Source organism: Tritonibacter horizontis (assembly GCF_001518015.1).
Lineage (GTDB): Bacteria > Pseudomonadota > Alphaproteobacteria > Rhodobacterales > Rhodobacteraceae > Epibacterium > Epibacterium horizontis.
Genome location: NZ_LPUY01000054.1, coordinates 1 through 55,757, shown reverse-complemented (window position 1 = coordinate 55,757; position 55,757 = coordinate 1). Strand labels below are relative to the sequence as shown.

Sequence of the window (55,757 nt, the reverse complement as noted above, 5' to 3'; positions counted from 1 at the left end):
CCAGCATGGTGCGCTGGGTGTTGCTGGCTATCGTGCTGGTCGCGGTTCTGGGGATCTTTGGCATCGAGGCCACCAGCCTTGTCGCCATGCTTGGCGCGGCAACGCTGGCCATTGGTCTGGCGCTGCAGGGCACGCTCAGCAATCTGGCCGCAGGGTTCATGCTGTTGCTGTTTCGCCCCTACAAGCTGGGCCAGTTCGTCGACATTGGCGGCACCTCGGGCACCGTCAAGGACCTGAACCTGTTCTTCACCGAACTGGTCACCGCGGACAACGTCCAGATCATCGTCCCCAATGGCGCCGCCTGGGGTGCGATCATCACCAACTTCTCGGCCCATGACACCCGTCGCCTGGATCTGACCTATGGCATCGACTACGGTGACGACATGGAAAAGGCCAAGGCCGTGATCCTGCGCCTGGCCGAGGCCGACAGCCGCGTGCTGCCCAACCCGGAACCCTGGGTGCGGGTCACCAATCTCGGCGACAGTTCGGTCGATATCACCACCCGGCTCTGGTGCAAGGCCAGCGACTACTGGGAGTTGAAATGGGCGATGATCCAAGGCGTCAAAGAAGCCTTTGATGCCGAAGGGATCTCCATCCCCTACCCCCACAGCGTGGAAATCCAGAAAGACGGATAAGCCGCCGCGCGCTCTTATCTTCTAAAGCCCGGACCTCTGCCTCAGGGCAGAGGACCACCCCGCCCCGACGGCGGCATAGGCATGCTCTGGTGTAATGACCGGGCGTTTCGGACCGGCGGGTTTCTTGGGCAGCCGGGGCGCTGTCCCAAACGACAGCGTCGACCCGTCGTGCCCTTTGAACGCCCAGCGCGCCAAGAGGAAATTCATCACCCGCTGTTCCGTGCCATCCTCTTCCGTCTCGATCACCGCCCGCCAGGTGCCCTCGCACTGCACCGACAGCTGGATCGAATTGATGTTGCGCATCTCTCGCCCCCTTGCGGCGTCAAAATGCTCCGCTTGCAGGTACATGTAGCGCAGTTGCGAATAGACCGGCTGGAAATGCGCGCGGCGACGGCCGGCAAACAGCACCATGACCGCATTGCCTTCGGCATTGAACGCCCGCACGCTGCAATCCCCGCGCGAGGTCACGGCAAAGACCGGAACCAATGCAAGTTGCACCGAGATGAGCCCGCCTTTGAACAGGCCGGCATCCTCCTGTTCGGGGGTGATGTTGTCGCTGGCACGACGTTCGATTTTTGGAATTTCTGGCAGCATGTCGTCAAATTTCGATGGTGAGATCAAGAGCATAGGCCCACTTCGATGACAACTATCAGATTGAATTCTTAAGAAAAGATATCACATATCGCAATGCAGATAACAGCGTGGCTGTCACAAATGAAAAATTGTATATGTTGATTTTTCAAATTCAAACAGCAGAGAGACGTCGGTTGCCCGACGCCTGTCTTCCTGCCGGATCGCCCGGGGTCAGGTCGCGCCCGCATCCAGGCTGCGTTGACCAAAAAGCGCGCGTTTGCCGCTGGTGACAGTCTTGCCGTTGCGGTCCTGAAACCCCCAGCGTGCGGCCATGAACTGCAACACCCGGAGGTCTTCGCCGGTTTTGCTGCGTTCAAAACGCACCCGCCAGGCGCCTTCGATCTGGACCGCCACCTGAATGCTGTTGATCGGCGGCGGATCTTTCCGTTGCCGCGCAGCCGAGTAATTCGCCTCGGTCAGCAGCCGCACCAGCTCCTCATGCAGGGGGCCAAATTCCTGCAGCCGTCGCCCTGCGAACAGGACGGTGATTTCTTCGCCCTGATTGACATAGGCGCGCACCGCAACGTCGCCGCGCGGCGTTTTCTTGAACACCGGCACCAGGATCGCCGCGATCTGCGTCACCCCCCGTTTGAACAATCCGCGATCTTCGATTTCAGGCGTAACCTCAAATCGGGATCTTCGGCGGTCCTGGGAAGGAATGTCGGTCATGGCACCACAGCAGAGAAGATGAACAGAGAAAATGGCTGACTCAGCCTCGCCAGCATGGATAGCAAGGCTACCGTTAAAAAATCGTTCAACCCTTGGCCGCGAACGCAAAAGTTTCGTCAGGATAGACGTTGCTTTTATGGGGACGCCGGGCCCGCGCCGCCCGGCGCAGGCCCGAACCGCAGCCCCCAGTTCGCGCTAGGCGGGCAATTTGCCGGTCAGCACATAGCTCAAGATCTCGACCACCTGGCGCGGTTCGCTGGCAACGGCAAGCGCCGCTGCATGGACTTCTTTCAGCGCATGCTGATGGTCCGGGCCGCTCAGTACGATCAGCGATTTGCCCAGCGCCGCCGCATAGCCTGCGTCAAAAGCAGCGTTCCATTGCTTGTATTTGTCGCCAAATCGGACCACGACCACATCCGCCTCTTCGATCCCCTTGCGGGTGCGGATGGCGTTCAGTTTGGCGCCTTTGTGATCGTGCCAGACCTTGTCCGGCTCCGCCCCGAGGATCGCAACACCGCAGTCGTCGCTGGCGCCGTGGTCGGTCACCGGGCTGTCAAACCGCACGTCGAGGTCCCGGGCGCCGTCGATGATCTGGTCACGCCAGTCGGTGTGGATTTCGCCGGAAAGATAAACGGTCAGCGTCATGGGGCTGTCTCCTGTCACAAGCGCCCCCTGTGGGGCATGGGTTTGCCCCAGACCTAACCGACCGGACCGCCTGCGCCAACCCGCCCCGCGCCCTCAGCAGCGGCGGGCCACCACAAACCGGTTCGGGATGTCGTCGGGATAGCTGCCCGTCTCGACGATCTCGAACCCGGCGGCCTCGATCTGGCGTTGCCACGCCGCGACCGTCATGAACTGCACCACCGACGGCGCCTTGCCCAGGCGTTGCATCACCGGCAACGCAAGCCGGATCGCCAGCCGTTTGACGGCGCTGCGCGTATCCGAGAGGCAGGGCGTTTTGGAAATGAACATGCCACCCGGCTTCAGCCGCTGCCGCACCGCCTCCAGGATCTGGTCCTGATCCGCCAGCAAGTGAAACAGATTGAAGCCAGTCACCACGTCAAACGGCCCCTCCGGCGCGGTGCCCGGCTGCGCCACCGCAAAGCGCAGGTTGCCGACCCCCGCCTCCCGCGCCCGCCCGATGCCGATATCGACCATCTTCTGCGACACATCCGTGGCGATCATATCCGCCACATGGGGCGCCAGTTTCACCGCTGTGGTCCCGGTGCCGCAACCCAGCTCCAACACCCGGTGGTCGGGCCGCAAATAATGCGTGACCCGCTCCAGCGTCCGGTCATAGGCCGCCATATCCGAAATCGGGCTGCAGGAATATTTTTCGGCAATCTTGTCCCAGAACAGGGCATCGGCAGGCATGGGGTCTCTCCTTTGGCTGCGGTCAACCTACACATGCAGGATTACCAGAAGAATTGCCTAATTTCGCAGGTTACTTATACATATATGTATGGATTTGACGCGCTCACCCGATTGGAACCACATCCGTGCCTTTCTCACCACAGCGGAGGAAGGCTCTCTGTCCGCTGCGGCCCGGCGGCTTGGGTTGACCCAGCCCACCCTGTCCCGTCAGGTGGCCGCGCTGGAACAGGCGCTTGGGGTGATGCTGTTTGAACGTCCGGGCCGGGCGCTGGCCCTGACCCAGGCCGGGCACGAACTGCTGGCCCATAGCCGCCAGATGGGGGCGGCCGCCACCGCGCTGTCCCTCTCGGCCACCGGGCAGGCCAACCGGATCGAGGGCCGGGTCAGCATCACCGCCAGCGAGCTGCTGTCGTCCTTCATGCTGCCACCCGTTCTGCACCGGCTGCGCCAGATGGCGCCGAAACTGGAAATCGACGTTGTTGCCACCAATGACATCCGCGACCTGATGAAACGCGAGGCGGATATCGCCATCCGCCATGTCCGCCCCGACCAGCCCGAGCTGATTGCCCGACTGGTGCGGGAAGGCACCGCCCATTTCTACGCCGCGACCAGCTATCTTGACCGGCGCGGGCGTCCGCAGTCGCAGCAGGATCTGGCGTCCCATGACTTTGTCGGCTTTGGCAACAATGCCGAGATGATCGCCCATGCGGCGCACCACGGCGTGACCCTTTCGCCCGCGCAATTCTCGATCAATTCCAGCAACGGTCTGGTCGCCTGGGAGCTGGTACGCAGCGGGTTTGGAATCTCGCCGATGTACGACGGGGCGGCGCAGCAGACCAAAGGGGTCGAGCGGGTGATGCCCTGGGTCGAGACCATCCGCTTTCCCTTCTGGCTGACCAGCCACCGTGAACTGCACACCAGCCGCAAGATCCGGCTGGTGTTCGATCTGCTGGCAGAGGTGCTCAGCACCCCGGAGTGACCGCCGCATGCAAAAAGACGCGCCCCGAGATCGGGACGCGCCTGTTTTCAGTCATATTATCAGGCCTTTAGCCGCGCAGCGTGCCGCCGGTCGCCTTGGTCACCTTGGCGACGATTTTCTCGCTCACCGCTTCGATGTCTTTTTCGGTCAGAGTCTTGGTGGTGGGCTGCAGACGCACCGCGATCGCCAGCGATTTCTGCCCCTCGCCCAGGCTGCCGCCGATGAATTCATCAAAGACCCGAACGTCCTCGATCAGCGCCTTGTCGGCGCCGGCAGCGGCATTGACCAGGGTCAGCGCCTCGACCTCGGCATCGACCACAAAGGCAAAGTCACGCTCGACCGCCTGCAGATCGCTCATCACCATGGCGGGGCGGGTGGCGCCGGATTTGCGCGGCAGCGGGATTTCTTCGGGATAGAGGGTGAAGGCCACGGCAGACCCCTTGAGGCCCAGCGCATTCAGCACCTTGGGGTGCAATTCGCCGAACACGCCAAGCGTTTTCTTCGGGCCCAGGCAGATCCGCCCGTGGCGTCCGGGATGCCACCAGACATCGCCCTCGCGCAGCACCTGCACCTTGGCCGGCGCGCCCATCGCGGCAAGCACCGCCTCGGCATCGGCCTTGGCGTCATAGGCATCCATCACCCGCGAGGCGCCATACACGTCCTTGGGGCCGTCCCGGTTCACCATCAGACCCGAAATCTGGATCCGCTCCTCGCCCGGCTCGCCGCCGGTAAAGGCGGGACCGACCTCGAACAGCGCCAGATCCGCGATGCCACGGGCCTGATTGCGGGCCGCGGCCTGCAGCAGCCCCGGCAGCAGATCCGGGCGCATATGGGACATTTCCGACGAAATCGGGTTGGCCAGCATGGTCGCATCCGTGCCACCGCCAAACAGGGCCGCCGCCGCCTTGTCGATAAAGGTGTAGCTCACCACCTCGTTGTAGCCGAGCGCCGCGCAGGTCCGGCGCGCCAGTTGCAGGCGGCGTTGCTGCGGGGTCATCACCGGGGCCGGGACGCCGGTCGTCAGGCGCGGCAGCGGCTTGCCTTCCAGCTTGGTCAGCGACGCGATCCGCGCCACTTCCTCGACCAGATCCGCCTCGCCCTGCACATCGGGACGCCAGCTCGGCACATGCGCCAGGTTGCCTTCCAGACGGAAGCCAAGACGGGTCAGGGTCTGGCGCTGCTCGCTTTCGGGGATTTCCATGCCCACCAGCGACGACACCCGTTCCGCATTCAGCCGATAGGTTCGCGCGTGATCCGGCACGTCGCCCGCGCTGACAACTTCTGACGGCTCGCCGCCGCAAAGGTCCAGAATCATCTGGGTCGCCCGTTCCAACCCCTCAAAGGTGTATTCCGGGTCGACGCCCCGCTCGAAACGGTACCGCGCATCAGAGTTGATCTTCAGGGCGCGGCCCGTCGTGGCGATCTGGATATGGTCCCAAAAGGCGCTTTCGAGGAAGACATCGACGGTGTCCTCGGTGCAGCCCGTCTCCTCGCCGCCCATGATGCCCGCGACGCTTTCGCAGCCGTTGTCGTCCGAAATCATCATCATGCCCGGCTGGAACGTATAGGTCTTTTCGTCCAGCGCCAGCAGCTCCTCGCCACCGACGGCGCGGTGGATGCGCAGGTTGCCCGCGACCTTTGCAGCGTCAAAGACATGCAAGGGCCGGTTCTGATCAAAGGTGAAGAAGTTGGTGATATCCACCAGGGCCGAAATCGGACGCAGGCCGATGGCGGTCAGACGGTCCTGCAGCCATTTGGGGCTGGGGCCATTGGTCACACCCCGGATCAGACGCCCGGTAAACAGCGGACAGCCATCAAGGGTATCGTCGTCGATCGTGACCTTGATCGGGCTGGCAAACTGCCCCTCGACCGGCGTGTAATCGGTGACCTTCAGCGTGCCCAGCCCCCGCGCCGCCAGATCGCGGGCGATGCCATGGACCCCCAGCGCGTCGGGTCGGTTCGGGGTGATGGCGATCTCGATCACGGGATCGACCTTGGCCGGATCATTCTCGGCCAGCCAGTCCACCAGCTTGTCCCCCACCTCGCCCGAGGGCAGCTCCACGATGCCATCGTGATCTTCGCCCAGCGTCAGTTCTTTCCAGGAGGCCATCATGCCGTGGCTTTCGACACCACGGATCTTGCCCACCGACAGGGTGAAATCCAGCCCCGGCACGTAATCGCCCGGTTTGCACAGCACCACGGTGATGCCTTCGCGGGCGTTGGGCGCGCCGCAGACGATCTGTTTTTCGCCCTCATCCGTCATCACCCGGCAGACCCGCAACCGGTCCGCATCAGGGTGTTGCTCGGCACCGACCACCTTGGCCAGGGTAAAGGCGGACAGCGCATCGGCCGGGTTCACGACCTCCTCGACCTCCAGCCCGAGGTCGGTCAGGGTCTCGGTGATCTCGGCCACCGAAGCGTCGGTGTCGAGGTGGTCCTTGAGCCAGGAAAGCGTGAATTTCATCGGTCGGAGACCCCTTGGCAAAATCATCAGGTTTGCCAAAGGCAATGGCAAAGATTTCCCCGGGGTTCAAGCCTTGGCACGCCTCGGGGCGCGGGCGACAGGCCGGGTGCGACAGGAATGCCGCCCTGCCGGTGCGAGCTCAGCGGTCAAAGCGGTCGGCCAGCGCCTCATCCTCGCCCATGGCGGCCAGTTTGATGTCCCGGGTCAGCCGGATCGTCGGCTTGGCCGCAAACAGGATGGACCCGATCAGAAACAACCATGTTCCCGCCGTCATCAGGCTGTCGAAGAAGAAAAACACCGACCCGAGCACAAAGCAAAGCGCGGCCCCGAAATCCACAAACGTATAGGCGATCTCGAAGCGGGCATAGTTGCGGCGCTTGGCGGCGCTGCCGTGTTGGTGGTCGCGGTCAAACAGCATTTCATCCTCCGGCTACGGGCAGTTGCCGCGCAGAGGCTAGTGGCGCCGCGCCGAAAGACAAGCCCGCGATGGCCCACAACAGAACCGGCAGATGCAAAAGCGCGGCCCACCGCAACAGTGGACCGCGCTCTTTAAAACATCGCCAGCAATCGCTTAGCGGCTCAGCCCGCCATGCAGAGTCGGCACATCGAGGCAGCTGAACCCGTAGTGGCGCAGCCAGCGCAGGTCGCTGTCAAAAAACGCACGCAGGTCGGGGATGCCGTATTTCAGCATCGCGATCCGGTCGATCCCCATGCCAAAGGCAAAGCCCTGGTATTTGTCGGGGTCGATGCCCCCAGCGGCAATCACCTTGGGGTGCACCATGCCGGAACCGAGGATCTCCATCCAGTCGTCGCCTTCGCCGATCTTCAGCTGGCCATTGTCCCAGCTGCAGCGAATGTCTACCTCGGCCGAAGGTTCGGTGAAGGGGAAATGGGATGCGCGGAAGCGCAGCTCGACACTGTCCACCTCGAAGAAGGATTTGACAAATTCCTCCAGCACCCATTTCAGGTTCGCCATCGAGATGTTTTCATCCAGCGCCAGTCCTTCGACCTGATGGAACATCGGCGTGTGGGTCTGGTCATAGTCGGCCCGGTAGACGCCACCGGGACAGATGATGCGCAGGGGCGCGCCCATCTTTTCCATCGACCGGATCTGCACCGGCGACGTATGGGTGCGCAGCACATGGGGCGGGCGGTCGTCGCCCTCCGCACGGTGCATATAAAAGGTGTCCATCTCGGCGCGGGCAGGGTGATGGCCGGGGATGTTCAGGGCGTCAAAGTTGTACCAATCGGTGTCGATCCGCGGCCCTTCGGCCACCGAAAACCCCATCTCGGCAAAGATCGCGGTCAGCTCTTCGGTGGCCTGGCTCACGGGATGCAGGCTGCCCTGGCGACGCGGCCGCGTCGGCAGAGTCACATCGAGCCATTCCGTGCGCAGGCGTTCATCCAGTGCGGCATCGCCCAGCGCGGCCTTTTTCGCTGCCAGCGCGGAGTTGATCTCATCCTTGAGCGCATTGAGCGCGGGACCGGCCACCTGGCGTTCCTCGGCGCTCATCTTGCCCAGTTCGCGCATCTTGAGCGCGACTTCGCCCTTTTTGCCAACGGCGGCCAGTCGCACCGCTTCCAACGCGTTCTCATCGCCGGCCTCGGCGATCTGCGTCAGATATTTTGCTTTAAGATCGTCCATGACGGCCCCTCACGTCTCGCTTTGTGGACCTGCTACCACACGAGCCGACGAAAGCAAGCACCTGCGCGGCGCTTGCGCCCAGATGCCGCGCGGTTGTCGCGTCAGGCCCACGCCCGCGCCGCCCTCAGGACAGGGCGGAATTGCCGCAGGGTCAACGACAAGGCGCCATGCCTCTTGCATGCGCGCCGACAAAGGCCCACTTTAGGGCCAGATCCTAGCTTGGGCTTGATTTTATGAGTGACCGCATTACCCGCAAACTGACCACCATTCTGGCCGCCGATGCGGAGCAGTTCAGCGCGGCGATGACGGCGGATGAGGTCGGCACCTTTACCGAGCTTCAGGCGGCGCGGGATGTGTTTTTCAAACTGATCACCCATCACGGCGGCCGGGTCGCCAATACCGCTGGCGACGGGCTGATCGCGGATTTCCCCTCGGTCGTCGAAGCGGTGCAATGCGCCATCGAAGTGCAGCAGGAACTGGCGGCACGGGACGCGGCGCTGTCCTTTCGCATCGGCGTGCATCTTGGCGACGTGATCTGCGACGGGCCGGACCTGATCGGCGAGGGCGTCAATCTGGCGGCGCGCCTGCAAACCATGGCGGAACCCGGCGGCGTGCTGATCTCTCAGCAGGTCTATGACCATGTGAAAAACAAACTGACCATCGGCTTTGAATACCTCGGCGACCGGCGGCCCCGCAACCTGGCCGAGGATGTGGCGGTCTATCGCGTGTCGCTGGGCGCCCCCCGTCCCAGCCGCCCGGCAGAGCGTAAACGCCCCGCGGATCCCAGCCAGAGCGCGCGGGTCTGGCTGGATCCGGACCCGTTTGCCGATGCGCCGCAGCGCGACTTTCGCGCCCCCGCTGGCGACGACATGGCCGACGGGGACCAGCAGCAGGACGGATTCGACCTCAAAGGCTACAAGGCCCGGTTCAGACGTTGTGAAAAACCAAGCAAGATGATCGCAGGCGCGGCGGCGGGGCTCTTTCTGCTCGACATCGTCACCGGACGTGGCATCTGGGCCCATTGGCCGATTCTGGTGCTGGTGATGCTGTTTCTGCTGCGCGAGGGGCCACGGATGTTCGACCGGAACGCCTTCCTCTCCCTGCCCCTGCGGTTTTGGATCATCGGCGGCTTTCTGTTTCTGGTCAATATGTTCAGCTGGAGCGGCTATTTCTGGGCGCTCTGGCCGATTGGCGGCCTGTTTCTGGTCTCGCTTCTGCGCCGTGGCATTGCCCCGCAGGCGGACGAACCGCAGTAGACCGACCAACGCGTTCCGAACAACAAAAAACCCGCCGGATCGCTCCGGCGGGTCAAATCAGCTTGGCTGCACCTGAAATCAGGCGGCCAGCGCGTCCTGGGCCTGGCGCACGATGGCACCAAAGGCTTCGGGCTCGTGCACGGCGAGGTCGGCCAGAACCTTCCGGTCCACTTCGATACCGGCCAGGGTCAGGCCGTTGATGAAGCGGGAGTAGGTCAGGGCTTCGTCGTGGCTGCGGACGGCGGCGTTGATCCGCTGGATCCACAGGGCACGGAAGTTCCGCTTGCGATTCTTCCGGTCACGGGTTGCATACTGGTTCGCCTTGTCGACGGCCTGACGGGCGACTTTAAAGGTGCTCTTGCGGCGGCCATAATAACCTTTGGCTGCCTTGATAACCTTCTTGTGACGGGCGTGAGTGACGGTACCACCTTTTACGCGGGACATATCTTATCTCCTCTTAACGGTCGTAGGGCATGAAGCCCTTGACGATCTTTGCGTCGGGGGCGGACAGGGTCGTGGTGCCACGGGCATCACGGATAAATTTCTTGTGACGTTTGATCATGCCGTGCCGTTTGCCGGCCTGGCCTGCCATGACCTTGCCGGTCGCGGTCACCTTGAAGCGCTTCTTGGCGCTCGATTTTGTCTTCATCTTGGGCATTTCCGTCTCCTTATTCGTAGATTCGCTACCCACGCGACTCGGCATGCCACTTTGGCCGGTCTCGCGATCAGACGTGCCCTTTACGGCAGCACCACGCCAAGGGCAAGCCCATTTTCACATCAAAGCAGCCGGCCGATGACCCGAAAGAACACATCCGGCACCTCCGACACGGCGTAGCCCTCAGGATGGACCATCACCGCCCAGACGATACACGCCCCGCCCCCCACAAGCATAAACACCGCAGCCAGGGGGCTGCGGCGATTTGCATAGGCCGAGAAAAACGACGGAATTCCAATCCAGGCCAGGACCAGGCCGATCACCAAGACTGCATCCGTATCCATCCCGCGACCCCCTTACCCAACTGTAAGGGCAGCCTATTATTCCGGGTCGGTGTTGTAAATCAGACGTTCGTCGCAGGGCGCAATGCGCAGGATGTTGGTGGTGCCCGGCACGTTGAACGGCACACCCGCCGTCACCACGACCTGATCCGTCTCGGTGGCAAAACCGCCCGACCGTGCCGCGCGTGCCGCCGAAACAACCGCGCCCTTGAACCGGTCCACCCGCGCCGTGACCACACAATTGCAGCCCCAGCTCAGCGCCAGACGCCGGGCGGTGCCCTGCAGGTGGGTCATCGCGATGATCGGAACGCCCGGACGTTCGCGCGCCGTCAACAGCGCGGTGGTGCCCGATTGGGTAAAGCAGCAGATCGCCTTGATCTCGGTCTTTTCGGCGATTTCACGCGCGGCGGAAACGATCCCGTCCGCGATGGTGTCGCCCTTGGAATGGCGCGAGGCAGAGATGATTTCGCGGTAGGTCGGGTCCTGCTCCACTTCGGTCGCGACCCGGTCCATGGTCTGCACCGCTTCGATCGGGTACTGGCCGGCCGCTGATTCGGCGCTCAGCATGATCGCATCGGTGCCTTCATAGATGGCGGTCGCCACATCGGACACTTCGGCGCGGGTCGGCATCGGGCTTTCGATCATGCTCTCCAGCATCTGGGTCGCCACGATCACCGGCTTTGCCGCCGCGCGGCATTTGCGGATCAGGCGTTTCTGGATCGGCGGCACGGCGGCCACCGGCAGTTCCACGCCAAGATCGCCACGCGCCACCATGATGCCATCAGAGGCGTCAAGGATTTCGGCGAAATTCTCCACCGCGGAGGGTTTTTCGATCTTCGACAGGACCGCTGCGCGGCCATCGGCCAGCTGACGGGCCTCGAACACGTCCTTGGCCCGCTGCACAAACGACAGCGCCAGCCAGTCGACCCCCAGTTCACAGACGAATTCCAGATCGGCGCGATCTTTTTCCGACAGGGCGGCCAGCGGCAGGATCACATCCGGCACATTGACGCCTTTGCGGTTGGAAATCGTGCCACCGGTGATCACCACGCAATTGGCGAAATCCGGGCCGAAGTCTTCGACCTTCAGGCGGATCTTGCCGTCATTGACCAGCAGATGCGCATTGGCCTCCAGCGCCTGAAAAATCTCCGGGTGCGGCAGGCAGACCCGGTTCACGTCCCCCTCGGCGGGATCGAGGTCGAGACGGAATTTCGCGCCCTCGACCAGCTCTTCGGAGCCGTTGGCAAACACGCCGACGCGCAGCTTTGGCCCCTGAAGGTCGGCCAGGATGGCGATGGTGGAATCCAGCTCGGCTTCGATCTGGCGGATGATCTTGTGCTTTGCAGCGATTTCGGCGTGGCTGCCATGGGACATGTTCAGGCGGAACACATCGGCGCCGGCCTCATGCAATGCTCGGATCGTCTCGTATGTTTCGGACGCCGGGCCAAGCGTGGCCACGATTTTGACGTTACGCGTGCGTTTCATGGACTCACTCTTCCTCTGACTCAATTGGGTCGGGTTCTAGGGGTCGGGCGGTGATGTCACCGCGATCTGGTCTGCGAAAACAACGCCGGGCAAGGCTTTTGCCGCCCAAGTGATGTTACCGCAAACATTGCTATCGGTCTTATGGCTCAATTCACTTTGTGCCGCAACTCTTCTGAAACGGCGCGACCAAATGACGACAAGACCACGACGACCCCATGACACTGGCAGCTTATTTCACCCCTGCCCCGACCTGCAACAGCCCCCGGTTCACGCCGCTCTTTCGGGCGGCGTATGTGGTATCTCTGGCGCAATCCACGCGCCCGCCAGCGCCCGGCCGCCGCCGCCTGCCTGAAAATCTCGCATTCCAGCCATCTTGCCGGCCTATGCCCCGGTTGCTACCTGTGGTGAAACCACATGAAGGATGCCCGCCATGACCCCGCCAGACATCGATCCCCAGACCCAGCTGGAACTCGAAGCCGCCGCCTTTCGCCGCCTGCGCAAACACCTGATGGAAGATCGCCCCGATGTGCAGAACATCGACATGATGAATTTGACGGGGTTTTGCCGCAACTGCCTGAGCCGCTGGTACCAGGAGGCCGCCAACGCCAAAGGTATCGATCTGGATAAGGACACGGCGCGCGAAATCTTCTACGGCATGACCATGGCGGAGTGGAAGGCCAACCACCAGACCGAGGCCGGCGCCGACAAACAGGCCGCCTTTGGCAAGGCCTTTGCGGAAAACGTCGGGCCCAAGTCATCCTGACCGCGTGCCCTCGACTGGCGGGCGGCCGCACAGGGGCTGTGCAGCGCCGCAGCTAGGCGTCGGGCGGGCGGGGTCCTAGGTTGACCGGGTCAGAGTGTTGCAAACACGTCCCAACCAAGGAGGCCCGCCCATGACCCGCATGCCAAGCTATTTCATTTCTCACGGGGGCGGGCCCTGGCCCTGGATGCCGGACTGGCGCGCCGAATTCGCGCCGCTCGAAGCCTCCCTCCGGGAGATGCCAGCGCAGCTGCCGACCCGCCCCACCGCCGTGCTGATGATCTCCGGCCATTGGGAAACGGAGGCCTTTGCGGTGATGTCCGCCCCCCAGCCGCCGATGGTCTATGACTATTCCGGCTTTCCACCCGAGACGTTTGAAATCACCTATCCCGCGCCCGGCGCGCCGGCGCTGGCCGAACAGACCCGCGACCTGATCGCGGCGGCGGGCCTTGCCACACGGCTGGATCCGACCATGGGGTTTGACCACGGCACTTTTGTGCCGATGGCGGTGATGTATCCGCAGGCCGATGTGCCGCTGTTTCAGGTCTCGCTGCAAAAAGGCTATGATCCGGCCGCCCATTTCGCGCTTGGCCGCGCGCTTGCCCCCCTGCGTGATCAGGGCGTGCTGATCATCGGGTCCGGCCTCAGCTATCACAATCTGCGCGCCTTTGGCCCCGGTGCCAAAGCTCCGTCAGAGGCCTTTGACCATTGGTTGACCACGGCCCTCGCCCTGCCCCCGGCAGAACGCAAGGCCGCGCTGATGAACTGGGAACAGGCCCCGCACGCCCGCGATTGCCACGTGCAGGAGGACCACTTCGCGCCGATCTTTGCCGCCCTTGGCGCGGCCGAGGATGCCGCCGCGACGCGGATCTACCACCAGACGGGCATTTTCGGCGGCGTCACCGCCTCCGGGTATCGCTTCGGCTGAGAGTCGACCCCACCCGCCTTGCGCCTCCCCGCCCGGCAATTAAAAAGGGCCGCCCCAACCGGAGCGGCCCTGTTTAGACCCGTCAGATCATATCAGGCGGCGTTCAGACTGCGGCCTTGATGCTTTCCTCAAGGTAGATTTCGCGCAGCCGCTTGGCGATGGGACCGGGCGCGCCATCCCCCAACATCACGCCGTCGATTTCCACGATCGGCATCACAAAAGCAGAGGCAGAGGTGCAGAAGGCCTCATCCGCCGCCTTGGCCTCATCAATCGTAAACAGCCGCTCTTCGATCTTCAGCTGTGCTTCCTCGGCCATCCGCAACACTGCCTTGCGGGTGATCCCATGCAGGATCTCCGTCGACAGTGGGCGGGTGACGATCACACCGTCCTTGACGAAATAGGCGTTGTTGGAGGTGCCTTCGGTGACATGGCCATCCTCGACCATCCAGGCATCATCCGCCCCGGCCTTTTTCGCCATCATCTTGCCCATCGACGGATACAGCAGCTGCGTCGTCTTGATGTCGCGACGCCCCCAGCGGACGTCCTCGATGGAAATGATCTTGATGCCCGTCTTGGAGGCCGGGCTGTCGGCCAGCCCCGGCTTGTTCTGGGTGAACAGCACCAGCGTCGGCTGGGTTTCCTCGCCGGGAAACAGGAAATCGCGATCGCCGTCAGAGCCACGGGTGACCTGCAGATACACCAGCCCTTCCTCGATCCCGTTCAGCTCAACCAGCTTGCGGTGGATTTCCAGAAGCGCCTCTTTGCTGCAGGGCGCCGCCATGTCCAATTCGCTCAGCGACCGGTTCAGGCGCAGCGCGTGCCCCTCGAAATCGATCAGCTTGCCGCCCAGAACCGACGTCACCTCATAGACCGCATCCGCCATCAGGAAGCCACGGTCAAAGATCGAGACCTTGGCCTCCGTCTCCGGCAGGTAATCGCCGTTCACATATACGGTACGAGTCATGGTTTTCTCCTTAGCCCCAAAGCGCGGACCGAGGGGGATGCACCCCGTCGGCGTCAAAAGTCAGCGGTTCGGGACGGTCTTCGGCCAGAAGCAGCGGCCCGTCAAGATCCGTTACCAATGCCCCCTGCGCCACCAGCGTGGCGGGCGCCATCGCCAAGGACGACCCGACCATGCAGCCGACCATCACCTGATAACCCTCCGCCAGGGCCGCATCGCGCAGTTTCAACGCCTCGGTCAGGCCACCGGTCTTGTCCAGCTTGATGTTGACCACATCGTATTTGCCCTTGAGATCAGCCAGGCTGGCGCAGTCATGCGCGCTTTCATCCGCGCAGACCGGCACCGGGCGATCCATGCCGATCAGGGCCTCGTCCTCACCGGCAGGCAAGGGCTGCTCCACCAGCTCCACCCCAAGGCGAACCAGATGCGGCGCCAGATCGGCATAGACCTCGGCCGACCAGCCCTCATTCGCGTCAATGATGATCCGGGCCTCCGGCGCCCCGGCGCGCACCGCCTCAAGACGCGGCATATCCTCGGGCGTGCCCAGCTTGATCTTCAGCAGGGGACGATGGGCATTCAGAGCCGCCTGTGCGCGCATCTCTTCCGGTTCCGCCAGCGACAGGGTATAAGCGGTGATCTCCGGTCCCGGGGCCGCCAGACCAGCCAGCTCCCAGACCCGCTTGCCGGCCTGTTTCGCCGCCAGATCCCACAGCGCACAATCCACCGCATTGCGGGCCGCCCCGGCGGGCAGCAGATCCTGCAAGTCGGCGCGACTGAACGCCTCGGGCAGCCCTTCGATCTCCGCCGTGACACTGTCCAGCGTCTCACCGTAGCGCGCATAGGGCACACATTCGCCCCAGCCCACATGACCGCCGTCCTCGATCCGAACCGTCAGCACCCTGGCCTCGGTCCGCGACCCGCGCGAAATCGTGAACACCTGCGCCAGCTTGAACACATCTGCCGTGACGGTAATCTGCATGGGCACTCCCTCCGGGCAGCCACGCCGCCCTCTCTTCATCTTTTTCAAAATACCTCCGCCGGAGGCTCCCGACGATGCGTCAGGCGCCTCCGCCGCAAGGGGCCGATCAGATCGCCGCCAGCGCGTCGACCAGACGGCCTGCCCCGTGACGGTAGGGATCAACCGCCGGCAGACCCATGCGCGCCTCGACCTCGCTGAGATAGGCCACCGCCTCCTCTTCGCCCAGATGCTGGGTGTTGACCGAGATCCCGACAACCTGACAGGCGGAATTGGCCCGCTGCGCCAGCGGCAGCGCCACATCGCGCAGCTCCTCCAGCGTCGGCACGGCATAATCGGGCAGACCGCGCATATGGGTCCGGGTCGGCTCGTGACACAGGATCAACGCGTCGGGCTGACCGCCATGCACCAGCGCCAGGGTGACCCCGGAATAAGAGATATGGAACAGCGACCCCTGCCCTTCGATCAGATCCCAGTGATCGGCATCATTGTCGGGGGTCAGATATTCCACCGACCCGGCCATGAAATCCGCCACCACCGCATCCAGCGGCACACCTTCGCCGGTGATCAGGATGCCGGTCTGGCCGGTGGCCCGGAACGAAGACTTCATGCCGCGTTTCTGCATTTCCGCATCCATCGCCAGCGCCGTGTACATCTTGCCGACCGAACAATCGGTGCCAACCGCCAGACACCGCTTGCCGCTGCGCTTCACCCCATCCGCGATGGGGTATTGCACCGACGGCACCCGCACATCATGCAGGGCGCGCCCGGTCGCTTCGGCCACCGCCGCCAGGTCCGGCTCGTCGCGCAGCAGGTTGTGCAGCCCGGAGGCCAGATCAAAGCCCTCTTCCAGCGCTTCGACCAGGACCTTTTTCCAGGCCTGGCTGATCTTGCCGCCGCGGTTGGCGACACCGATCACCAGCGTCTTGGCGCCGGCCGCCTTGGCCTCGGCCAGGGTCATCTCGGTCAGCCCGAGGTTGGCGCCGCAGCCCGGCAGGCTGATCTGGCCGACCGCATGGTCCGGGCGCCAGTCGCGAATACCGATGGCCACTTTGGCGGCCAGCATGTCGGGCGCGTCGCCGAGAAACAGCAGATAGGGGGTCTCGATCATATCCAGCGTCCTTCTTTGGAAATCGTCAGAGTCCGCGCCAGCTTGCGGCAAAGCGACTGCAAGTTCCTCTCTAATTTGCAGCTGCCGCGCGGATCGGGCGAAGATTCTGCGCTCAAAGCTGGTATTGCTCGAAGAATATCCCCGACTGCCCAGACGATACGCTGCATTTGGCCCGTCGCACCGGCGCACGCGTCGCACTGCGGCGGACGAATGCTGCAAGTGCAAATCGCCTCTTGCTTTCTGGCGCGCAACGAAATAACCAAATTGGCAATATTATTGGAACATTTGAACCCGGAGAACCCACGTATGAGCTTTCGGATCCAGCCCACCGCCCCTGCCCGCCCAAACCGGTGCCAGCTCTTTGGTCCGGGGTCGAACACCAAACTCTTCGCCAAAATGGCCGCCTCGGCGGCGGATGTGATCAACCTCGACCTTGAGGATTCGGTCGCCCCCACGGACAAGGATCAGGCCCGCGCCAATGTGATCGAGGCGATCAACACTGTCGACTGGGGCCGCAAAACGCTGTCGGTGCGGATCAATGGCCTCGACACCCCCTGGTGGTATCGCGACGTGGTCGACATTCTGGAGCAGGCCGGCGACCGGCTGGATCAGATCATGATCCCCAAGGTGGGCTGCGCCGAGGATGTCTATGCTGTCGATGCGCTGGTCACCGCGATCGAACGCGCCAAGGGCCGTGACCGGCCGATCAGCTTTGAGGTGATCATCGAATCGGCGGCCGGCATTGCCCATGTGGAGGCCATCGCCGCCGCCTCGCCACGCCTGCAGGCCATGAGCCTCGGCGCCGCCGATTTCGCCGCCTCCATGGGGATGCAGACCACCGGCATCGGCGGCACCCAGGAAAACTACTACATGCTGCGCGACGGGGTGCAGCACTGGTCCGATCCCTGGCACTGGGCCCAGACCGCGATTGTCGCCGCCTGCCGCACCCATGGTGTGCTGCCCGTCGATGGCCCCTTTGGCGATTTCTCCGACGACGCCGGCTATATCGCCCAGGCGAAACGCTCCGCCACCCTCGGCATGGTCGGCAAATGGGCGATCCATCCGAAACAGATCGCCTTGGCCAATGAGGTCTTCACCCCCTCTGACGCCGCCGTTGCCGAAGCCCGCGAAATCCTCGCCGCAATGGAAGAAGCCAAGGCCAGCGGCGCCGGGGCGACGGTCTACAAGGGACGTCTGGTCGACATCGCATCCATCAAACAGGCCGAGGTGGTGGTCGCTCAATCCGAACTGATCGCGCAGGCCGGGTAGCCGGCGCCGCCCCGCTGCTCCGCCACAATCGGAGACCGGCCGGGCGCGCGCCGCAGGCGCGTCCCCGGCCCCCGGCGTTGCGCAAAGCGCAGCGCAAAACCTCACAGCCGTTGCGCAAAGCGCAGCGCAAAACATCACGCCACACTTGCGGCGGGCGCCTCTTGCAAGAGGGCCCGCTGCGGTCGGATCATCTGACCGAGGCCTGAGATCTGGAGGGTGACGCCGTGCCGCTCGGGGGCGGCGGTGTCTTCTAGGTCACTCAAGGCATCCGCGTCGTGGAATTAGGGTGGCGGCACCGCCAAAACGGACGTTGGACGGGCGTATCCGCCCGCGCGCTAAACGTTGTCTCTGCACGCTTTCACAAGGAAAGCCGGGTCCTTTGGGGTGACCGGGGTGTCAGTCCGGTCGGCAATCGCGATTACCGGTACTATCGCAGAGAGGTTTTGCCATTTTCACAACCGGGCGCACGGTGACCGCGCAACACCCCTGCTGGCGAGCGGCCTCTGCAGTACAGCTCAGCCAGCTAGCCAACCATCTGTGCGACATCGGTCTGCGCCACCTCGCCCAGGCGGCGGTGCACATGCTGTGTGTCGTTGAGCAGGGGCAGCGCGTCCGGCGGCGTGACCTCCAGCTCCATCGAATAACCAAAATTCTCGAAATCCGCTTGCCAGACCTCGCAGAGGATGTCGCGCGCCTCGGGCGTGTAGTACTCCCGCCACTGGCCGCGACCGTCACTGCCAAGCGCATGTGGTAGGTTAGCGCGCAGGTTCAGCAAAGTGCGCAACCTGTCGAAATCCGCCGCCAGAGTCTCAAACCGGCCCAGGAAATCAACCTGACGCGCGCCATCATTGTAGAGCCAGTCGGTCTGCCGCAGCGTTCCCACCTGCACGGCCTGCCATTCGACAAATTCCGGAAAGGTCATCTGGCTCGCCTGCGCATGCGAATGATGGTCCACTTCCCACCGCATATATTCGTAAAGCGACACCATCCAGTCATAGGGATTGCGCACAAAGGCAAAGCTGAAGAAACACATGGCCCGCTCTCCCAGGTAGTCCTGGTAGTCGGCCATCGTCGCATGGGGACCATTTGGATGCTGCGCCCAGTCATAGGGGTTCAGCACCTCCCGCATGGAGGTCCCGGCCGTCTTGACCACGTGAATAAAGAGAAACTGTTTGTTCTTTGATAACATTCGCCGCGGCTCCACTCTTTTAACGTCGGACCGACCCTAGGGGCAGGCCCCTTTGGAAGATCTTAATCGGATCGTTTTTTTGCAGGTTTTTCTGTCGCGGGCCCGCCGCGCGGTCAGGCCCGCAGGTCCTTGGGCGAGCCCATGACGACATAGGTGGTGATCGCCGTCACAAAGGGCGATGTTCCGAGGATATCGGTGTGGAATTTCTTGTAGCTCGGCAAATCGGCGCATTCGACCCGCAACAGGTATTCGATGGTGCCGGTGATATTGTGACATTCCACCACTTCCGGCGCGGTTGCCATCGCGCGCTCAAAGGCCTCTTGCGCCTCTTTGGTGTGTTCGCCGAGACCAACCCCGATGTAGGTGACAAACCCCACCCCCATCGCGGTCCGGTCCAGCACCGCACGATAGCCGGTGATGACGCCGTCCCGCTCCAGTGCCTGCACCCGGCGCAGACAGGCCGAGGGAGACAGGCCCACACGCTCGGCCAGCTCCAGATTGGAAAGGCGGCCATCGCGCGTTAACTCACGCAATATCTGTTGGTCTATTTTGTCATTCTTCGCCATTTGTTGCGAACATAGCGGAGATATTCGCAGAAACGCAATTTCATTCCATCGAGATAGGCGCAGAATATTGCGCATGATGACCTATGACCTTCTTGCGGCGCTGGCGCTGTTTGCCTTTGTCTCGTCGATCACGCCGGGACCGAACAACCTGATGCTGATGGCCTCGGGCGCCAATTTCGGATTCCGCCGCACCATCCCGCATATGCTGGGGGTGGCGCTGGGATTTGTGTTCATGGTGCTGATGGTCGGGGCTGGGCTGGTGCAGGTCTTTGACGCCTTTCCCGTGACCTACACGGTGCTGAAGGCCGGATCGGTGATCTATCTTTTGTACCTTGCGTGGAAGATCGCCCATGCGACCCCGGCCCGCCCCGGAGACGACATCGGCACGCCGATGACCTTTCTGCAGGCGGCGGCGTTTCAATGGGTGAACCCCAAGGCCTGGGCCATGGCCCTGACCGCGATCAGCGCCTACACGCCGGATCATCGGCTCTGGTCGATCCTGCTGGTCGGCGCGATCTTTGGCGCAATCAACCTGCCCTCGGTGGGCTCCTGGACCGTTCTTGGCCAGCAAATGGCCCGGTTTCTGACCAGTCCCAGGCGACTGACCGTCTTCAACTGGACCATGGCAGCGCTGCTTGTTGCCTCGCTCTACCCGGTGATCTGGCCGCATTGAGCGCCCGCGCGGGCTGCGGCGACGTGCACGCGCGCGCCGCTGGACTGACACGGAGAGTTGCATCGGACGCCACGGACGTCCATATAACGGACAAACCGTGACAGTAGAGACAGCATGACCCAGTATCTGGAATTCGAGAAACCGCTGGCCGAAATCGAAGGCAAGGCGGAAGAGCTGCGGGCGATGGCGCGCACCAACGAAGAAATGGATGTGGATGACGAGGCCGCCGCGCTCGACAAGAAAGCCGCGCAGCTGCTGCAGGATCTCTACAAGGATCTGACGCCCTGGCGCAAATGCCAGGTGGCGCGGCATCCCGAGCGTCCGCATTGCAAGGACTACATCAAGACGCTCTTTACCGAATACACACCCCTGGCCGGCGATCGCAATTTTGCCGACGATCTGGCGGTGATGGGCGGGCTGGCCCGGTTCAACGACCAGCCGGTGATGGTGATCGGGCACGAGAAGGGCTCTGACACCAAATCGCGCATCACCCACAACTTTGGCATGGCGCGCCCCGAAGGCTACCGCAAGGCGGTGCGCCTGATGGAGATGGCCGGCCGGTTTGGCCTGCCGGTGATTACGCTGGTGGACACCACCGGCGCCTATCCCGGCAAGGGCGCCGAAGAGCGCGGCCAGTCCGAAGCGATTGCGCGATCGACCGAAATGAGCCTGAAGATCGGTGTACCGGTGGTGTCTGTCATCATCGGCGAAGGCGGCTCTGGCGGGGCGGTGGCCTTTGCCACGGCGAACCGGGTCGCGATGCTGGAACATGCCGTCTATTCGGTGATCTCGCCCGAGGGCTGCGCGTCGATCCTGTGGAAGGACGCCGAAAAAATGCGCGAGGCCGCCGAGGCGCTGCGCCTGACCGCGCAGGACCTGAAGGCGCTGGACGTGGCCGACCGGATCATCCCGGAACCCATGGGCGGCGCCCATCGCGACCCGCAAGCCAGCTATCGCGCGGTCGAAGCAGCGCTGCGTGAAATGCTCGGCGAGCTGAAAGACCTCGACCCGGCTGCGCTGATTGCGGATCGCCGCAAGAAGTTCCTCGACATCGGGGCCAAGGGTCTGGCCGCCTGACGCGACACGGCCGCAGATCAAAAATGACCCGCACCCTCGCTTCACCGGCGGGGGTGTTTTGCATCGGGGTGGGCTGCATTCCCCTGTCGACGAACTGGCCCGGTCGGATTAAGGAGGGCCGGAACCCCTCCTCCTGCGATTGACCGCTCTTTTCAAAAGGGACACTTTGTTATGACCACCCGCAAACGCATCGTTTTATCCAGTGACCACGCCGCCATTGCGCTGCGCCAGACCCTGGCCACGCATATCGCCGATCTGGGCTGGGAGGTGGTCGATATCGGCCCCACAACGCCCGAAAGCACCCACTACCCCAAACACGGCGCGGCGGCGGCCGAACGCGTGGCCTCTGGCGATTGTCAGCTGGGCATTGTGCTCTGCGGCACCGGACAGGGCATCATGATGGCCGCGAACAAGGTCAAGGGCATCCGCTGCGGTGTTTGCAGCGATGCGCTGTCGGCCCGGATGATCCGCCAGCACAACGATGCCAACATGCTGTCGCTCGGCGCGCGGGTGATCGGCGAGGCGCTGGCGCTGGATATCGTGGGCGCCTTCCTGTCGGCAGAGTTCGAAGGCGGCCGTCACGGCACCCGCGTGGATATGATCACCGCGCTGGAAGCGTAACAAATCCGCCACCGGGCCGGGCGCATCCCGGCCCGCGCGTTCAAGCCGGGTTGGTCAGGGCGGGTTGGTCCGGCCGGGTTGGTCCGGCTGGGTTGACCTGAGCAGATTGGTCAAGCCGGGCTTGACGGGGCGGGCCGGCTGCTGCGCGCCTTCAGCCCGCCAGCAGCCGCAGCCCCTGGGTGACATCCGTGCGCACCGCAAGCCGCAGGCCCGGTTCATCGCCGGCCTTGAGCGCGGCGATGATCAGCTTGTGGTTATGCGGCGGCTCGGTCCGCCCGAGGCGACCATAGAGCGCCCGCATGGTCGGGCCCAGTTGCAGCCAGACCGTTTCCGCCATCGCCAGCATGGCCGGCGCCTGCGCCCGCAGGTACAGGGTGCGGTGAAATTCCAGGTTGGTGCGGATATAGCCGATGGCATCGCGTTTGGAGATCATCTCTGCCACGGTGCCATTGATCGCCTGCAACCGGTCGATCAGGGCCATATGGGCACGCGGCAGCGCGCGGCTCGATAGTTCGACCTCCAGCAGCGCCCGCAGGGCGGCCAGCTCCTCGATCCGCTCGTTGGACAGTTCCGGGGTCGACACCCGGCCCGAACTGGACAGGAACAGCGCCCCCTCGGCCACCAGACGGCGCACGGATTCCCGGGCCGGGGTCATCGAAACCCCGTATTCCTTGCCGATCCCGCGCAGGGTCAGGGCCTCGCCCGGCGCAATTGCCCCATGCATGATCCGGGTGCGCAACGCCCGATAGACCCGATCATGTGCCGAGCCTGTGTTTTCCGCAATCGGGCGGTTGCCGGTCAGTATTTTGTCCATTTCGACATGTGATCACAAAAATCGGTGAGATCAATCCCTTTCGCCCGCGGGCGCGTCCTCGAACCGGTATCTGTGCAAAGTATTGCCATCCGTGCGCAGCCAGGCCCGCGCCGATGCGTAATCGCCATAGAGATCGGTCACCACAGCCCAAAACGCAGGCGAATGGTTCATCTCCTGCAAATGCGCGACCTCATGCGCGGCGACATAGCGCAGCACCTCGGGCGGCGCGAGGATCAGCCGCCAGGAATACATCAGCCCCCCGGCAGAGGAACAGGACCCCCAGCGCGACCGGGTGTCGCGCAGGGTGAGGCTTTGATAGCGGCGGCCAAGCCGGGCCGCGTAGTGATCCGATGCAGCGGCCAGACGGTCGCGGGCGAGCTCGCGCAGGAACCGTTCCAACCGGCGTGCCGGGGCCGGGCCGGGCACCTCCAGGCGGCCTGGGTGCCACAGGACGCGCCGCCCGATGCCGGGGCGGATCTCGGTCTCGACCCCATCCAGCGGCAACACCTGGCCGGGGGCGATGTAGATCTGATCGGGCTGCCGCGCCAGATGGCTGCGGATCCAGTCTTCCTTTTCGGCCAGAAAGGCGCGCCCTTCCCGTTCCGGCACCCGCTGCGGCAAGGTCAGGGTCACGCGCCCGTCGAGCGCAGAGACCCGCAGCGACAAGCGACGCGCGCGCGGGGATCGGCGAAGTCGGACCCGCACCTCTGGATCGCCGGGCAGGCACAGTTCTGACATGGTTTACCCTCTCCCGAAGCAGGCACGCAAAGGCTTTGACAGGCCCCGCCGCATATGGCAAGGCACCTGAATCGTCGAACCGACTCACGCTTTTATCAAGGGGATCCACATGCCCAAGGAAGAATGGGGTACGAAACGTGTCTGCCCGACCACCGGCAAACGCTTTTACGACCTGAACAAGAACCCGATCGTCAGCCCCTATACGGGCGATGTCGTGGTGATCGACACATCCAAGAGCCGGATGATCGAAGCCGACGCAGAAGACGCCGCAAGCCTGAAGGCCAAGAAAGATGACAGCGCTGACGAGGTCGTGCTGGAGGATGATGAAGAATCCGTAGATCTGGACCTCGGCGACGACGTTCTGGAAGATGACGACGACGAGGACAATGTCTCCCTCGACGAAATCGCGGATGTTGCCTCGGAAGACGAGGAAACCTGAAGCCCTGCCCGCTTCCCCGCGCGCCTGACATCAGGGGCGTGGGGGTGCGGTCTGCCTGCAGACAGCCGCGCGGGCCATTGTTTCCGGCCCCGCACCACGGACAGACGCGCCGGTCAAAAAACTGAACCCGCCGCTGCATTTTCCACTTGCAGCCTCTCTGATCCTCCCTTAAACGACCTCTCACACCGAAGGAGCGCAGCGCTCCGCCGGGGTAAGATGGGGCCTTAGCTCAGCTGGGAGAGCGCCTGCATGGCATGCAGGAGGTCAGCGGTTCGATCCCGCTAGGCTCCACCATCATCCCTTTGAAAAGCACCAGATAGTTCTGCCTTTCTTGTCAGAGGATTTGCCTCTGCCGCGCAGAGGGGTGCCGTTTTCCTTCGAAAATCTATGCTGCCGTGATCCGCGCCTTTGCGGTGTGATGATCGCCTCGCAGCCCTTTTCCCTGTCGCCGCCGAGGATCGGCCAGAAGCGACCTTTTCGTCGCCTTCGCAGGAGGCGCCCCCATCAAGAAACCGGCAAGAGAGCGAATTCCCTGTCGTGATTTGCATGGGTTTGGGCTAGGCTTGTGCTAACCCTACGTCACCCTGTGTCACGGTTCTGTTATCGAGCCGCGCTAGGGTCTGTGCCACGTATAGGAGCCGGATACGAAGCATGAAATACCGTACCATCTTCTTGTCCGATATCCATCTCGGCACACCGGGATGTCAGGCTAGGCTGCTTTTGGATTTTCTCGCCAAGCATGAAGCGGAAAACTACTATCTGGTGGGCGATATTGTGGATGCCTGGCGTATTCGGCGGCGTGGTTTCCTGTGGCCTCAGGCGCATAACGACGTGGTCCAGGCCCTGCTGGCCAAGGCCCATGACGGCGCGGCCATCTATCTGATTCCCGGCAATCACGACGAATTTCTGCGCTCTTACATGGGCACCCATTTCGGCGGGATCGAAGTGGTGCATTCGGCGGATTTCACCGCAGCAAACGGCAAGCGGTATCTGGTGACCCATGGCGATCAGTTCGATTCCGTGGTGGTGAACGCCAAATGGCTCGCCCATCTTGGCGACCGGGCCTATGGATTCATCCTGTGGCTGAACACCGGGATCAACCGGATGCGGCACCTGTGGGGCGGGCAGTATTGGTCGCTGTCGAAATGGGCCAAGCATCAGGTCAAACAGGCCGTCAATTTCATCAGCGAATATGAAAACGTCCTGACCGCCGAAGCCCGGCGCGGGGGCTATGACGGGGTGATCTGCGGCCATATCCACAGCGCCGCCATCCGCGAGATGGATGGGATTTCCTATGTGAATACAGGCGACTGGGTCGAAAGCTGCACCGCCGTTGTCGAAATGGACGATGGCACACTGGCCCTGATCGACTGGGAGCGCGCGACCCGCCAGAGCCGCCTTCGGCTGCGCCGGGCGCGTCGGAAAAACAAACACCTAGAAGATGTAGAATGAGGCCCGACCGATGACGATCTCCACGCAGGCGCAACTGGATGCCGCTGTTCTGCAAGACACGGATGCCACCACCGGGCGGCTTGAGCAGCTGTTTTCGCGGCTTTTCCTGGGCCTGGTCTATCCCCAAATCTGGGAGGATCCGGTTGTCGATATGGAGGCGCTGCAGATCTCGCCCGGCGACAACCTGATCTGTATTGCCTCCGGCAGCTGCAACCTGATGTCCTATCTCACTGCCGGGCCGGCCTCGATCACGGCGGTTGATCTGTCGCCGGCGCATGTGGCGCTGGGGCGGCTGAAGCTGGCGGCGGCGCGCGCCCTGCCCGATCACGCGGCGTTTTATCAATTCTTTGCCCGCGCCGACATGGCCAGCAACGCGGTGCTATACGCACGGTACATCCGGCCAGAACTGGATGCCGAAAGCCGCCGTTTCTGGGAGGCCCGCCAGCCGCTGCGGCAACGGATTTCGGTGTTTCAGCGCGGATTTTACCGGTTTGGCCTGCTGGGGCGGTTCCTTGGTGCGGCGCATCTGGTGGCGCGGCTGGGGCGGGTCGATTTCGCCCCTTTCCTGGCGGCGCGCACGCTGGCAGAGCAGCAGGTCTTTTTCGACAGCAAAATCGCACCCCTTTTCGACATGTGGCTGGTGCGCAAGCTGGCCGGATTTCGCGCCTCGCTGTTCGGGCTTGGCATTCCACCGGCGCAATATGACAAACTGGCCGCGGACGGCGACGGCGATGTGCTGCCTGTCCTGCGCGAGCGGGTGCGCAAGCTGATGTGCGACTTCCCGGTGCGGGAGAACTATTTTGCCTGGCAGGCCTTTTCGCGCAGCTATGACCCGGCACCGGACGGCGCCCTGCCGCCCTATCTGCAGCGCGAGAATTTCGAAGCCCTGCGCGCGGCTGCCAATCGCGGGCAGATCGTGAACCGGTCGCTGACCGATCTGCTGGCAGAGGCGCCCGAAGGGTCGAAACAGGGCTATGTGCTGCTGGATGCGCAGGACTGGATGAACGACAGCCAGCTGAACGCCTTGTGGGGCGAAATCACACGGACCGCGACACCCGGCGCGCGGGTGATCTTTCGCACCGGCGGCACCGAGGACATCCTGCCCGGTCGGGTCCGGCCAGAGATCCTGTCGCGTTGGCGGTACGATGCCGACGCCTCGGCACGGGGCACGGCGCAGGACCGGTCTGCCATCTACGGCGGCTTTCACCTCTATCGTTTTCAGGGCTGACACAGATGCTTGATTCCACACCAAAATCGCATGCCGCGCTGATGGATCAGACCTATCGCCGCCAACGGCTGATCTATGACCTGACCCGCAAATACTATCTCTTTGGACGCGACCGGCTGATTGCCGATCTCAATCCCAAGGCGGGTGCGCATATCCTGGAGGTGGCCTGCGGCACCGGGCGCAACCTGCAGGTGGCGGCCAGGACCTATCCGCATTGTGCATTCTACGGGCTGGATATCTCATCCGAGATGCTGACCTCCGCCCGCGCCAAGCTGGGCACGCGGGTGCAACTGGCGCAGGCGGATGCCTGTGATTTTGACGCGGGCCAATTGTTTCGCCGGGCCGAATTCGACCGGATATTCATTTCCTATGGCGTGTCGATGATCCCCGACTGGCAGGCGGCCCTGCGGATGGCCTATCGCCATCTCACGCCGGGTGGATCACTGCATGTTGTCGATTTTTCCGATCAAAGCGGCTGGCCCCGCTGGTTCGAGGCAGCGTTGAACCGGTGGCTGCAGAAATTCCACGTCGCGCCCCGGAGGGATCTGGACCGGGTCCTGACCCGCATCGCCGCGCCGCATGGCGCAAAGGTCACGCACCGGCAGCTCTATCGCGGCTACGCGCAATACGGCGTGATCCAGAAACCAAGGTCGGAGCGGCGGCCCGACGCGATCTAGCTGCGTTCGAACCGGTAGTGGGTTTCGGTCTTGTACGTCTCGCCCGGCTGCAGGATGCAGGGCGGGAACTCTGGCCGGTTCGGACTATCGGGCCAGGCCTGGGTTTCCAGCGCCAGGCCGGCATTGGAGCGCAGCCGCCCCCCCGCGTGACCGGTGGCACCGCCGAGATGCGCACCGTCATAGACCTGCAGGCCGGGTTCGACCGTCGCCACCGTCAGGGACAGGCCGCCCGTGCCGCTGGTCAGGCGCGCGACATCCCGCAGCGCGGTGGCCTTGCCCCTCAGGCAGAAATTATGGTCATAGTCGGCACCGCCCACCGGACGGGCACGGCGAAAATCAAAATCGGTCTGCGCAACCGGCGCGATCTGCCCCGTCGGGATCAGATCCGCGTCCACCGGCAGATAATGGTCGGCCTCGATCTGCAACTGATGGCCGAGAATGTCGCCACTGTCATCGAGCACGAAATAGCCATGGTGGGCAAAACTGCAGGGCGTCGCCTTGGTCGATTGCGCGGTGATGTCGACCCGCAGGGTCGCTGGCGCCTCGATCCGGTAGGTGGCGTCAACCGTCATCTCGCCCGGAAAGCCCATGTCGCCATCCGGCAGAACAAGGCGCAGCCGTGCGAAATCTGCGCCGTGCTCCGCCAGCGTCCAGAGCAACTCTCCGGTGCCGCCTTTACCGCCATGCAGCGAATGACGGTCACGGAAATTGGCATCAGTGTGATAGGTTTTTGACCCCAGGGAGAACCGCGCGTTGCCGATGCGGTTGGCAAAACGGCCGACAATGGCACCGGCATAGAGCAGATCGCCCAGGTAGGTGTCCAGATGGTCCGCGCCGAGCACCACACGCTGGTCGCCGACCCGCAGGTCCTGCACGGTCGCGCCCCAGGTCAGAACGGCAGCCTCCATATCGCCGGCGGCGATGGTGATCCGGTCAACGGTGCGCCCATCGGGCAAGGTACCAAAGAGGTCAACGGACATGGGGGCGGGCTCCTGCGGGTTGCGATGTGATGTCGAACAGCGCGGTCATGCGCGCTGTCCCACGGTTGATAGACGCATCAGGCCCTTTTGCAGCAGAATAAAGCTGAGCAGCAAGATGCCGATGATGATCTTGGTCCACCAGCTCGACAATGTGCCGTCAAAGACGATGAAGGTCTGGATCAGCCCCATGGTCAGCACGCCGATCAGGGTGCCAAAGACGAACCCCGCGCCGCCGGTCAGCAAAGTGCCCCCGATCACCACCGCCGCGATGGCGGTAAGCTCGGTGCCGACCGTCGCCAGCGGGTAGCCGGAACTGGTGTAGATCGAAAAGACAATGCCTGCGAGTCCCGCCATGAAGCCGGAGAAGGCATAGATCGCAACCGTGGTGGCGCCGACGCGCACCCCCATCAGCCGCGCCGTGGCCTCGCCGCCGCCGAGGGCCAGAACCGAGGCGCCGAACTTGGTCCGATGCGCGACGACCATGCCAACCGCCACGGTCAGCAACATCACCACGCCGATCAGGGTCAGCCGCCCCTTGCCCGGCATCAGCCAATAGGCGTCGTTCAGGAACTTGTAAAAGCCGTGGTTGATTGGCACCGAGTCGATGGTGAGCATATAGGCCAGGCCACGGGCCAGAAACATGCCGGCCAGGGTGACGATAAAGGGCGGCATCGCCAGGGTATGGATCAGCCAGCCCATCGCCGCCCCGAACGCTGTCGTCAGCACCAGCAGGAGCGCAAAGACCACGAGCGGATGCAGGCCGGAATCGCGCAACATCACCGAGATGAACACCCCCGCAAAGGCGATCACAGAGCCGACCGACAGGTCGATGCCGCCGGACAGGATGACGATGGTCATGCCCACCGCAACGATCCCGAGATAGGCATTGTCCGTCAGCAGGTTCCCGACCACGCGGGTGGACAGCATATAGGGAAACTGCAGCACACAGATGACCCAGGCCACCAGAAAGATCGCGATGGTCGCGGCCAGCGGATAAAGACGAGGATTCATTGCTTTGCCCCCTTTGCAGTCGCGGTGGTCGCCGCCGGTTGACGACCGAATGTGCGCCGCAGCGCGTACCAATGGCCGGCCAGATTGGGGCTTTGCAGCACGAGGATGACCAGCACCAGCGCGGCCTTGATCACGAGGTTGTATTCGGACGGGAAACCGGCCAGCAAAATACCAGTGTCGATGGTCTGGATGATCAGCGCGCCCAGCAGCGCCGCCGCGATCGAGAATCGCCCTCCCAAGAGGGAGTTGCCCCCGATCACCACCGCCAGAATCGCATCCAGCTCCAGCCAGAGGCCTGCGTTATTGGCATCCGCGCCGCGAATATCGGCGGTCGCAATGATCCCCGCCAATGCCGCACAGAGGCCGGAGGCGACATAGACCGCGATCAGCAGAACGGTCGCGTTGACCCCCGCCAGCGCCGAGGCCGCCCGGTTGACCCCCACCGCCTCGACCAGCAGCCCCAGCGCGGTGCGCCGCATCAGCAGCGTCACGCCAATCGCCGTCGCCAGCCAGATCAGCGCCGGGACCGGAATGCCCAGCAGATCGCCGGAGCCAAAGAAGGCCAGACCGTCATGCGAGAAGGTCAGAATGCGCCCCTCGGTGACCAGCTGCGCAATGCCGCGCCCCGACGTCATCAGGATCAGCGTGGCGACGATGGGCTGAATGCCCGCAATCGCCACCAGACAGCCGTTCCAGATCCCGGCAACCGCACCCGCCGCCAGCGCCAGCACCAGCGCACCGCCAAGACCATAGCCATTGGTGATGGCCCAGGCGGTGACGGCTCCGGTGATGGCCACCACCGTACCGACGCTGAGGTCGATGCCCCGGGTTGCGATCACCAGCGTCATGCCCACGGCCAGCAACCCCACCGGCGCGCCGCGTTTCAGAATATCCATGACCGGGCCGACCAGACGCCCATCGACGAATTCGATCTTGAGAAACCCGGGAAAGAACAGGGTGACCATCGCCATCAGGGCCGCCAGTGTCAGCAACTGCGGTGTAATACGAAGCAGGGCCGTCATGCCGCGTCCTCCCCCTGCTCAGGCGCCGCAATGGCGCGGACAATCGTTTCGGTGGTGATCTCGGACCCGGTCAGCTCTGCCACATGGCGGCGGTCCCGGACCACGATCACCCGGTTGGCGACGGCGATCAGCTCGTCCAGTTCCGAGGAAATGACGAGGATCGACATGCCCTCCTTGGTGACCTCGTCGATCAGGCGGAGGATTTCCGCATGGGCGCCGACGTCGATGCCGCGTGTCGGCTCGTCCAGGATCAGGAAACGCGGGTTCATCGCCAGCCACCGGGCCAGAACGACCTTTTGCTGGTTGCCGCCCGACAGATCGCCCACCACCTGGTCCGGGCCGGAGGTGCGAATATCCAGCCGGGCGATATAGTCCTGCGCCAGCCGGGTCTGTTCACTGCGCGAAATGGGACGCGCCCAGCCGCGCCGGGCCTGCATCGCCAGCGCGATATTCTCGCGCACCGACAGATCGGCGACGATGCCGTCTGCCTTGCGTTCCTCGGGTGCGAAGCCAAAACCGGCCGCGATGGCGGCCCGTGGCGACGACAGATCGATGGCGCCGGATTTGTCCTGCGCGCTGCCGCTATGGGCCGAGGCGACGCCGAACATCAGCTCGGCACTCTCGGTGCGGCCAGAGCCGAGAAGCCCGGCCAGGCCAAGGACTTCGCCCTCGCCCACCGACAGGTTGAACGGTTCGATATGACCGCGGCGGCCAAAGTCCTCGAACCGAAGCAATTCGGAGCGGGGCAGGCCGTGATCGGCCTTGCGGTGGCCAGCCACTTCGTTTTCCAGCGTATGGCCCAGCATATGTTCGATCAACCGCACCCGGTCGAGATCAGCGGTGCGCTCGGTGGTGATCTTGCGCCCGTTGCGCAGCACCGTCACCCGATCGGTCAGAGAGAAGACCTGATCGAGGAAGTGCGACACGAAAATCATGCCCATGCCCTGATCGCGCAGCTTGCGCATCACGCCAAAGAGCGTCTCGACCTCGCGCGAATCAAGGCTGGCAGTGGGTTCATCCAGGATCAGGACCTTGCCCGACAGCGCCACGGCGCGGGCAATGGCAACGATCTGGCGCACCGCCACCGAATAGGTCGAAAGATCGCGGGAGACGTCGATATCAAGCCCGTAGCCCTCCAGCATCGCCTCCGCCTGCTGGCGCTGCGCGCGGCCGTCGACCATGCCAAACCGGGTCGGTTCACGTCCAAAGGTCAGGTTCTGCGCCACGGTGAGGTTCGCCAGCAGGTTGACCTCCTGATAGACGGTGCCGATGCCCAGCTCCTGCGCCTCGGAGGTCGATTTGGGGGACACGGTCTGCCCGTCCAGCGAAATCTTGCCCGCATCGCGGGCATAGGCTCCGGTCAGGCATTTGATCAGGGTCGATTTTCCAGCGCCATTTTCCCCCAAAAGCGCGTGGATCTCGCCCGCTGCAAGATCAAAATCAACCCCATCCAACGCCCGGGTGCCGGGGAAGGTCTTGGTCAGTGAACGAATTGTCAAAAGCATGTCGGTCCCGCAAATTAGGTGCCTGCCGCATATGTCCTGCGGTAAAAAAAGACCGGCACGAGGAGGCCCCGTGCCGGTCAAATTCAATCAGTACCCGAGATCTTTGCGGCGCTCATATTCGCCAGCCGGATCGTCTGCCTGGGTGTAGAGCTTGGATTCGGTCTGGATGAATTTTGCAGGTTCTGCGCCATCTTCCATATAGGCCTTGAGCGCATCAAACGCCGGACCCGCCATGTTCGGTGTCAGCTCCACCGTGGCATTTGCTTCGCCCGCTGCCATCGCCTGGAAGATATCCGGAACCGCGTCGATGGACACGACCAGGATGTCCTCGCCCGGCTTCAGGCCGGCTTCCTTGATCGCCTGGATCGCACCAACGGCCATGTCGTCGTTATGGGCATAAAGCGCACAGATGTCCTTGCCGCCGTTTTCGGCCTGCAGGAAGGACTCCATGACTTCCTTGCCCTGCGCCCGGGTGAAGTCGCCGGTCTGGCTGCGCACGATTTCGATGTTGTCATGGCCTTCAATCGCGCTCTCAAAGCCGGCCTTGCGGTCGATGGCCGGAGAGGAGCCTGTGGTGCCCTGAAGTTCGACAACGCGGCAGTCGTTGCCGGCAACGGTATCGACCAGCCACTGGCCCGCAACGGCCCCTTCATGCACGAGGTCGGAGCCAACGGCGGTCAGGTAGAGGGCCTTGTCGCTGTCGACGCTGCGGTCGAGCAGCACAACGGGGATTTCAGCTTCATGTGCTTCTTGCAGAACGCTGTCCCAGCCGGTGGCCACAACGGGCGCCAGCAAGATGGCATCGACGCCCTGCGCAATGAAGGAACGGATCGCGGCAATCTGGTTTTCCTGCTTCTGCTGCGCATCGGAGAACTTCAGATCAATGCCGCGTTCTTCGGCCTGCTGTTTGGTCAATGTGGTTTCAGCCGCGCGCCAGCCGGACTCGGATCCGATTTGCGAAAATCCAACGGTCTGCGCCATGGACGCAGTCGCGCCGAGCGCCAAGACAGCCACGGTCATCATAAGTGATTTCATGGTATTTCCTCCTCCTGGGTGACGGGTCAGGTTCCTCCCAAGACCCTGTCGATCAGCGGCGAACCATTCGCCGCTGACATGCTTTCCCCCGACGCGATCAGCTGTCGCGCAAATCGCCTGGCAACAAGGCCTCGGGGATGTTCTGGAACGACACCGGACGCAGGAACCGGCGAATGCCGAGGCTCCCGACCGAGGTTGCGCCAAAATTCGTGGATGCGGGGAACGGGCCACCATGCACCATCGCATCGGCCACTTCGACCCCGGTCGGGAACCCATTGGCGAGGATGCGACCGGCCATACGTTCAAACGTCGGCATCAGCGCCTGCGCGGCTTCGGTGTCGCCCGCGTCCATTTGCAGGGTCACGGTGAGCTGCCCGTCAAAGGATTTCGCGACCTCAAGGGTTTCTTCTGGCGATGCGGTGCGGATCAGGATGGCCGCCGGGCCGAACATCTCCTCGGCCAGTGCTGGCGTGGCGATCCATTCGGCGCCGGTGACCTCAAACACCGCCGGCACCGCGTGACGGGCCGGTGCCTCCCCCGCCGTGGTCAGGCAAGTGGCCGCCTTGGCGGTGTGGGCGACGGCCGCGGCATAGCCTTTGGCCGTGCCTGCGGTCAGCATCGGCTGCGGACCGACCGCGGCAAGGGCGGCAAGGGCGGCATCGCGCAGCGCGTCGCCTTCGGCCCCCTGCGGTACGATGACAACGCCCGGATTGGTACAGAACTGGCCAACCCCCATGGTCAGTGACCCGGCCCAGCCGGTGCCAATTTCGCCGCCCCGTGCCGCAAGCGCCGCGGGCAGGACAAAGACCGGGTTGATCGAGCCCAGCTCGCCAAAGAACGGGATCGGAACCGGGCGGGACATGGCAATGTCAAACAGCGCCTTACCACCCCGATAGGACCCGGTGAAGCCAACCGCCTGGATCAGCGGGTGACGCACCAGCGCCTCGCCGGCCTCATTGGTGTTGGACTGGACAAAGCCAAAGGTCCCGGCCGGCAGGCCGCATTTGGTGACAGCTGCCGCAATCGCCTGTGCCACCAACTCGCCAGTGGCGGGATGGCCGGGATGGCCCTTGTAGACAACAGGGCAGCCTGCCGCGAGGGCGGCGGCGGTATCACCGCCAGCGGTCGAGAAGGCCAGCGGAAAATTCGAGGCACCAAAGACGCCCACCGGCCCGACAGGGCGCTGGATCATGCGCAGGTCCGGCCGTGGCAGGGGCGCGCGGTCCGTCAGGGCGCTGTCGTGACGGCGATCCAGGTAATCGCCCTTGCGGATATGGTCCGCAAACATCCGTAGCTGCCCCGTGGTACGCCCGCGTTCGCCGTCCAGTCGCGCGGTGGGCAGGCCGGTTTCGGCGGCGCCATAGGCGGTCAGATCGGCGCCGCGCGCCTCGATTTCATCCGCGATCGTCTCGAGAAAACCTGCGCGGGTTTCGCGGTCGGTCCAGCCGTAGACGGCAAAGGCTTCTTCTGCGGCCTTCACCGCAGCATCAATTTCCGCAGCGCCACCAGAGCAGAAGGTTGCCGCCTCGCCGGTGACCGGATCAGAGGAAAAGGTTGCGCTGCTGGCGACCCATTCGCCTGCTATCAAATGATGTCCCGTGAGGGCTGCGCTGTCGGCCATGTCAATTCTCCTGGAGAGTGGGGTCGATGAATTCCGGCGCCTCAAGGCGACGGCCTAGCGTGAAGATATCGGCAACCAGGGTCATCGGGCGCAGATCCACCTCGGACGATCCGGTTGCCAGAAGGTTGGCGAAGGCGGCATAGAGCCCGTCGTATTCGCCATGCAGCTTTGCCTCCTCGGCGCCGTTCGTTGCCGGGGTTGTCCCGTCGATGTCCAGCACCGCGCCGCCTTCGTTCAGGGTCAGCGTGCCTGCGTCGGTTTCGACCACGTGACGCCACAGCGGCTCGCCTTCGAACAGGAAGTCCACATCCGACTCGACCAGCGGTCCATCCGGGCCGCCCATCTGGATCCTGCCTGAAATCGGGGTCTCGCAATTGCTGGGGAACCGCAGGTCGGCGCCGGTGACATAGACCGGAACCGGCAGGATCTCTGTCAGGATCGACAGCGCGTTGATCACCGGGTCAAAGATGCCGAGACCGCCGGCCTGCCAGATCCATTGCTGGCCGGGATGCCAGACGCGCACGTCCTCTTTCCAGTCGATCCGAACCGATTTGATGGTCTTGTCCGCCAGCCATGCCCGTGCGGCCGGCACCGAGGCCGCATGGCGCGAGTGCCATGTCGCATAGAGGCTGAGGTTGGCCGCGGCGGCCTGTGCCTGCAATGCGTGCACCTCCGACAGGCTGGCACCGGGCGGTTTTTCCAGCATCACATGCCGTCCCGCCGCCAGAGCCGCCCGCGCGCCGTCATAGCGCACCTGAGGCGGGGTGCAAAAACTGATGGCGGAGATATCGGGCCGCGCCTCCAGCAGCGCCTCGATGGTGCCGTAGTTCTCGACCCCCTCCAGACCGCCGGAGCGGCTGACGGTTGCCGCCAGTTCAAAGGCATCAGAGGCCGCGAGGGCGGGTACATGCTGGTCCCGCGCGATCTTGCCGATCCCGACCAATGCGATCTTAGTGACTGTCACGTGGCACCTCCCGTCCGCGGCATCCCTTGAGGAAGCCAAAATCAGCGCCGGTATCGGCCCCTTCGACATTGTCATGATAGAGCCGGGTATAGCCGCCCTGTTTCGGTGGCGCCTCTGGCGGCTGCCAGTCGGCCAGGCGGGCCGCGATTTCCTCATCCGTGAGGTCGAGGTGAATGCGGCGCGCGTCCACGTCGATCTCGATCATGTCACCGTCCCGGACAATCGCCAGCGGTCCGCCGACCGCGGCCTCGGGCGAGGTGTGCAAGACCACGGTGCCATAGGCGGTGCCGGACATGCGCGCGTCGGAAATCCGCACCATGTCGGTGATGCCCCGTTTCAGCACCTTTGGCGGCAGACCCATGTTGCCAACCTCGGACATGCCGGGATAGCCGCGCGGGCCACAGTTTTTCAGCACCATGACGCAGGTCTCGTCGATATCGAGCCCATCGTCGTTGATCTTGGCCTTGTAGTCGTCGATATCCTCGAACACGACAGCCCGGCCCCGGTGTTGCATCAGATGCGGCGAGGCGGCGGAGGGTTTCAGCACCGCCCCCTTGGGGGCGAGGTTGCCCTTCAGCACCGCAATCCCACCCGAGGAGGTCAGCGCCTTTTCTGCAGGGCGGATCACATCCTCGTTCCAGTTGACCGCGTCTTTGACCTCGTCCCAGATTTCGCCACCAGAGACCGTGAGCGCCTCTTTGTTCAACAGCCCTGCCTCGCCGAGGCGTTTCAGCACGACAGGCAGGCCGCCGGCATAAAAGAACTCTTCCATCAGGTATTTACCCGAGGGCATCAGGTTGACGATGGTTGCCACATCGCGCCCCAGCCGGTCCCAATCGTCGAGGGTCAGATCCACCTCGACACGGCCTGCAAGCGCCATCAGATGCACCACCGCATTGGTGGACCCACCGATGGCCCCATTGGTGCGGATCGCGTTTTCAAAGGCGGCCCGGGTCATGATGTCAGAGGGTTTCAGATCATCCTTGACCATCTGCACGATGCGGCGACCGGTCATCTGCGCCATCACGCGGCGACGCGCATCGACGCCGGGGATCGCGGCATTGCCAGAGAGCGCCATGCCCATGGCCTCCGCCATGGAGGCCATGGTGGAAGCGGTGCCCATGGTGTTGCAGGTGCCGGACGAGCGCGACATGGCCTGTTCCGCTTCCAGGAAATCTTCCTGGCTCATCTTGCCGGCCTTGATGTCCTCGGACATCTGCCAGAGCGCCGTACCGGAGCCGACGCGTTCGCCACGGAACCAGCCGTTCAGCATCGGCCCGCCGGTGACGACAATCGACGGAATATCGGTCGAAGCCGCCCCCATCATCAGCGAGGGCGTGGTCTTGTCACAGCCCACCAGCAGCACCGCGCCATCAATCGGCTGGGCGCGCATCACTTCCTCGACCGCCATGGCGGCAAGGTTGCGATACATCATCGCGGTAGGGCGAAACGTGTTTTCAGAGGCCGAGAAAACCGGCACCTCAAGCGGGAAGCCACCGGCCTCCCAGACGCCGGCCTTTACCTTTTCCGCCAGGTCGCGCAGGTGACCGTTGCAGGGGGTCAGGTCGGACCAGGTATTGAGGATGCCGATCACCGGCCGTCCATCAAACAGGTCGTGCGGGTGGCCCTGGTTTTTCAGCCAGCCACGGTGATAGATGCTATCGCGCGACGTGCCGCCATACCATTCCTGCGATCTGAGTTTGCGGGGCCATTCGGCCGGTGTGAACGCCATGATAAACCTCAGAGACTACGGACAGTGACACGCTGCTCGGGCTTTCCAAGCGGCTTGAACGACAAGGGGTTGCGCAGAGGCAGGCCAAAGGGCGCGGCCTCGATTTCAAACACGTCGCCGTCTTGCGTCTGGATGCCGGAGGCAAAGGACAGCGTGGCGGTGCCGAACATATGCACATGCAGATCGCCCGGTTGCCGGAACAGATCGTATTTGAAGTGGTGATGTTCGAGATTGGCGAACGTGTGGCTCATGTTTGCCTCGCCAGAGACAAACGGTTTTTCAAAAATCACCTCGTCGCCGCGCCGCACGCGGGAGGTGCCTTCGACGTGCTCCGGCAGGTCACCGATCAGCAACTCTGGCCCGAAGGATGCCGGGCGCAATTTGGAATGCGCCAGATAAAGATAGTTGCGGCGCTCCATGATGTGATCGGAGAATTCATTGGCCAATGCCCAGCCAAGGCGCACCGGCGTGCCATCGGGCGCGATCAGGTAGATGCCTGCGATTTCCGGCTCTTCGCCGCTGTCTTCGGCAAATTCCGGGGACTTGAGCGTGCCGCCGGGTGCCGCGACAACGCTGCCGTTGCCCTTGTAGAACCATTCAGGCTGTGCCCCGGCGGTGTCGTCGGCGGGCTTGCCGCCTTCGACGCCCATGCGGAACATCTTCATGCTGTCGGTCTCGTCCCCGGTGTTTTTCTTGTGCATCTCCGAGCGGGTCGCGGCGGAGCCCAGATGGGTCAGCCCGGTTCCGGTCAGATGCAGATGCGCAGGGTCCGGATGGGTGACCGGCGGCAACAGACGCCCAGCGGCATAAAGCGCCTCCATATCGACCGCCCCGCGCAGACCCAGTGCGGTGATCCGGTCACGCAGCGACTGGCCCTTTTCGATGCAGTCCATCGCCAGGCCATAAAGGCTCAGTTCGGTATCGACCTGATAGGCTTCGGTTCCGTCTCGGGCGACGATCTGCGCCGACCCGTCTTCACGCGCATATTGCGAAAGCAGCATGACGTTACCCTTTCTTCTTGTTCATTACATCGAAAATGACGGCGGCCAGCAGGACGAGGCCCTTGATCACCTGTTGCCAGTCGATGCCGATCCCGAGGATCGACATGCCGTTGTTCATGACCCCCATGATAAAGGCCCCGACGACAGCGCCGACGACGGTGCCGACACCGCCCGACATGGAGGCCCCACCGATGAACACGGCCGCGATCACGTCCAGTTCAAAGGCGACGCCGGCCTTGGGGGTTGCGGTGTTGAGGCGCGCCGCAAACACCAGCCCGGCGAGGGCAGCCAACATGCCCATGTTGGCAAAGGTCAGGAAGGTCAGACGCTTGGAGTTGATTCCGGACAGCGACGCGGCCTTTTCATTGCCGCCGATGGCATAGATCCGGCGGCCAAAGGTGGTGCGGCTGGTCAGGAAGGAATAGACCGCGATCAGCAGCGCCATGACCACAAAGACGTTGGGCAGGCCACGGAAATCCGCCATCAGCCAGGACATATAGACCAGCGCCCCGAAGATCAGCGCGCTGCGCCCCGCGAAAAAGGCAAAGGGTTCCACATCGGCCCCGGTGCCCAATTGGCGCTGCCGCGCCCGGATGGACAGCCACAGCAGCAGCGCAGCCACCGCGATCCCGGTATAGAGCGTCAGCAGGTTGAGGTTCTCACCGCCAAAGACGTCCGGCACGAAACCCGAGGAGATCAAGCGGAAGTCCGGCGGGAACGGGCCCACGGACTGGCCTGCCAGCAACCAGAGGGTCAGCCCCTTGAAGACCAGCATGCCGGCAAGGGTCACAATAAAGGACGGGATCTGGAAATAGGCCACCCAGAACCCCTGCGCCATGCCGATGATGGCGCCAAAGGCCAGACAGATGACTGCAGCCAGCGGCCATGGCAGGCCCCATTGCACGATCATCACCGCCGCAAGGGCACCGATAAAGCCCAGCACCGAGCCGACCGACAGGTCGATGTGGCCGCAGACGATCACCAGCAACATGCCCACCGCCATGATGACGATATAGGAGTTCTGCAGGATCAGGTTGGTCAGGTTGACCGGCTTCAGCAGGATGCCGCCCGTCGCCACCTGAAAGAAGGCCATGATCACGACCAGCGCGATCAGGATACCATATTCACGCAGGTGCCCCTTGAGGAACTGCAAACCGGATTTAGATGTGCGGGTCTCTGCACGCCCTGACGTGGACGGGGTTGTATCGGTCATGCATCTTCTCCCGATTTGACAATTCTCGACATAATTTTTTCCTGGCTGGCCTCGATGGTCGGCATTTCACCGACAAACTGGCCTTCGTTCATCACATAGAGCCGATCCGTCACCCCCAGCAGTTCGGGCAATTCAGACGAGATCACGATGATCGCCTTGCCCTGTGCTGCGAGGTCGCGGATGACCGTGTAGATTTCAAACTTCGCGCCCACGTCGATGCCGCGGGTCGGCTCGTCGAGGATCAGAATATCGGGGTCGGCAAAGAGCCATTTCGACAGCACCACCTTTTGCTGGTTGCCCCCCGAAAGGTTCACTGTGACCTGTTCGATCGACGATGACTTGATCGCCAACCGGTTGCGATAGCGCGTCGCCACCTCGGCCTCGCGACCATGGTCGACCACCCAATTTTTGGCGATTTCGGGCAGATTGGCGAGCGGCACATTGCGGCGGATGGTATCATCGAGCACCAGACCATAGGTCTTGCGGTCCTCGGTGGCATAGGCCAGCCCGGCATCAATCGCCTTGCGCACCGTCGACAGATCCACGGGCGTGCCGTTGATCTCCACCTCGCCGCTGATATCGCGCCCATAGCTGCGGCCAAACAGGCTCATCGCCAATTCGGTCCGCCCCGCGCCCATCAGGCCGGCAATGCCCAGCACCTCGCCCTTGCGGACAGAAAAGCTGACATTGTTGACGACCTTGCGTTCCGGGTGCAGCGGATGGTGCACGGTCCAGTTCTTGACCGCCATCGCCACCTCGCCCGGCGCATGGGTGCCGCGCGGCGGGTAGCGATCTTCGAGGTTGCGCCCGACCATGTTGCGGACGATGTCATCTTCGTCGACGCCATCGGCGCAATCCATGCGCGCCACCGCAGATCCATCCCGCAGAACCGTGATGGTATCGGCGACTTTCGACACTTCGTTCAGCTTGTGCGAGATCAGGATTGAGGTGATCCCCTTCTCGCGGAAATCCATCAGCAGATCCAACAGTTTGGCACTGTCGTTTTCGTTCAGGGACGAGGTCGGCTCGTCCAGGATCAGCAGCCGCACATTCTTGGACAGGGCCTTGGCGATCTCGACCAGCTGCTGTTTGCCCAGCCCCAGATCGTCCACAATCGTCTCGGCGTTTTCTTCCAGACCGACCCGCGCCAGCAGCTCCGCCGCCCGGTTGTGGGTCTCTTTCCAGTCGATGATACCGTTGGTGGCCCGTTCGTTGCCAAGAAAGATATTCTCGGCCACCGACAGGAGCGGGATCAGGGCCAGCTCCTGGTGGATGATGATCACGCCAAGGTCTTCGCTGTCCCGGATGGAGCGAAAGGCGCGCGGCGCGCCGTCAAAGAAGATTTCGCCGTCATAGCTGCCATGGGGGTAGACCCCGGACAGCACCTTCATCAGCGTGGACTTACCCGCCCCGTTTTCGCCGACAAGCGCGTGTATTTCGCCTTCGGCCACTGAAAGGGTTACATCGTCCAGCGCCTTCACACCTGGAAATTCCTTGGTGATCCCGCGCATTTCAAGAATTGGGGGCATCCGTTTACTCACGCATTCTAAAAATGCCCGCCGGGAAGAGTCCGGCGGGCCAAAGTGGACCGGCTAACCAGCCGATCGGGAGGTTGCCTTATTCGATTTCGCTTTTTTCGTAGTAACCGCTGCCGATCAGGACCTCTTCCCAATTGGCTTCGGTTACCGGAAGCGGCTCAAGCAGATAGGACGGGATCACTTTGACACCGTTGTCATAGGTCTCGGTGTCGTTGATCTCGGGCTCGCCCCCATCCAGCAATGCGTTCACCATGCTGACGGTCACACGTGCCAGTTCGCGCGTATCCTTGAAGATCGTGGAGTACTGATCGCCCCGCAGGATCGCCTTGACCGACGGGATTTCGGCATCCTGGCCGGACACGATGGGCATGGCCATGTCGCCGGACCCATAGCCGACGCCTTGCAGCGACGAAATGATACCGATGGACAGACCATCATAGGGGGACAGGACGCCATTCACGGCCTGCTCTGTGTAGTTGGCGGACAGCAGGTTATCCATCCGGGCCTGCGCCACGGAGCCGTCCCAGCGCAGGGTGCCGACGGTGTCCATACCCATCTGGCCCGACGGGATTGCGATCTTGCCGGAATCGATCAGCGGCTGCAGGACCGACATCGCGCCATTGTAGAAGAAATAGGCGTTGTTATCGTCCGGGCTGCCGCCGAAGAGTTCAACGTTCCAGGGCGCAACATCGGGAAAACGCTCTTCCAGACCGGCGACCAGCGTCTCGGCCTGCTGAACGCCAACCTTGAAGTTGTCGAAGGTCGCATAATAGTCAACGTCGCCGCTGTCCCGGATCAGGCGGTCATAGGCGACAACCTTGATGTCTGCGGCGGCGGCATTGGCCAGGGCGCTGGTCAGCGTCGTGCCATCAATTGCCGCGATCACCAGCACATCGGCGCCTTTGGTGATCATGTTCTCGATCTGGGCCAGCTGGTTCGGAATATCGTCGTCCGCATATTGCAGATCAGTGGTGTAGCCCGCTTCTTCGAACTGCTTGACCATGTTGTTGCCGTCGTCGATCCAACGCGCGGACGATTTGGTTGGCATCGCGATGCCGACATAGCCTTTGTCCTGCGCAAAGGCGGGCATGGCAGTTACAAGCGCAAGCGCGGTCGCGCCAAGGGCACGTCTGGTGAAGTTCATGACTTTCCTCCCTGAACCCGCGGCTCCGCTCCCTCAGCGACCAGTCCGGGTTTTATTGGTAACTCACGACCCATTTTCCGAGTCGTGCTGGACATTGCGCCAAGCGGCTATATCAATCAAATTCAGATTTCATCAATCGTTATACCATAAATGGGATACCGCCATGCCCTCCACGTCTACGTCCCCCAAGGTCCACGCCCTGCGTGATGAGCTGATCCGGCGCGGTTTACGGCTGCCGCAACTACGCCTTCTGGTTGCCTTGCTGGAGACGGGCCAGGTCTCCGGTGCCGCCGCGCAAGTGGCCATGACCCAACCGGCAGCCTCCCGGCAGCTGGCCGAGCTGGAAAAGACAATCGGCGCGCCGCTCTATGACCGGCATGCGCGGGGCGTCACCCTGACGGCGGCGGGGACGGTGCTGGCCCAGAGAGCCCGCGACATGCTGCATGGTCTGGATCAGGTGCAGCACGAAATTGCATCTCTCGCCAGCGGCGATCGCGGCAAGGTCCGGATCGGCAGCGTCACCGGGCCAGCAGTACAGCTGGTTCTGCCGGTGATCCGGGAGCTGCGGGTGACCTTCCCCGAGATCGAAATTTCGGTTCTGGTGGATACCAGCGACAAGCTCGGCGATGCGCTGCTGGCCGGAGATCTAGATTTCTACATCGGGCGGCTGCCGGATGGCGTCGACGCCGGGGCCATCATACTCGAAGAGATCGGCCGCGAACCGGTGTCGCTGGTCACCCGGTTGGAGCATCCGCTGTCCCGCCGCAGCAATCTCAAGGTCGAGGACTGTCTGGAATACGATTGGGTGATGCAACCAGAAGGCGGGCTGTTGCGACGCACGGCCGAGGCCTATCTGCTGCGCAACGGCTACCGGACACCGGCGCGCATTCTCAGTACCTCGTCGCTGCTGCTGACCCTGGCGATCATCTGTGAAACCAATGCCATTGCCCCCATCGCGCGGGCCGCTGCGGATTTTTATGCGTCGCAGAACGCCTTTGGCGGGCGGATACGACGTCTGGAGATTGCAGATGACATGGAGGTTGTGCCGTTTTCGCTGATCTACCTGCGCAACACCAAAGCCTCGCCCGCGGCGCGCCGTGTCATCCAATTGATCAGCCAGCAAATCCCGCAGCGATACGGCGCTGAGACCGGCGCAAGCTGACCCTCACGCAATCACCTTGGGCCGCGCGGCCGGGGTCAGTGCCTCCAGCCAGGTCTCTGCCCCCCCGCCAGGCCTGACACGCCCGTCGACCATATCCGCAAGATGGCGTGCCGTCGTCGCCCCGAGCGTAAACCCTTGATGTCCGTGGCCAAAGTTGAACCACAGCCGATCATGGCGTGGCGCCGCCCCAAGCATCGGCAGCATGTCAGGCATGAACGGGCGGGTGCCGTGCCAGGGTGCATCGGCTGTTGGTATGCCAAGATCGATCTCTGTTGCCAGCCCCGCCGCCGCCCGGTCGAGTTGGCGCAGATCGGGACGCCGCGCGCGCCCATGCAGCGCCACCCCGCAGGTCATCCGCGTGCCGCCCCGCATCGACGACAGAACCACGCTGTATCGGGTATGAAACACCGGCCGCCGCAGCGGAACTGGCGTGTCATACATGCGATGGGCGCCTTGTTTTCGGATCATTCGCACCCGGTAGCCCAGACGCCGCAACAGATCCGGCGACCAAGGCCCAAGAGCGATGACAGCCTGCTCGGCCGCGATCACTCCTGCCGCCGTTTGCACGTCCCAGCGGTCGCCGCGCCGCTGCAGGCTGCTGGCATCCCCGGTCACCAACGCACCGCCCTGCTGCTGAAACAGCGCCGCGTAGCGAGCCACCAGCCCGCCCGGATCGGAACAACTCCAGGTGTCCTGCCAATGGATCGCCCCGGCGGGCGGGCGCAGATAGGACGGCTCCATCGCACAGAAGCGGGCGCCATCCATCGGTGTCGCCGCGATGTCATAAAGATCCTTGAGCCGCGACAGATCCGCCGCCGCCCTGTCAAAACTGCGCGCGTCGTCAAAGATCGAGATATATCCCGTCTTTGCGATCAGGTCCTGGGCCTTGCTGGCGGCAATCCAGCGCTCCTGATCGCGACTGGCCGTGGCAATCAACTGCGCATGCGGACGCGACAACGCAAGATGGCGCACAGGGTGAGAGTTTCGAAAATACTGCCACAGAGCAGGCATTTGCCCCCAGACGCCGGCGGGCGACCACAGCACATCATTGCTGCGGCCCAGCAAAAGATCGCGCAATTCCGGCAGGCTGCGGGGCATCGCATAGGGTTCTGCCGCCTCGGACTGGATCAGGCCGGCATTGCCGAAACTGGTCTCCTGCCCGGCAGGCTTGCGGTCGACCACCGTCACCCTGTGCCCCCGCGATTGCAGCTCCAGCGCCGTTGTCATGCCCACCATGCCGGCGCCAAGAACCAGGATTTCGGACATCGGGGTTGCTCCTGCAATCGAAAGAAGGGTCCCTGCGTCCGCGCAGACCGCAAACGCAGGTGTTGTGACGGGAAGAGGCGTGCCAATGGCGCCGGGATCAGCCCTTGGCGGCGGTGATCAGGATCTCAACCGTGAAATCCGGCGTCGCCAATTTGGATTCGCCACAGGCGCGGGCGGGGGCACGGCCTTCGGGCACCCAGGCATCCCAAACCGCATTCATTTCGGCAAAGTCAGCCATATCGGCAAGCCAGATGGTCGCCTGCAGAATACGCGCCTTGGAAGAGCCCGCCTCGGCCAGCAAGGCGTCGATCTTTGCAAGGCAATCCTGCGTCTGCTGGGTCACGCTGGCGCCTGCCGTGCCCACCTGACCGGCCAGATAAATCGTATCGCCATGGGTCACGATCTGGCTCATGCGCTGGGTGGTGTGGGAATAGGTAATCTCGGTCATTTTGGTCTCGATCTGAGTGAGGGTTGATAGGGTGTCAGACTGCGGCGTCGCGATAGCCGCCCAGCACACGGGTCAGGTTATGACCCAGACTGTCGCAGATGTAACCGCCTTCCTGCACGAACAGGGTGGGCAGACCGGCCCCGGCAATGGCGGCGCCGATCCGGGCGAACCCGTCTCCGGTGACCTGAAACCCCTGAAAGGGATCATCCTCGGAGGCATCCAGCCCCAGCGCGACCACCAGCACATCTGTGCCAAAGGCGCGGATCCGGTCGAGGGCGGTGTCAAGCGCGGCCAGAAACGGCGCGTCGCCGGTGCCACGCGGCAGCGGCAGATTGAGGTTATAGCCCCGCCCCCGACCTGCCCCGCGTTCTTCGGCGTGGCCCCAGAAGAAGGGATAGAATTCCGCTGGGTCCGCATGGATCGACAGGGTCAGCACATCGTCGCGGTCATAGAATATGCCCTGGGTGCCATTGCCGTGGTGCACATCCACATCGAGGATCGCCGGACGCAGCCCCTTGTCCCGCAGGCACTGGGCAGCAATGGCGGAATTATTCAAAAAACAAAACCCGCCCGCCAGGTCACCAAAGGCATGATGCCCGGGCGGACGGCACAGCGCATAGGCCGAGCGTTCGCCGCCGCCGATCAGACCCGCCGCCGTAATCGCCGTCTGCGCCGACCAATAGGCAGAGCCCCAGGTGTCGGCATTGATCGGGCAGGAGGTATCGGTCTGGTGGTAGCCCGCCTGCCCCAGCGCGGACCGGGGATAGCTGTCACCACGATTGCCGGGTTTGACGTGCGAGATCACCTCTGGCCCGGCCCCGTCAATCGCGCACCAACGGGCGTGAATGGTTTGCAGAAACGTCAGATATTCCGGCGAGTGCAGGGCCGCGATGGGCCCCAGCCCGGCGTCCTCGGGCACGGAAAAATCACAGCCCGCCGCCTCGGCACCGCGGCGCAGGATGTCGATCCGCTCGGGGCGCTCCGGGTTTGGTTTCATCACGCCATAGGCCATGAAATGTGCCGGGTCATGGGCCTGCTGGCGGGGATCAAGGATCGCTTTCATCGTCATTCGCTCCTGAAAATGGCCGGTTCAGCCGAAGACCGCATTGGGCAGCCACAAGGCCACCTGCGGTACAAAGGTGGTTAGCATCAGCGTCGGCAACCAGGCAAAGACGATCATGATGAGCGTCGGCTTCAGCATCTCACTGACCGGCGTGTCTGTCACCTTGGCGCCAAGGTACAACAGCGGCGCGGTCGGCGGCGTGATGTTGGCCATCCCCAGGTTCACCCCCAGCACAGCGGCAAAATGCACCGGATCCATGCCGACGCTTTGCACGATTGGCAGCAGCAGCGGCGCCGACAGCAACAGGCCAGAGATGTCATCCATCAACATGCCAATCAGGATCATCACCAGATTGACCATGAGCAGGATCACGATCGGGTTGTCGGAGATGGAGAAGATCAGCTCTTCGGCCATGCCGGGGATGTCCTCGAACACCAGAAACCGGCTGACGATGACCACGACAAAGACCATCAGCATCACGACGCCGATGGTGGTGCCGGCATAGCGCAGGGTTGGCCAGATGTTGTCCACCGTCAGGCCGCGATAGATGAAAAAGCCCACCGGGAGGGCGTAGATCACCGCCACGCCTGCGGCCTCGGTCGGGGTCATGATGCCCCCATAGATGCCGCCCAGAATGATGAACGGCATCAGCAGCGCCGGAAAGGCCCGCCCGCCGCGCCGCGCGAATTCCTGGGGAAAGCTCGCAGGCTTCTCCATCAGCTTGAGATCCGCCTTGCGCATCAGAACATAGTTCACGACGCAAAGCAGCGTGATCAGGATGATGCCCGGCACCACGGTCGACAGGAAACACTTCAGAACCGATTGCTGGGCCACCCAGGCATAAAGGATCTGCGACGAGGACGGCGGGATCAGCAGGCCGAGCGGACAGGCGCTGACGATCAGCGCCGCGGCGGGGCCACGCGGGTAATTCGCCGCCTTGAGATGCGGCATCATGATCGACCCAATGCAGGTCAGCGTCGCCGCCGCCGAACCGGAGATCGATCCGAAAATGCCACTGGCAAAAACCGCCGCGGCGCTGAGCCCGCCGTGCAGCCGCCCCACCAGAAGCTCCGCCACCGCGACAAGCGGCGCGGCGATCCGGCCCCTTTCCATGACGGCACCGGCCAGAATGAACAGCGGAATGGCCAGCAGGACGATGGAGTTCATCTTCCAATGGCCGGTCGGTAGGAACCCGGTCACATCATGGCCCCCAAAGACCCCGATGAACACCAGCACACCGCCAAAGGACAGCGGCACGCTCACCCCGATGAGCAGCAAGACACAGAGGATCAGCAGGCTTCCGAGAATAATCATGCGCCGCGCTCCTGCGCCGGGTCAGCCGGAACGGCGAAACGCGCAGCCGGGAGTTTCAGGAACACATAGAGGCGGAGCGCGCTGTAAAATCCCATCAGGCCAAAGCCCGCGAAGATCGCCGCACGCGGCACGAAAAACGGGATCTGCAGCGCGATTGTGGTCTGATAGCGGGGGTAGTCGCCCAGCTCGTCGATCATCATCACGATGGACCAGTAAAACAGCGCCAGCGTCACCAGCAGTTCAATCGCCGTGATCAGGATGGCGCGCCGCTTGCGCTGGAGCGGGTCGAGGATCATCAGATCCAGAAGATCCGCGTTTACATGCGCGCCCTCCCAGGTCCCGATGCCGGCGGCGACGAAATAGAGCCAGAAACAGAGGATCAGCAGCCATTCCTCATAGGCAAAGAGGTCGGCGTTGAACCCGTAGCGAAAAACCACGACGAAAAAGAAGGTCAAGGCCATCGCCAGACAGCCAAAGCAGACGTAGATCGTCTGCAGCCGCAACAAGATCCGAACGGTTTTGGCCAGCCCCGCTGGCAGGTCAGTGCTGAGATCGGTCATGACGCCCCTTGTTGACAGCTGTCAATTGGCCCATCGGGGCCCGTGACGGCGACCGGATGACACCGAAAGAGCAGCATCCGGTCACTGGAAACGGCGTTACCCTTTGGGGGCCATCAACCGGTCGATGATGTCCTGCCCGACGATATCCGCGATGCCGGGCCAGACCTCGGCCCGCACGGTGTCGGCGATCTTGCCGCGCTGCGCATCGGAGATGTCGACCACCTGGTAGCCGCTCTCTTTCAGCTTGTCGATATAGTCGGCCTCATTGGCCCTGGCCTCGGTGAAATAGCTCTGCGCCGCCTTTTCAAACGCGGCCTGAACCACCGCGCGCTGCGCGTCGTTCATCTCTTCCCAGGTTTCGAGCGAGGCATAATAGGTGGTGTTTTCCACCACTGCGCCATAGGGAATGAAGTACTTGCCCACATCCGAGGTGGCAAAGGCGCTATAGGCCAGCTGCGCGGTGCAGCAGATCGCGCCATCCACGACACCGGACTGGATCGCGGGGAAAACCTCGCCCCAGTTCATTGTCGTTGCATTGAACCCCATGGCCTCGACCGTGCTTTTGATCACCTGGCTGGACCAGACGCGAATGTTCACGCCCTTGTCGCCGACCGTGGTCACATTGTCCGGCTCGCTTTCGGCCACGACACCGATGAACCCTTCGGGCGCATTTGCAAGCAGCTTCAGCCCCAGGGCTTCGAGGCGCTCGCCAAAGATATCGTTAAAGGCGCTGTCCTTGTTCAGATAGATCGCCTCCATCTCGTCAAAACTGGAGACCAGATAGGGCAGCGAGTTGATTTCCAGAACCGGGTCGCGGTGGGCATAGATCACCGAATGCACCAGATCGACATTGCCGCGCGCGGCATCCTCAAAAAGCTCCTCGCCAGAGCCAAGCTGGCCGGCCTCGAAAAGCGTGACTGACAGGCCGACATCCGCCGCCTCGATATCCGCCTCGATCTGTTTCAGGATCGCATTCCCGAAATGTTCGACCGGCACCACGCCCGCCAGTTTGAGCCGCATGTCTGCCGCCTCGGCGGCGGTCAGCGACAGTGTCAGTGCGGCTGCGGAAACAGCCGTCGCAAATGTGGTTCTCAGCATGAAAATACGCTCCATTCCCTGTTGTTTCGGCCCGGTGACCCTGGCGGCAAATCTCTGGCGACGTCCGGTCTTGCCGGCGCCGCTTCTGTGACATTTGCGGGTCAGTCATCCCACCGATTGATCCAGAGGGTGCGGAGGGATTGAAAATAGATCAAATAGATAATTAGTAATGTCGGCATAGTTTTTATCTATGCCAGAGGGCGAAAGGCCAGGTTTCGCCGCCACCGACCGCAAGGGTGGGCGTGCGACAATGGCACCCAACGCCCTGTGGTACCATCACAAATGCCGCCGCTCCCCCGCCCGCTCGACCAAGGATCTGCCGTGCCCAGACGCCCTGACCCGCTTGACCCCGAACGCCTTGCGCGGGACATGAACTGGAACCTGCTCCGCACATTTGTTGTGCTGGCGGAAAGCCCGTCGATCACGGTGGCTGCTGAACGGCTTCGATTGAAACAGCCAACCGTTTCCGTCGCCCTGAAAAACCTCGAAGACCGGCTGGGTCAGCGCCTGATCGACCGCTCTCCCGGTCGGTTCGAGCTGACCGAGGCGGGGCGGCTCCTTTACAGAGAGGCGGTCAACATCAACGGGTCGATCCTGCGGTTGGCCACCCTGATGCGGGAGGTGACGCCGCAAATCAGCGGCCATGTGCGGATCGCCGTGGCCAGCCATGTGGTCTGCCCGCCCTTTGACGAGGTGATCGCGGATTTTTATGCCGCCCACCCGCAGGCCAGCCTGTCGATCGACGTGATCACCAGCACCGATGTGGTCGCGGCCGTGACCGCCAAACGGGCGAGCTTTGGCATTGCCTTGGTGCGCGCGCAGGACCCGGCGCTGGACTATGTGCCGATGTACCGCGAGGCCTTTGGTCTGTTCTGCGGGCCGCGTCATCCGCTGTTTGGACGCAGCGATCTGACGCTGGACGATCTACAGGGACACAGCGCGGTTGTGTTCGACACCGACCGGCTGCAAGACGCGCTGCAGGACGTTACCCTGCTGCGGGCGCGCGCCGCGCTGGCGCCAGAGGTCAAAGGCGTCTCAGAAAACCTCGAAGAGGTTCGCCGGATGATCATGGCGGGGCTGGGCATCGGCCCCCTGCCCAAACATGTGGTCGCCCGCGATCTGCGGGACGGGTTGCTGTGGCAGGTCCCCCCGTTTGAGGATCTGCCCGAGGTGGACGTGTTCCTGATCTCGAACCCGGCGACAGCGCGCAACCGGGCCGAAGACAAACTGCTGGCGGCACTGATGGAGAAATTGGCGGCAACGCCCTTCAAGGAACGCACCTACGGCTGAGCGGCGGCACGGCGGGCAGCGGCGGGCCGACGCCCCGGAGCAACATCCCTTGCACAGCAGCGCGGCGCCCGTCAGGGTATGGGCCACGGAGTACTCAGGTCAAAGGCGTTTTGCATGTCACATCACCCCGAGGCGTTTTCGCCCGACGCCACCGACCTCGCCAGTCTGGTGGCCTGTCCGTCCTGCGATGCGCTCTACCGGATGCCCCGGATTGCGGCTGGCGAAGATGCGGTCTGCCAGCGGTGCCACCGGGTGATCGCGGCCCCGCGGCACCGGGCGGGCATGCAGATCATCAGCCTTGCCGCGGCCAGCCTGGTGCTGCTGGCGGCCACCCTGTTTTTTCCGTTCCTGAAGATTTCAGCCGCAGGCGTCCACAATGCCACATCCGTCCTGGACGTGGTGCTGGCCTTTACCAGTGACGAGCTTGCGATACTGGTGCTCTTTACCACGGCCTGTATTCTGGCGATCCCCGCCTTGCGGATGGGGCTGCTGCTTTATGTGCTGGTGCCATTGGTTTTTGATCACCCCCCCAGCGCACGGGCGCGTCCGGCCTTTTTGCTGTCGGAGCGGCTCAAACCCTGGTCGATGGCAGAGATCTTTGCCCTTGGCTGCGCCGTGGCGCTGATCAAGGTGCGGGATCTGGCCGAGGTGGAATTCGGCCCCGCCTTCTGGATGTTCGCCGGATTGGTGTTCCTGGTTCTGCAAGTTCAGCGCAATCTCTGCAGCCGGTCGGTCTGGGACGCGCTGGAAGCCGCAACACCTGACGCGCCCCCCACCGCCGCAACACAAGAGCATCTGACATGATGGCAGACACGCCCATCCCCACAACAAAAGAGGCCGGCCTCCTTGGATGCCGCTATTGCACCCGGGTCTGGCCCAGTGGGACCAAAACCTGTGGCTGCTGCGGCAGCAAGCTGGTTTCCCGCGACCTGCAATCCCTGCAAAAGGTCTGGGCCTGGTGGCTGGTCGCCCTGATTTGTTACGTGCCGGCGAACCTTTACCCGATGCTGCGGACCAGCACGCTCGGCTCTGTCTCGCAGGATACGATTGTCGGCGGCGCCATCACCCTGGCCGAACACGGGTCCTATTTTGTCGCCGGGGTCATCCTGCTCGCCTCCGTGGTGATCCCGATCCTGAAATTCCTGGCGATCGCTTACCTGGCAATCAGCGTCGCCCGCCCGAGCACCGCCCGCGAAGGCACCCGCCATATGCTCTTTGAACTGGTCGAATACATTGGCCGCTGGTCGATGATTGATGTCTTTGTTGTCGCGATCCTGTCGTCGCTGGTCCATTTGGGCAATTTTGCATCGGTGGAACCCGGCCCCGCCAGCCTTACCTTTGCACTGACGGTTGTATTTACAATGATTTCCGCGCAGAGCTTTGACAGTCGGCTGATCTGGGATCAGCAAGAATTTGAGAAAGACACAGACCGTGCCCACTGACCCGCCCGAGCTGAAAACCCTCTCGGCCCGCCGCCCGCTCTACCAGCGGATTTCGCTGGTATGGCTTGTCCCTCTGGCTGCGGTTGTCATCGCCGTGGCGCTGGCGGCGCAGAACTGGGCCGCGCGCGGGCCGCTGATCGAACTGTTGTTCGACGAGGCCACCGGGATCACCGAGGGCAGCACCGAATTGCGCTACCGGGACGTCACCGTCGGCCATGTCGAAGCGGTCGAATTCGAACCGGGTCTTGAACGGGTGGTCGTCAAGGTTCGGCTGAACCAGGACATCGCCGACTATGTGGATCGGGACGCGGTTTTCTGGGTGGTCAAACCCGAGGTGACGACAACCGGCGTAAGCGGGCTGAACACCGTGTTGTCCGGCGTCTATATCGCCGGGGTCTGGGACGCGGATCCGGGCGGCGTTGTGCTGCGTCACGAGGGGCAGACCAAGGCGCCGCTGCTGCCGGCCGGCGATTCCGGGCTGTTGCTGACCCTTGAGGCGGCCGCTGGCGTTGCGTTGACGGCCAATGCGCCGATTACCTACAAGGGCCTGGAGGTTGGCCGCGTCGGCACGCCGGAGCTTTCTGCGGATCGCCAGAGCGCGATTGCCCCCGCGGTGATTTTTGCCCCCTACGATCAACTGGTCCGTTCCACCACCCGGTTCTGGGACACATCGGGCTTTTCCTTCTCGCTCGGCGCCAGCGGTGCGGAACTGGATTTTTCCTCTTTGTCCTCGCTGATCGCGGGCGGCGTCAGTTTTGACACGGTGATTTCAGGCGGCACCCCGGTCAGCGATGACGCGCCGTTCCAGGTCTTTGCCTCGCAAAGCGATGCGCGCCAGAATGTCTTTGACGCCGGGCGCGGCAACGGCGTGCCCTTTTCGATCATCTTCGAGGACAACGTCAGCGGCCTCGAAGTGGACGCCCCGGTCGAAGTGCGCGGGCTGAAGATCGGTGTTGTCACCGGGATCACCGGAATCGTGGATGAGGCGCGGTTTAACGACAGCAAGGTGCGCCTGCAGATCAGCGTCGAACTGAACCCTGCCGAACTCCGGCTGGCCTCGCCCAATGCGGCGGATCAGGCGGTCGAGGAATTCATGGCCAAACGCGTGCAGAGCGGTCTGCGCGCGCGACTGGTCTCCACCGGGCTTTTTGCAACCGGCCTGAAGGTGGAGCTGATAGATGTTGCGGATGCGCCGGAGGCGGAACTGGTCCGCGACCATGACCCCTACCCGCTGATCCCCGTCACCGAGAGTGTTATTTCCGACGCCGGTGCCAGCGCCGAAGGCATGCTGTCCCGGCTGGGCGAGCTGCCGATCGAGGAGCTGATGCAATCGGCAGTCCGGTTCCTTGATACCGCCACCGGACTGGCCGCCAACACCACCATGCTGGTGCAGGATGACACCGTGCGGGCCATCCCGGCGGATGTTCGCGCCCTGCTGGGCGATGTCCGCGGCGTCGTCGGATCGGCCGAGATCCAGGGGCTGCCCGGCCAGACCGCCCAATTGCTGACGGATCTCAACAGCACAGTCACCGATCTGCGCGATCTGATTGCCCAGGTGGAAGAAGCGCGCGCGATTGAAAAACTGGTTCAGACCGTCGAGGCTGCCGGCGATGTCGCGGCCTCTGCCGAGGCCAGCCTTGCAGGGATGCCCGGCCTGATCGAGAGCCTTACCGAAACCGCCGAGACCGCGCGGGCGCTGCCGCTGGACAAACTGGTCGCGCGGGTCAGCGATGTGGTCGCCGACGTGGAAACGCTGCTTGAACAGCCCGGCACCCGCGCGATCCCGCAGACGCTGAACGATACCCTGAATGAAATGCGCCTCGCCCTCTCTGAACTGCGCGAAGGGGGAACGGTTGCCGCCCTGAACGACACCATGGCCTCGGCCCGCTCCGCCGCGACCGCAATTGAAGAGGCCACCGTGGATCTGCCACAGATCAGCGCCCGTATTGACGCACTGCTGAAGCAGGCCGCCGCGACCTTGGCCGGGTATGATCAGGGTTCGGAGATCAACCGGACCGCGCGGTCGGCGATGACAGCCCTGACGCGGGCCGCCGCTGCGGTGGAAAGCCTGGCGCGCGCGCTGGAACGCCGCCCCAATTCTCTAATCCTGGGACGATAGACATGAAACTGCCACTGAACCTCGTTGCCCTGACCCTTGCCGGCGCGCTGCTTGCGGCCTGCACATCGGATCCGGATCTCTACGTGGTGCCCAAAACCGACCCCGTGGAGCAGCTGCGCATTTCCTACAATTCCGTCGCGCTGCGCGAGGTTTCGATGCCGACCTATGCCGCCTCGCAGGAGATCCAGGTCGCGGATGAGGCCGGCAAGCTGACCACGACGCCGAACAGCCTCTGGGCCGACGAAGGCGACCGCGCCGTGACTCTGCATCTGGTGCGCGCCCTGAGCGAAGTGACCGCAGCGCGCGTGGCCTCTGACCCCTGGCCCTTTTTGAACCGTCCCGAAGTCACCCTGGATGTGCGGTTCGAGGAATTCGTGGCCGCCACAAACGGCACCTTCACCCTGCGCGGGATGTATTTTGTCGCGCCAGAGGACGTGAACAGGGCCGACCGGGCTCGCAGTTTTGAGATCAGCGAAACCTATTCCGCCGCCGAGGGCATCCCCGCAATCGCCGCCGCGCGCGCTGCGGCGCTGGGGAAACTGGCCCGCGATATCGCGACACGCGGCCTGCGCTAGGGACGCGTCGCCGACTCCGGGTCAACGGCAACCGGCATCGAAAACCCGGTCTTCACCCGGTCCATCACCGCACTGGTCCGAAATCGCAGAACGTTGTCCTCGGCAAAGAAATGACGCCGGGTGAACCCGTCATAATCGGCCATGTCCCGCGCCGAAATGATCAGGACAAAATCGGCATTGCCGGTCACATAGTAACATTGCATGACTTCCGGCGCGTCCCGCATCTGCGCCTTGAACCGATCCACATCTGCGGTTCGTTCGTTCTGCAGCGTCACCTCCACGATCAGCGTCAACCCGCGCCCGATCCGGTCGGGCGCAAGCAGCGTGATCTCCGCCTCGACCACATCAGAGGCCCGCAGGCGCGCCAGCCGTTTGCGGCAGGCATCCGGTGACAGACCGACCTTGCGAGACAAGGCTTCGGCGGTGATGCGGGCATCGGTCTGAATAGTGTCGAGTATCAGGGCGTCGAATCGGTCCATGGGCCGAGACTGGCGGAAAATCGGCTGGCAATGAATTCAAATCTGCCCGCAAAGCCGGTATTCGGCCCATATCTGCACCCTCGTGCCGGAAATCGGCCAGCCCGCGCGCGAAGTTTCCGGGAACCGCCTGGGCGGAGCCGCTAGGCTGATCGCAGATCCGCAGGAGGATATTCGATCATGACCAACGTTTTGGCCAACCCCTTTCGTGCCACCGGCCTCGGGCTGGAGTGTCCGTTTCCCCATGATGACGCAAGCGGTGTGGCCGACCTGCTGCACCATTGCCCCGCCCATGCGCCCACGCCGCTTCTGGATCTGACCGATCTCGCAGCCGAGGTCCATGTCGACCGCATCCGGGTGAAAGATGAACGCAGCCGCATGGGGCTGGGCAGTTTCAAGGCGCTCGGGGCGGCCCATGCGATCGCCCGCGACGCCGCGGACAAGGTCGACGGCCCCGCCGCCCCGGTCGCGCAATGGAACACAGCCTTGAACGGCCGCACCTATGTGACGGCAAGCGCCGGCAACCATGGGCTGTCCGTGGCGGCGGGGACGGCTGTCTTCGG

57 protein-coding genes and 1 tRNA gene (1 of these 58 running past the window's edge) are annotated in these 55,757 nt (G+C 63.3%); 21 read left to right on the top strand and 37 right to left on the bottom strand.

Going from position 1 to position 55,757, the window contains the following annotated elements:
* Positions 1-635, top strand: the 3' portion of a protein-coding gene (locus tag TRIHO_RS09185) for a mechanosensitive ion channel family protein (RefSeq protein ID WP_068242284.1). 172 nt of this gene lie to the left of the window's left edge; the window shows 635 of its 807 coding nt (coding positions 173-807); its start codon lies off the left edge, out of view; it ends in the stop codon at positions 633-635.
* 21 nt (positions 636-656) lie between these two features.
* On the opposite strand, the gene TRIHO_RS09180 is transcribed toward TRIHO_RS09185, so the two are convergent.
* From TRIHO_RS09180 to TRIHO_RS09165, 4 genes are all read right to left on the bottom strand, one after another.
* Positions 657-1,262 (bottom strand): hypothetical protein, encoded by a 606-nt coding sequence (locus tag TRIHO_RS09180; RefSeq protein WP_068242282.1) that lies wholly within the window; start codon positions 1,260-1,262, stop codon positions 657-659.
* A 177-nt stretch (positions 1,263-1,439) separates the two neighbouring features.
* The gene (locus TRIHO_RS09175) at positions 1,440-1,937 is read right to left on the bottom strand and encodes a hypothetical protein (protein WP_068242281.1); all 498 of its coding nucleotides are present in this window, start codon (positions 1,935-1,937) and stop codon (positions 1,440-1,442) included.
* 195 nt (positions 1,938-2,132) lie between these two features.
* The gene (locus tag TRIHO_RS09170; protein ID WP_068242279.1) at positions 2,133-2,582 is read right to left on the bottom strand and encodes a YtoQ family protein; all 450 of its coding nucleotides are present in this window, start codon (positions 2,580-2,582) and stop codon (positions 2,133-2,135) included.
* 93 nt (positions 2,583-2,675) lie between these two features.
* Entirely contained in the window at positions 2,676-3,311 is a 636-nt protein-coding gene (locus TRIHO_RS09165; RefSeq protein ID WP_068242277.1) for a class I SAM-dependent methyltransferase, read from the bottom strand.
* An 88-nt stretch (positions 3,312-3,399) separates the two neighbouring features.
* Here TRIHO_RS09165 and TRIHO_RS09160 point away from each other — a divergent pair, with 88 nt between their 5' ends.
* The gene (locus TRIHO_RS09160; RefSeq protein ID WP_068242275.1) at positions 3,400-4,290 is read left to right on the top strand and encodes a LysR family transcriptional regulator; all 891 of its coding nucleotides are present in this window, start codon (positions 3,400-3,402) and stop codon (positions 4,288-4,290) included.
* A 67-nt stretch (positions 4,291-4,357) separates the two neighbouring features.
* Here the strand turns inward: TRIHO_RS09160 and pheT are convergent, their stop codons facing one another.
* The 3 genes from pheT to pheS form a co-directional block, all read right to left on the bottom strand.
* On the bottom strand, positions 4,358-6,754 hold the full coding sequence (gene pheT, locus TRIHO_RS09155; RefSeq protein ID WP_068242274.1) for a phenylalanine--tRNA ligase subunit beta: 2,397 nt from the start codon (positions 6,752-6,754) through the stop codon (positions 4,358-4,360).
* Positions 6,755-6,893: 139 nt separating this feature from the next.
* Positions 6,894-7,172, bottom strand: coding sequence for a YrhK family protein (locus TRIHO_RS09150; protein ID WP_068242272.1), 279 nt, complete (start codon positions 7,170-7,172; stop codon positions 6,894-6,896).
* Positions 7,173-7,325: 153 nt separating this feature from the next.
* Positions 7,326-8,399, bottom strand: a complete 1,074-nt coding sequence (pheS, locus tag TRIHO_RS09145; protein WP_068242270.1) for a phenylalanine--tRNA ligase subunit alpha — start codon at positions 8,397-8,399, stop codon at positions 7,326-7,328.
* Between the two features lie 233 nt (positions 8,400-8,632).
* Here pheS and TRIHO_RS09140 point away from each other — a divergent pair, with 233 nt between their 5' ends.
* The gene (locus tag TRIHO_RS09140) at positions 8,633-9,655 is read left to right on the top strand and encodes an adenylate/guanylate cyclase domain-containing protein (RefSeq protein WP_068242268.1); all 1,023 of its coding nucleotides are present in this window, start codon (positions 8,633-8,635) and stop codon (positions 9,653-9,655) included.
* A 78-nt stretch (positions 9,656-9,733) separates the two neighbouring features.
* Here the strand turns inward: TRIHO_RS09140 and rplT are convergent, their stop codons facing one another.
* From rplT to pyk, 4 genes are all read right to left on the bottom strand, one after another.
* Positions 9,734-10,099, bottom strand: coding sequence for a 50S ribosomal protein L20 (rplT, locus tag TRIHO_RS09135; protein ID WP_068242266.1), 366 nt, complete (start codon positions 10,097-10,099; stop codon positions 9,734-9,736).
* Between the two features lie 13 nt (positions 10,100-10,112).
* Positions 10,113-10,313 carry a 50S ribosomal protein L35 gene (gene rpmI, locus TRIHO_RS09130; RefSeq protein ID WP_009178285.1) on the bottom strand — a complete coding sequence of 67 codons (201 nt, stop codon included), beginning with the start codon at positions 10,311-10,313 and terminating at the stop codon, positions 10,113-10,115.
* 119 nt (positions 10,314-10,432) lie between these two features.
* A complete protein-coding gene (locus TRIHO_RS09125; RefSeq protein ID WP_068242264.1) occupies positions 10,433-10,654 on the bottom strand; it encodes a hypothetical protein in 222 nt (73 codons plus the stop codon).
* A 36-nt stretch (positions 10,655-10,690) separates the two neighbouring features.
* The gene (pyk, locus tag TRIHO_RS09120; protein WP_068242263.1) at positions 10,691-12,136 is read right to left on the bottom strand and encodes a pyruvate kinase; all 1,446 of its coding nucleotides are present in this window, start codon (positions 12,134-12,136) and stop codon (positions 10,691-10,693) included.
* Between the two features lie 430 nt (positions 12,137-12,566).
* Between pyk and TRIHO_RS09115 the strand changes: the two genes are divergently transcribed.
* Both TRIHO_RS09115 and TRIHO_RS09110 read left to right on the top strand, forming a co-directional pair.
* Positions 12,567-12,899 (top strand): DUF1244 domain-containing protein, encoded by a 333-nt coding sequence (locus tag TRIHO_RS09115; protein WP_207498659.1) that lies wholly within the window; start codon positions 12,567-12,569, stop codon positions 12,897-12,899.
* Positions 12,900-13,029: 130 nt separating this feature from the next.
* Complete coding sequence (locus TRIHO_RS09110; RefSeq protein WP_068242260.1) at positions 13,030-13,824, top strand: DODA-type extradiol aromatic ring-opening family dioxygenase; 795 nt, start codon at positions 13,030-13,032, stop codon at positions 13,822-13,824.
* A gap of 103 nt (positions 13,825-13,927) precedes the next feature.
* Here TRIHO_RS09110 and TRIHO_RS09105 read toward each other — a convergent pair whose 3' ends face one another.
* The 3 genes from TRIHO_RS09105 to dgcN all read right to left on the bottom strand — a co-directional run bounded on the left by TRIHO_RS09105 (position 13,928) and on the right by dgcN (position 16,872).
* On the bottom strand, positions 13,928-14,788 hold the full coding sequence (locus TRIHO_RS09105) for a D-amino-acid transaminase (protein WP_068242258.1): 861 nt from the start codon (positions 14,786-14,788) through the stop codon (positions 13,928-13,930).
* 10 nt (positions 14,789-14,798) lie between these two features.
* Positions 14,799-15,764, bottom strand: coding sequence for an N-acetyl-D-Glu racemase DgcA (gene dgcA / locus TRIHO_RS09100; RefSeq protein ID WP_068242257.1), 966 nt, complete (start codon positions 15,762-15,764; stop codon positions 14,799-14,801).
* 106 nt (positions 15,765-15,870) lie between these two features.
* Entirely contained in the window at positions 15,871-16,872 is a 1,002-nt protein-coding gene (dgcN, locus tag TRIHO_RS09095) for an N-acetyltransferase DgcN (protein ID WP_068242255.1), read from the bottom strand.
* A 306-nt stretch (positions 16,873-17,178) separates the two neighbouring features.
* Here dgcN and TRIHO_RS09090 point away from each other — a divergent pair, with 306 nt between their 5' ends.
* Positions 17,179-18,141, top strand: coding sequence for an L-malyl-CoA/beta-methylmalyl-CoA lyase (locus tag TRIHO_RS09090; protein WP_068242253.1), 963 nt, complete (start codon positions 17,179-17,181; stop codon positions 18,139-18,141).
* A gap of 523 nt (positions 18,142-18,664) precedes the next feature.
* On the opposite strand, the gene TRIHO_RS09085 is transcribed toward TRIHO_RS09090, so the two are convergent.
* Both TRIHO_RS09085 and TRIHO_RS09080 read right to left on the bottom strand, forming a co-directional pair.
* A complete protein-coding gene (locus TRIHO_RS09085; RefSeq protein ID WP_068242251.1) occupies positions 18,665-19,330 on the bottom strand; it encodes a sulfotransferase family 2 domain-containing protein in 666 nt (221 codons plus the stop codon).
* Positions 19,331-19,443: 113 nt separating this feature from the next.
* Positions 19,444-19,896, bottom strand: a complete 453-nt coding sequence (locus TRIHO_RS09080; protein WP_068242248.1) for an Lrp/AsnC family transcriptional regulator — start codon at positions 19,894-19,896, stop codon at positions 19,444-19,446.
* A gap of 76 nt (positions 19,897-19,972) precedes the next feature.
* Here TRIHO_RS09080 and TRIHO_RS09075 point away from each other — a divergent pair, with 76 nt between their 5' ends.
* From TRIHO_RS09075 to rpiB, 3 genes are all read left to right on the top strand, one after another.
* Positions 19,973-20,569 carry a LysE family translocator gene (locus tag TRIHO_RS09075; RefSeq protein ID WP_068242326.1) on the top strand — a complete coding sequence of 199 codons (597 nt, stop codon included), beginning with the start codon at positions 19,973-19,975 and terminating at the stop codon, positions 20,567-20,569.
* Positions 20,570-20,683: 114 nt separating this feature from the next.
* Positions 20,684-21,646, top strand: a complete 963-nt coding sequence (locus tag TRIHO_RS09070; RefSeq protein WP_068242246.1) for an acetyl-CoA carboxylase carboxyltransferase subunit alpha — start codon at positions 20,684-20,686, stop codon at positions 21,644-21,646.
* 171 nt (positions 21,647-21,817) lie between these two features.
* Complete coding sequence (rpiB, locus tag TRIHO_RS09065; RefSeq protein ID WP_068242244.1) at positions 21,818-22,267, top strand: ribose 5-phosphate isomerase B; 450 nt, start codon at positions 21,818-21,820, stop codon at positions 22,265-22,267.
* A 151-nt stretch (positions 22,268-22,418) separates the two neighbouring features.
* Here rpiB and TRIHO_RS09060 read toward each other — a convergent pair whose 3' ends face one another.
* Together TRIHO_RS09060 and TRIHO_RS09055 are read right to left on the bottom strand one after the other, a co-directional pair.
* A complete protein-coding gene (locus TRIHO_RS09060; protein WP_068242242.1) occupies positions 22,419-23,081 on the bottom strand; it encodes a GntR family transcriptional regulator in 663 nt (220 codons plus the stop codon).
* Between the two features lie 30 nt (positions 23,082-23,111).
* Positions 23,112-23,819, bottom strand: a complete 708-nt coding sequence (locus TRIHO_RS09055) for a M48 family metallopeptidase (protein ID WP_068242240.1) — start codon at positions 23,817-23,819, stop codon at positions 23,112-23,114.
* 109 nt (positions 23,820-23,928) lie between these two features.
* Between TRIHO_RS09055 and TRIHO_RS09050 the strand changes: the two genes are divergently transcribed.
* The 5 genes from TRIHO_RS09050 to TRIHO_RS09030 all read left to right on the top strand — a co-directional run bounded on the left by TRIHO_RS09050 (position 23,929) and on the right by TRIHO_RS09030 (position 27,615).
* Entirely contained in the window at positions 23,929-24,258 is a 330-nt protein-coding gene (locus TRIHO_RS09050) for a TIGR02300 family protein (protein WP_068242237.1), read from the top strand.
* Between the two features lie 218 nt (positions 24,259-24,476).
* A tRNA-Ala gene (locus TRIHO_RS09045) sits at positions 24,477-24,552 on the top strand.
* Between the two features lie 357 nt (positions 24,553-24,909).
* Entirely contained in the window at positions 24,910-25,710 is an 801-nt protein-coding gene (locus tag TRIHO_RS09040; protein WP_068242235.1) for a UDP-2,3-diacylglucosamine diphosphatase, read from the top strand.
* A gap of 10 nt (positions 25,711-25,720) precedes the next feature.
* Positions 25,721-26,938, top strand: coding sequence for a DUF3419 family protein (locus TRIHO_RS09035; RefSeq protein ID WP_068242232.1), 1,218 nt, complete (start codon positions 25,721-25,723; stop codon positions 26,936-26,938).
* A gap of 5 nt (positions 26,939-26,943) precedes the next feature.
* Positions 26,944-27,615, top strand: coding sequence for a class I SAM-dependent methyltransferase (locus TRIHO_RS09030; protein ID WP_068242230.1), 672 nt, complete (start codon positions 26,944-26,946; stop codon positions 27,613-27,615).
* Here the strand turns inward: TRIHO_RS09030 and TRIHO_RS09025 are convergent.
* The 12 genes from TRIHO_RS09025 to chvE form a co-directional block, all read right to left on the bottom strand.
* Complete coding sequence (locus tag TRIHO_RS09025) at positions 27,612-28,595, bottom strand: aldose epimerase family protein (RefSeq protein ID WP_068242228.1); 984 nt, start codon at positions 28,593-28,595, stop codon at positions 27,612-27,614. The two genes, TRIHO_RS09030 and TRIHO_RS09025, sit on opposite strands and share 4 nt — an antisense overlap.
* A 45-nt stretch (positions 28,596-28,640) precedes the next feature.
* Complete coding sequence (yjfF, locus tag TRIHO_RS09020; protein WP_068242226.1) at positions 28,641-29,606, bottom strand: galactofuranose ABC transporter, permease protein YjfF; 966 nt, start codon at positions 29,604-29,606, stop codon at positions 28,641-28,643.
* Complete coding sequence (locus tag TRIHO_RS09015; RefSeq protein WP_068242224.1) at positions 29,603-30,628, bottom strand: ABC transporter permease; 1,026 nt, start codon at positions 30,626-30,628, stop codon at positions 29,603-29,605. The genes yjfF and TRIHO_RS09015 overlap by 4 nt, the downstream gene beginning before the upstream one ends.
* Entirely contained in the window at positions 30,625-32,133 is a 1,509-nt protein-coding gene (locus TRIHO_RS09010) for a sugar ABC transporter ATP-binding protein (protein WP_068242222.1), read from the bottom strand. The genes TRIHO_RS09015 and TRIHO_RS09010 overlap by 4 nt, the downstream gene beginning before the upstream one ends.
* A gap of 87 nt (positions 32,134-32,220) precedes the next feature.
* On the bottom strand, positions 32,221-33,168 hold the full coding sequence (gene ytfQ, locus TRIHO_RS09005) for a galactofuranose ABC transporter, galactofuranose-binding protein YtfQ (protein WP_068242221.1): 948 nt from the start codon (positions 33,166-33,168) through the stop codon (positions 32,221-32,223).
* A gap of 97 nt (positions 33,169-33,265) precedes the next feature.
* Complete coding sequence (locus TRIHO_RS09000) at positions 33,266-34,789, bottom strand: aldehyde dehydrogenase (NADP(+)) (protein ID WP_068242219.1); 1,524 nt, start codon at positions 34,787-34,789, stop codon at positions 33,266-33,268.
* Position 34,790: 1 nt separating this feature from the next.
* On the bottom strand, positions 34,791-35,753 hold the full coding sequence (locus TRIHO_RS08995; protein WP_068242217.1) for a Gfo/Idh/MocA family protein: 963 nt from the start codon (positions 35,751-35,753) through the stop codon (positions 34,791-34,793).
* Positions 35,740-37,485, bottom strand: a complete 1,746-nt coding sequence (gene araD, locus TRIHO_RS08990) for an L-arabinonate dehydratase (protein WP_068242215.1) — start codon at positions 37,483-37,485, stop codon at positions 35,740-35,742. Before araD ends, TRIHO_RS08995 begins: the two co-directional genes overlap by 14 nt.
* 8 nt (positions 37,486-37,493) lie before the next feature.
* Positions 37,494-38,486 carry an AraD1 family protein gene (gene araD1, locus TRIHO_RS08985; protein WP_068242213.1) on the bottom strand — a complete coding sequence of 331 codons (993 nt, stop codon included), beginning with the start codon at positions 38,484-38,486 and terminating at the stop codon, positions 37,494-37,496.
* A gap of 4 nt (positions 38,487-38,490) precedes the next feature.
* Entirely contained in the window at positions 38,491-39,699 is a 1,209-nt protein-coding gene (mmsB, locus tag TRIHO_RS08980; protein ID WP_068242211.1) for a multiple monosaccharide ABC transporter permease, read from the bottom strand.
* Entirely contained in the window at positions 39,696-41,228 is a 1,533-nt protein-coding gene (gene mmsA, locus TRIHO_RS08975; protein WP_082705084.1) for a multiple monosaccharide ABC transporter ATP-binding protein, read from the bottom strand. The genes mmsB and mmsA overlap by 4 nt, the downstream gene beginning before the upstream one ends.
* Positions 41,229-41,316: 88 nt before the next feature.
* Entirely contained in the window at positions 41,317-42,381 is a 1,065-nt protein-coding gene (chvE, locus tag TRIHO_RS08970) for a multiple monosaccharide ABC transporter substrate-binding protein (RefSeq protein WP_068242207.1), read from the bottom strand.
* A 163-nt stretch (positions 42,382-42,544) separates the two neighbouring features.
* On the opposite strand from chvE, the gene TRIHO_RS08965 reads away from it, so the two are divergent.
* Positions 42,545-43,543, top strand: a complete 999-nt coding sequence (locus TRIHO_RS08965) for a LysR family transcriptional regulator (protein WP_068242204.1) — start codon at positions 42,545-42,547, stop codon at positions 43,541-43,543.
* 3 nt (positions 43,544-43,546) lie between these two features.
* Here TRIHO_RS08965 and TRIHO_RS08960 read toward each other — a convergent pair whose 3' ends face one another.
* The 6 genes from TRIHO_RS08960 to dctP form a co-directional block, all read right to left on the bottom strand.
* A complete protein-coding gene (locus tag TRIHO_RS08960; RefSeq protein WP_068242202.1) occupies positions 43,547-44,809 on the bottom strand; it encodes an NAD(P)/FAD-dependent oxidoreductase in 1,263 nt (420 codons plus the stop codon).
* A gap of 97 nt (positions 44,810-44,906) precedes the next feature.
* Positions 44,907-45,257 (bottom strand): RidA family protein, encoded by a 351-nt coding sequence (locus TRIHO_RS08955; protein WP_068242200.1) that lies wholly within the window; start codon positions 45,255-45,257, stop codon positions 44,907-44,909.
* A 34-nt stretch (positions 45,258-45,291) separates the two neighbouring features.
* Complete coding sequence (locus tag TRIHO_RS08950; RefSeq protein WP_068242324.1) at positions 45,292-46,320, bottom strand: histone deacetylase family protein; 1,029 nt, start codon at positions 46,318-46,320, stop codon at positions 45,292-45,294.
* A gap of 27 nt (positions 46,321-46,347) precedes the next feature.
* Positions 46,348-47,634 (bottom strand): TRAP transporter large permease, encoded by a 1,287-nt coding sequence (locus TRIHO_RS08945; RefSeq protein WP_068242198.1) that lies wholly within the window; start codon positions 47,632-47,634, stop codon positions 46,348-46,350.
* Complete coding sequence (locus TRIHO_RS08940; RefSeq protein WP_068242197.1) at positions 47,631-48,194, bottom strand: TRAP transporter small permease; 564 nt, start codon at positions 48,192-48,194, stop codon at positions 47,631-47,633. Before TRIHO_RS08940 ends, TRIHO_RS08945 begins: the two co-directional genes overlap by 4 nt.
* A gap of 96 nt (positions 48,195-48,290) precedes the next feature.
* On the bottom strand, positions 48,291-49,292 hold the full coding sequence (gene dctP, locus TRIHO_RS08935; protein ID WP_068242195.1) for a TRAP transporter substrate-binding protein DctP: 1,002 nt from the start codon (positions 49,290-49,292) through the stop codon (positions 48,291-48,293).
* Positions 49,293-49,661: 369 nt separating this feature from the next.
* Between dctP and TRIHO_RS08930 the strand changes: the two genes are divergently transcribed.
* The 5 genes from TRIHO_RS08930 to TRIHO_RS08910 all read left to right on the top strand — a co-directional run bounded on the left by TRIHO_RS08930 (position 49,662) and on the right by TRIHO_RS08910 (position 54,718).
* The gene (locus TRIHO_RS08930) at positions 49,662-50,582 is read left to right on the top strand and encodes a LysR family transcriptional regulator (protein WP_232367747.1); all 921 of its coding nucleotides are present in this window, start codon (positions 49,662-49,664) and stop codon (positions 50,580-50,582) included.
* A 114-nt stretch (positions 50,583-50,696) separates the two neighbouring features.
* Positions 50,697-51,386, top strand: coding sequence for a paraquat-inducible protein A (locus tag TRIHO_RS08925; protein ID WP_068242191.1), 690 nt, complete (start codon positions 50,697-50,699; stop codon positions 51,384-51,386).
* Complete coding sequence (locus TRIHO_RS08920; protein WP_232367745.1) at positions 51,383-52,024, top strand: paraquat-inducible protein A; 642 nt, start codon at positions 51,383-51,385, stop codon at positions 52,022-52,024. The genes TRIHO_RS08925 and TRIHO_RS08920 overlap by 4 nt, the downstream gene beginning before the upstream one ends.
* The gene (locus tag TRIHO_RS08915; protein WP_068242188.1) at positions 52,014-54,143 is read left to right on the top strand and encodes a PqiB family protein; all 2,130 of its coding nucleotides are present in this window, start codon (positions 52,014-52,016) and stop codon (positions 54,141-54,143) included. The genes TRIHO_RS08920 and TRIHO_RS08915 overlap by 11 nt, the downstream gene beginning before the upstream one ends.
* 2 nt (positions 54,144-54,145) lie before the next feature.
* Positions 54,146-54,718: a PqiC family protein gene (locus tag TRIHO_RS08910; RefSeq protein ID WP_068242186.1), complete on the top strand. Its 573-nt coding sequence runs from the start codon at positions 54,146-54,148 to the stop codon at positions 54,716-54,718.
* Here the strand turns inward: TRIHO_RS08910 and TRIHO_RS08905 are convergent.
* Positions 54,715-55,197: an Lrp/AsnC family transcriptional regulator gene (locus tag TRIHO_RS08905; protein WP_068242184.1), complete on the bottom strand. Its 483-nt coding sequence runs from the start codon at positions 55,195-55,197 to the stop codon at positions 54,715-54,717. The genes TRIHO_RS08910 and TRIHO_RS08905 overlap by 4 nt on opposite strands.
* A gap of 177 nt (positions 55,198-55,374) precedes the next feature.
* Here TRIHO_RS08905 and TRIHO_RS08900 point away from each other — a divergent pair.
* Positions 55,375-55,757 (top strand): pyridoxal-phosphate dependent enzyme (locus tag TRIHO_RS08900; protein WP_131811192.1); only part of this gene is annotated, 383 nt, incomplete at its 3' end.

Coding starts and splice junctions, on each gene's coding strand:
- TRIHO_RS09040 (WP_068242235.1), top strand. CDS start 24,910: ATGAAATACCGTACCATCTTCTTGTCCGATATCCATCTCGGCACACCG.
- TRIHO_RS09050 (WP_068242237.1), top strand. CDS start 23,929: ATGCCCAAGGAAGAATGGGGTACGAAACGTGTCTGCCCGACCACCGGC.
- TRIHO_RS09160 (WP_068242275.1), top strand. CDS start 3,400: ATGGATTTGACGCGCTCACCCGATTGGAACCACATCCGTGCCTTTCTC.
- dgcN (WP_068242255.1), bottom strand. CDS start 16,872: ATGATCGAGACCCCCTATCTGCTGTTTCTCGGCGACGCGCCCGACATG.
- rpmI (WP_009178285.1), bottom strand. CDS start 10,313: ATGCCCAAGATGAAGACAAAATCGAGCGCCAAGAAGCGCTTCAAGGTG.
- pyk (WP_068242263.1), bottom strand. CDS start 12,136: ATGAAACGCACGCGTAACGTCAAAATCGTGGCCACGCTTGGCCCGGCG.
- TRIHO_RS09150 (WP_068242272.1), bottom strand. CDS start 7,172: ATGCTGTTTGACCGCGACCACCAACACGGCAGCGCCGCCAAGCGCCGC.
- TRIHO_RS09090 (WP_068242253.1), top strand. CDS start 17,179: ATGAGCTTTCGGATCCAGCCCACCGCCCCTGCCCGCCCAAACCGGTGC.
- TRIHO_RS09175 (WP_068242281.1), bottom strand. CDS start 1,937: ATGACCGACATTCCTTCCCAGGACCGCCGAAGATCCCGATTTGAGGTT.
- TRIHO_RS09105 (WP_068242258.1), bottom strand. CDS start 14,788: ATGACTCGTACCGTATATGTGAACGGCGATTACCTGCCGGAGACGGAG.
- araD (WP_068242215.1), bottom strand. CDS start 37,485: ATGGCGTTCACACCGGCCGAATGGCCCCGCAAACTCAGATCGCAGGAA.
- TRIHO_RS08925 (WP_068242191.1), top strand. CDS start 50,697: ATGTCACATCACCCCGAGGCGTTTTCGCCCGACGCCACCGACCTCGCC.
- mmsB (WP_068242211.1), bottom strand. CDS start 39,699: ATGACCGATACAACCCCGTCCACGTCAGGGCGTGCAGAGACCCGCACA.
- TRIHO_RS09110 (WP_068242260.1), top strand. CDS start 13,030: ATGACCCGCATGCCAAGCTATTTCATTTCTCACGGGGGCGGGCCCTGG.
- TRIHO_RS08945 (WP_068242198.1), bottom strand. CDS start 47,634: ATGATTATTCTCGGAAGCCTGCTGATCCTCTGTGTCTTGCTGCTCATC.
- ytfQ (WP_068242221.1), bottom strand. CDS start 33,168: ATGAAATCACTTATGATGACCGTGGCTGTCTTGGCGCTCGGCGCGACT.
- TRIHO_RS09030 (WP_068242230.1), top strand. CDS start 26,944: ATGCTTGATTCCACACCAAAATCGCATGCCGCGCTGATGGATCAGACC.
- TRIHO_RS09025 (WP_068242228.1), bottom strand. CDS start 28,595: ATGTCCGTTGACCTCTTTGGTACCTTGCCCGATGGGCGCACCGTTGAC.
- TRIHO_RS09055 (WP_068242240.1), bottom strand. CDS start 23,819: ATGTCAGAACTGTGCCTGCCCGGCGATCCAGAGGTGCGGGTCCGACTT.
- TRIHO_RS08965 (WP_068242204.1), top strand. CDS start 42,545: ATGCCCTCCACGTCTACGTCCCCCAAGGTCCACGCCCTGCGTGATGAG.
- TRIHO_RS09125 (WP_068242264.1), bottom strand. CDS start 10,654: ATGGATACGGATGCAGTCTTGGTGATCGGCCTGGTCCTGGCCTGGATT.
- TRIHO_RS09035 (WP_068242232.1), top strand. CDS start 25,721: ATGACGATCTCCACGCAGGCGCAACTGGATGCCGCTGTTCTGCAAGAC.
- TRIHO_RS09000 (WP_068242219.1), bottom strand. CDS start 34,789: ATGGCCGACAGCGCAGCCCTCACGGGACATCATTTGATAGCAGGCGAA.
- TRIHO_RS08955 (WP_068242200.1), bottom strand. CDS start 45,257: ATGACCGAGATTACCTATTCCCACACCACCCAGCGCATGAGCCAGATC.
- TRIHO_RS09015 (WP_068242224.1), bottom strand. CDS start 30,628: ATGACGGCCCTGCTTCGTATTACACCGCAGTTGCTGACACTGGCGGCC.
- rplT (WP_068242266.1), bottom strand. CDS start 10,099: ATGTCCCGCGTAAAAGGTGGTACCGTCACTCACGCCCGTCACAAGAAG.
- TRIHO_RS09080 (WP_068242248.1), bottom strand. CDS start 19,896: ATGGCGAAGAATGACAAAATAGACCAACAGATATTGCGTGAGTTAACG.
- TRIHO_RS09070 (WP_068242246.1), top strand. CDS start 20,684: ATGACCCAGTATCTGGAATTCGAGAAACCGCTGGCCGAAATCGAAGGC.
- araD1 (WP_068242213.1), bottom strand. CDS start 38,486: ATGCTGCTTTCGCAATATGCGCGTGAAGACGGGTCGGCGCAGATCGTC.
- pheT (WP_068242274.1), bottom strand. CDS start 6,754: ATGAAATTCACGCTTTCCTGGCTCAAGGACCACCTCGACACCGACGCT.
- TRIHO_RS09170 (WP_068242279.1), bottom strand. CDS start 2,582: ATGACGCTGACCGTTTATCTTTCCGGCGAAATCCACACCGACTGGCGT.
- TRIHO_RS09075 (WP_068242326.1), top strand. CDS start 19,973: ATGACCTATGACCTTCTTGCGGCGCTGGCGCTGTTTGCCTTTGTCTCG.
- TRIHO_RS08950 (WP_068242324.1), bottom strand. CDS start 46,320: ATGAAAGCGATCCTTGATCCCCGCCAGCAGGCCCATGACCCGGCACAT.
- TRIHO_RS08905 (WP_068242184.1), bottom strand. CDS start 55,197: ATGGACCGATTCGACGCCCTGATACTCGACACTATTCAGACCGATGCC.
- mmsA (WP_082705084.1), bottom strand. CDS start 41,228: ATGCCCCCAATTCTTGAAATGCGCGGGATCACCAAGGAATTTCCAGGT.
- rpiB (WP_068242244.1), top strand. CDS start 21,818: ATGACCACCCGCAAACGCATCGTTTTATCCAGTGACCACGCCGCCATT.
- dctP (WP_068242195.1), bottom strand. CDS start 49,292: ATGCTGAGAACCACATTTGCGACGGCTGTTTCCGCAGCCGCACTGACA.
- dgcA (WP_068242257.1), bottom strand. CDS start 15,764: ATGCAGATTACCGTCACGGCAGATGTGTTCAAGCTGGCGCAGGTGTTC.
- TRIHO_RS09010 (WP_068242222.1), bottom strand. CDS start 32,133: ATGCTTTTGACAATTCGTTCACTGACCAAGACCTTCCCCGGCACCCGG.
- yjfF (WP_068242226.1), bottom strand. CDS start 29,606: ATGAATCCTCGTCTTTATCCGCTGGCCGCGACCATCGCGATCTTTCTG.
- chvE (WP_068242207.1), bottom strand. CDS start 42,381: ATGAACTTCACCAGACGTGCCCTTGGCGCGACCGCGCTTGCGCTTGTA.
- TRIHO_RS08930 (WP_232367747.1), top strand. CDS start 49,662: ATGAACTGGAACCTGCTCCGCACATTTGTTGTGCTGGCGGAAAGCCCG.
- TRIHO_RS09085 (WP_068242251.1), bottom strand. CDS start 19,330: ATGTTATCAAAGAACAAACAGTTTCTCTTTATTCACGTGGTCAAGACG.
- pheS (WP_068242270.1), bottom strand. CDS start 8,399: ATGGACGATCTTAAAGCAAAATATCTGACGCAGATCGCCGAGGCCGGC.
- TRIHO_RS08960 (WP_068242202.1), bottom strand. CDS start 44,809: ATGTCCGAAATCCTGGTTCTTGGCGCCGGCATGGTGGGCATGACAACG.
- TRIHO_RS09060 (WP_068242242.1), bottom strand. CDS start 23,081: ATGGACAAAATACTGACCGGCAACCGCCCGATTGCGGAAAACACAGGC.
- TRIHO_RS08910 (WP_068242186.1), top strand. CDS start 54,146: ATGAAACTGCCACTGAACCTCGTTGCCCTGACCCTTGCCGGCGCGCTG.
- TRIHO_RS09165 (WP_068242277.1), bottom strand. CDS start 3,311: ATGCCTGCCGATGCCCTGTTCTGGGACAAGATTGCCGAAAAATATTCC.
- TRIHO_RS09140 (WP_068242268.1), top strand. CDS start 8,633: ATGAGTGACCGCATTACCCGCAAACTGACCACCATTCTGGCCGCCGAT.
- TRIHO_RS09115 (WP_207498659.1), top strand. CDS start 12,567: ATGACCCCGCCAGACATCGATCCCCAGACCCAGCTGGAACTCGAAGCC.
- TRIHO_RS08920 (WP_232367745.1), top strand. CDS start 51,383: ATGATGGCAGACACGCCCATCCCCACAACAAAAGAGGCCGGCCTCCTT.
- TRIHO_RS08940 (WP_068242197.1), bottom strand. CDS start 48,194: ATGACCGATCTCAGCACTGACCTGCCAGCGGGGCTGGCCAAAACCGTT.
- TRIHO_RS09180 (WP_068242282.1), bottom strand. CDS start 1,262: ATGCTCTTGATCTCACCATCGAAATTTGACGACATGCTGCCAGAAATT.